This window comes from Fuscovulum blasticum DSM 2131 (assembly GCF_003034965.1).
Taxonomy (GTDB): Bacteria; Pseudomonadota; Alphaproteobacteria; order Rhodobacterales; family Rhodobacteraceae; genus Pseudogemmobacter; species Pseudogemmobacter blasticus.
The window spans coordinates 112229-167179 of the sequence record NZ_PZKE01000008.1 but is presented as its reverse complement, the minus strand read 5'-3'; the positions used below and the strand labels follow the sequence as shown (position 1 = coordinate 167179).

Sequence of the window (54951 nt, the reverse complement as noted above, 5' to 3'; positions counted from 1 at the left end):
GGCAAAGCTGGTCTTCGCCGACATCGACCCGGAGTGCCGCGCGATGGAACGGCCCGGCCTGACGATCGAGATCGGCGACCAGTCGGACGGCGCGTTTCTGGACGGGCTGGCGGCGCGGCACGGTCCGTTCGACCTGATCATCGACGATGGCGGCCACAAGATGAACCAGCAGACCACCAGCCTGCGCCACCTTTGGCCGCACCTGAACGATGGCGGCCTTTACGTTGTCGAGGATACCCATACCAGCTATTGGCCGGGTTTTGGCGGCGGTCTGCGAAAGCCGGACTCGATGGTCGAGGTTGCCAAGCAGTTGGTGGACCAGATGCATAGCTGGTACAGCGACGAGCCGCATTTCAAGTTCTACAGCGCCGCCCAGCAGATTGGCAGCATCCGGTTCCATGATTCAATGATCATTCTGGAGAAGCGGCTGCACGACAAGCCGCGCTCACTGACGGCCCGGAATGGGGCGGTCAGCTACAGCACGGTGCAGGTGGACAGCCGGAACCGCAAATCCGTGTTCTGAACGGACCGGACGCGCAGGAAAAAGGCCCGACCGTCCGGTCGGGCCTTTGCCATTTCTTCACGCTCAATCGGGACGGTCGTCCTTGAAGGTGCGGTGGCCCGACAGCATGGTCGAGACGGTGGATTGCCGGCTCATGATGTCTTCGCGCAGGGCGGCGTAGACATGGATCAGAACGAAGATCACGATCGACCACATGCCGAAGCGGTGCAGCATGTGCAGGATCTGGCTGTTGCCGATCCAGCCCAGCAGCCAGCCCATGGCGGTATCGGGCAGGCTGCCCTGCCCCGCGCCTTCGGCATAAAGCGCCCAGCCGGTGATCATCATGAACGAGATGCCCAACGTCATGAAGAAGAACATGGCGGCATGGGCCATGGGGTTGTGGCCGACATATTTCTTCGGCTCTTTCACCATGAACATGTACCAGCGCAGTTCATAGATCAGCTCATACCACCAGCGGCGGTTGGTGACCGGCAGGGTGAACATCTGCCGGGCATGGGTATTGCCGACGAAGGCCCAGTAGATGCGGCCGAAGAACCCCACCGTCAGGATCATGCCGGCGGCGAAATGGGCAAAGCGGATGTAGCCCATGACGAACTGATGCGTCGCCTCGGCGATCTGCATGCTGGGCAGCGGCTTGCCGATCAGGTAGCCGGTCACCACCAGCACGGTGATGACCAGCGCATTGACCCAGTGCCAGACCCGGACCGGGGCTTCGTAGACATAGACCGAGGATTGCTTCTTCAGCGTTTCCAGGTCTTCCGCCGTGGCGTCGCCCGTCAGGACCGAGGCCTCGAACGCCTTGAGATGCGGGGGATGCAGGTCGGTCATCGGCCCGGCCCGCCCGTGCAGCGCCCGCCGGTTGCGGCCGGGGGCGAAAGAGACAGTCTCGGCATCGCATCCTCCTCGCTTAGCGGACCTTGACCGTGGTCAGTTCCTGACCGTCCGGCGACATGACGTGGGTGGAACAAGCCAGGCAGGGATCGAAGCTGTGCAGCGTGCGCAGGATTTCGACCGGCTCTTCGGGCCGCTCCATCTTGGTGTTCATCAGGCTGGCCTCGAAGGCGCCGATGTTGCCGGCAGTATCGCGCGGGCTGCCGTTCCAGGTGGTCGGCACGACGCATTGGTAATTGTCGATGCGGCCATCCTTGATCTTGATCCAGTGGCCCAGGGCGCCGCGCGGCGCTTCGGTCATGCCCACGCCCTTGGCTTCCTTGGGCCAGGTCGAGGGGTCCCACTTCGCCACATTCGCGGTGCTTTCGTCGCCGTTCTTGATATTGGCGACCAGCTTGTCGAAGAAATGCTTCTGCAAGCGGCCGCAATATTCGGATTCCAGCGCCCGGGCGGCGGTGCGGCCCAGCGTCGAGAACAAGGCCGAGACCGGCAGGCCCATGGTGCCCAGCAGACCATCGACCTGGTTCTTGATGTCCTCATGCCCCTTGGCATAGCCGACGACATAGCGCGCCAGCGGCCCCACCTCCATGGCGTGGCCCTTCCAGCGCGGCGCCTTGATCCAGCTATACTTGGCCGCCTCGTCCAACTGCTCGATATTGGTTTTGGTGCCCTTGAAGTTCGGCCCCAGCTCGAATTTCGGGCTGGTCTCACCGTCCCAGGGATGCAGGCCCTTGCCCGGTTCGCCGTATTCGTACCAGGAGTGATCGACGAATTCCTGCACCTGTTCGGGGTCGCGCACATCGACATCGTGCACTTCGTTCAGGTTGCCGTTGATGATCGCCCCGCGGGGAAGGTGCAGTTGTTCGGCGCTGAAATCGTTGGGATGTTCGGGAATGTCGCCATAGGCCAGCACCGACTTGCCCGACAGCCCGCCGCCGTAAAGCCAGTTCTTGTAGAAGCCGCCGATGGCCACAACGTCGGGCAGATAGACATCGCGGATGAAGGTCTGGCACAGGTCGATGATCGACGAGACCAGGTTCAGGCGTTCGATGTTGATCGCGCCGACCGCGCCGGTCGAATGGACGTTGATCGGGCACGGAACGCCGCCGACCAGCCAGTTCGGGTGCGGGTTCTTGCCACCGAAGATGGTGTGGATCTTCACCACTTCCTTCTGCAGATCCAGCGCCTCAAGATAATGCGTGGTCGCCATCAGGTCGGCTTCGGGCGGCAGAAGATAGGCCGGGTTGTCCCAGTAGCCGTTCTTGAAGATGCCCAACTGGCCGCTTTCGACAAAGGACTTCAGCCGGTTCTGCACATCGCGGAAATAGCCGGGCGAAGACAGCGGGTGGTTGGGCGACACCATCTGCTGAAGTTCTGACGTGGCTTTAGGGTCGGCCCGCAAGGCATTGACAGGGTTCACCCAATCCAGCGCATGCAGATGATAGAAATGCACGATGTGATCGTGGATCTGCAGGTTCAACTGCATGATGTTGCGGATCGAGTTGGCATTGTCGGGGATGGTGATCCCCAGCGCATCCTCGACCGCGCGCACGGATGTCAGCGCATGGGTGCCGGTGCAGACCCCGCAGATCCGTTCGGTAAAGGCCCAGGCATCGCGCGGGTCGCGGCCCTTGAGGATGACCTCAAGCCCGCGCCACATGGTTCCGGTGGACACCGCGTTGCGGATGATCCCCTGCTCATCGACGTTCACTTCGCAGCGCATGTGGCCTTCGATCCGGCAGACCGGATCGACCACCACGCGCTTGCCCGCAGTATCCAGGGTGAAGCCGTTTGGCGTCGTCACTCCCATGGCTTCAGCCCTCCACTTTCTCTTGCTTCTTCTGGGCGCGTTTCAGGGCCGACACGGCGGCATGGACCGCGATGGCCCCGCCGACGGCACCTGCGGCGCCCATGCCCAGCTTGTCGGCATTGGCCTCGATGCCAAAGACATTGAGGTTGGTCACCCGGTCATAGAACGACCCCTGATCCCAGAACCCGTCTTCCGAACAGCCGATGCAGCCATGGCCGGACTGGATGGGGAAGCTGGTGCCTTCGTTCCAGCGCACGGTGGAACAGGCATTATAGGTGGTCGGGCCCTTGCAGCCCATCTTGTACAGGCAATAGCCCTTGCGCGCGTTGTCGTCGTCCCAGTGTTCGACGAACTGACCCGCGTCGAAATGCGGCCGGCGATAGCATTTGTCGTGGATGCGCTGGCCGTAGAACATGGCCGGGCGGCCCTGACGGTCCAGCTCGGGCAGGCGGTCGAAGGTCAGCATGTAGGTGATGACGCCGGTCATCACTTCCGCGATCGGCGGGCAGCCCGGCACCTTGATGATGGGCTTGTCGGTGATGACCTTGTGCACGGGCGTGGCCCGCGTCGGGTTCGGATGCGCGGCCTGCACGCAGCCATAGCTGGCGCAGGCGCCCCAGGAAATGATCGCCTTGGCGTCCTTGGCGGCATGTTTCAACTGTTCGACAAAGGGCTTGCCGCCGACGATGCAGAACATCCCGTCCTCGTTCAGCGGCGGGTTGCCTTCGACGGCAAGGATGTAGTTGCCCTTGTATTTCTGGATGGTCTCTTCCAGCGCCGCCTCGGCCGCATGGCCCGCGCTGGCCATCAGCGTGTGGTTGTAGTCGAGCGAGATCATCGACAGCACCACGTCCTTGGCCAGCGGATGCGCGCCCCGGATGAAACTTTCGGAACAGCAGGTACATTCCAGACCGCTGACCCAGATCACCGGGGTGCGGGGCTTGGTTTCCATCGCATGGGCGATCTTCGGCACGAAGGCCGGCCCAAGGCCCAGGGCGCTGGCGGTCAGCGCGCAGTATTTCATGAAGCTGCGGCGGGTAATGCCCTGCTTGCGCATGACCTCGTAGAAGGTCTCGATCTGCGTCATGTGTCCTCCCATCGGCCGGAAACGCACCCCGGCCCTTGGGTGCCATTCTGTGCCAGCCACGGGGCATGGGTCGCAGCGAAAGACCGCAGCCGAAAAATGGAATTTATCCGTTTAGATTCAGAATGTTGATTTATAATTCCGCGACTGCGAACGGTATCCGGCTGACCAGTTTCCACTGTGGATGGTCAGACTGTTTCCAGCCCACCTTCAGGCTGATCAGATGATTCGCCGGCCCCTTGCGCCAGCGCGACCAGCGCCTGACCGAAGGCCAGCCCGCCGTCATTTGCGGGCGTTGTGCGATGGGTCAGCACCGGCACGCCGTCCAGCGCGGCCAGCAGCGCATGGTGCAGACGGGCGTTTTGCAGGCAACCGCCAGACAGCGCCACCGCCCACGCCCGGCCCTGCGCGACCAGGTCGCGGGCGGGCGCGGCAAAGGCCGCCGCCAGACCATCGTGGAACCGGGCCGAGATCGTGGCAGGCGGCACACCATCGGCCAGATCCTGCGCCAGCGCCCGGAACATCGGCGCGGGGTCCAGACCGGGGCCGAAGGGATAGCCCTGCCCCGGCGGGCCGGCCAGCGCCTCAAGCCGCATCGCGGCCTCGCCCTCATGGCTTTGGGCGGCGGCGGCAAGGCCAAGGCAGGCCGCCACCGCATCGAACAGACGCCCTGCGGAACTGGAGAGCGGCGCGTTCACGCCCCCCGCCGCCATGGCCCGCAGCGCCGCCACCGGCTGGCCGGCGAACAGCCGGTCGGCCAGCGGCGCCAGCCCGGCCTGATCCAGCCGCATCACCGCATTGCGCCAGGGCTGGCGGCTGGCGGCATCGCCCCCCGGCAGGGCCGCGGGGCGCAGATGGGCCGCCCGGTCAAAGCCGGTGTAATCCCCCAGCAGCAGCTCGCCCCCCCAGACAGTACCGTCCGGCCCCAGACCCAGCCCGTCCAGCACGATGCCCGCCACCGGCCCGCCCTCCAAGGGCCAGAGGTTTTCGCCCAGACAGGCTGCCAGATGGGCGTGGTGGTGCTGCACCCGCACCAGCGGCAGGCCGGTTGCCTGCGCCGCGCGGGTGGCCACGAAATCGGGATGCAGGTCGCAGGCGGCCAGCGTGGGGCGATGGTCGAACAGGGCCGCATAATCGACCAATGCCTTGTGAAACTCATCCACCGACAGCGCGTCGGTCAGGTCGCCCAGATGGTGCCCCAAGAGCGCCTGCCCGTTCTTCACAAGGCAGATCGCCCCCTTCATCTGCCCGCCGGTGGCCAGCACCTGCCGGTCGGGAAACCCCGGCGGCAGCGGCAGCACCCCCGGCACCCGCCCGCGTGCCCGGCGCAGGACCATGGGTGGCGCGGCGCGCTCCACACTGTCATCCAGCCGCCGCGCGATGTCGCGGTCGTGCATCAGGAAACCGTCGGCGAAGGCGGCCAGCTTGTCGCGCGCCTCGGCATTGCCCACCACCTGCGGCTCGCCCGACAGGTTGCCGCTGGTCATCACCAGCACGCCGCCGAAGGCATGCAGCAGCAGGTGGTGCAGCGGCGTATAGGGCAGCATCACGCCCAGGCAGGCCATGCCGGGCGCCACCGCGTCCGGCAGCACCGCGCGCGAGGCGACCAGCACCACCGGCGCGGCCGGGTCACGCAGCAGAGCAAGATCGGCCGGGGTCAGCGCGGCAATGCCGTGCAGCGCGGCCTCAGCCGCCATCAGCGCGAAGGGCTTGGCCGGGCGGTGCTTGCGGGCGCGCAGCAGGGCCAGGGCCTGCGGGTTGGCGGCATCGCAGGCCAGATGGAACCCGCCCAGCCCCTTGACCGCAACCACGCCGCCCCGCCGCAATTCGGCCACCGCCTGCGCGACGGGATCGCCGGGCTTCTTGTCCCCGGCAACCTCATACCACAGACGGGGGCCACAGGCCGGGCAGGCCACCGGCTGGGCGTGAAAGCGGCGGTCGGCGGGGTTTTCATAGTCGGCCCGGCAGTCCGGGCACATTGGAAAAGCAGCCATCGTGGTCTGTGCCCGGTCATAGGGCAGACAGCGCAGGATGCTGAACCTTGGCCCGCAATGGGTGCAGTTGGTGAAGGCATAGCCCTGCCGCCGCCCGGGCGACCGGATCTCGGCCGCGCAGTCCGGGCAGGTGGCGGCATCCGGCGTGACGCGCGTTTCCGCCCCCTGCCCCCGGCTTTCAAGAATGGCAAAGCCGGGCGGCGCGGGCCCGTCCAGCGGCCCCGCCTCGACCGCATCCACCCGCGCCAGAAGCGGGGCCCGGGCGCGCAAGGCGGCTGCGAACGCGTCGATGTCTTCGCCCCAGACCTCGATCCCCACGCCCCCGGGGTCATTCCAGACCCGGCCGGTCAGCCCCATTTCGCGCGCAAGCTGCCAGACGAAGGGCCGGAACCCCACCCCCTGCACCTGCCCCCGCACCCGGATGAACTGCCCCGCACTCATTTTCTGTCCATAAATATCCCGGGGGTCCGGGGGCTGGCCCCCGGCCGCCGCATCCGCCTAATGCACCGTGCAGACCATGCAGGGATCGAAGCTGCGCACCACATGCTGCACGGCCAGCGGCACCGCCTCGCCGCCCACGGCCAAGCCTTCCAGCGCGGCCTCCAGCGGGCCGGGCTGGCCTGCGGCATCGCGCGGGCTGAAGTTCCAGGTGGTCGGCGCGATGATCTGGTAGCCCGCCACACGGCCGTTCTCGATCCGCATCCAGTGGCCCAGCGCGCCCCGTGCCGCCTCGACCAGACCGGCGCCGCTGCCGTGCCGCGGCAGCTTGCCCTGCGTCATATAGCTGGCACCCGGCTCGATCCCCTCGACCAGCCGCTCCATCACCGCCTGCGTCCGGGCCAGTTCCAGAAGCCGCCCGGCCACCCGTGCCAGCACCCCGCCGCCCGCCAGGGCACGGGCCAGCGGGTGGCCGTCCACCACCTGCCGCGCCAGCGCCCCCACCTCAACACTTTGGCCCGCCAGACGCGGGGCCTTGCACCAGCTATAGGCCGGGGCGGCCATCGCCTCGTCCGGCACGGTGCGCCCGTCCAGCGGATGGGCAGTCTCGCCCTGCATCCAGGCATGGCTCAGGTCTTCGCGGATCTGACCGGGGTCCAGCGGTGACAGGGTGCCGCCCGCCCAGACGCCACGGGCAAAGACCGGGCCGTTTTCCAGCGGATAGGCCCCGAAGGACAGATAGCGCCCGCTGCCCTGCCCCAGATTGGCAAGATCCAGATCGGCGGCAATCTCCAGAAACAGCGCCACGTCGCCCCGGCCCCAGGCCATCAGCCCGTCAAGGCAGTCCAGCGCCGCGAATTCTTCCAGCGGGCCGCCGAACAGCGGGCCTTCCAGATAGCGGCGAAAGGCGCGCAGCGTGGCCTGCAGCCGGGTCTTTTCCCGAAGCCCCGGCGCGCGGGTCACGCCGCCGGGCTGAATGGCCAGCGTATGCGGCCATTTCCCGGCCAGAAGGCCCATGATGTGCAACAGCTCGGCCCGCGCCTGCACAGCCGTGCGCTGTGCGCTGCCCTCAAGCGCGGTGAAACGGTCAACCGCGCGGCTGTGCCAGGGCCGGCCGGCATAGGCGGGGCGGGCGAAATCGGGCATGAAGAACAGGTGAAAATGCGTCAGATGGTCAGCCACGTTTTCGGCGGCATGGATCAGCGCCGCCATGGCCGCCCCCTGTGGCGTGGGGGTCAGCCCCATGGCCTGCCCCAGCGCCTGCGCCGCCGCCGCCGACTGGCTGATGGAGCAGATGCCGCAGATGCGCGGCGTGATCACCAGCGCATCGCGCGGATCGCGGCCTTCCAGCATCCGTTCGAACCCGCGATAGAGCGGCGCGTTGACCTGCGCGCGGGCAACGCGGCCCTCCTCGACCTCAAGCGTCACCTCAAGATCGCCTTCAACCCGGTTGAACGGGCCTACCACCAGCCGCGTCATCGCGGCTTCCGCAGGGTTGGCGGCACGACCACGCGGTCGGACTTGGCATTGGCGCCGATGCGTTCCGGCGTGGCGGCCTTGGACAGCGAGGCCAGCGCCATGAACCACGCCTTCGGCATGTCGGTGGGCAGGCCGACCGGGATGCCGGCGATCTTGGGCGTGTCCACGAAGGCATGCGCGGGGTCTTCGAACTGCGGCGCGGTGCAGTTGATGCAGGGGTATCCGCCCCGGGTGCAACTGCCCTCGCCGTTCCAGGGGCGGATGTTGCAATCGCCCACGGCCTGCGTGCCGATGCAGCCAAGGTTTTCCATCATGCAGCCGATTTCCGACAGTTCGCGCGCGGAAGCCTTGTATTCGTAGAATTCGTTTTTCGGGCAGCCGTGATGGACCAGATGGTCGGCATAGAACCGGGGCCGGGCATAGCCGTCCAGCGCCGGCACCTCGCCCGCCGCCAGCAGAAGCAGCGTTTCGGTCACCCAGCCGGGATGGGTGGGGCAACCGGCAACGTTGATCACCGGCCCGCCCGACAGGCTGCGCCAGCCCGCCCCCAGCAGCCCGCCGGGATGGGCGCCATCGTATTGCAGGCCCACGGCATCGGTCGGGTTGCCGCCCGCCGCGGTGACGCCGCCATAGGCGGCACAGGTGCCCACGGCCACCACATGCCGCGCCTTGGCGGCCAGCCGTTCCGTCCAGTGCATCAGGCTGTGCCCGGTGCCCGACAGCATCTGGAACCGCCCGGTCCCACCCGGACCGCGCGCGATGGCGCCCTCGACACACAGGATGTCCAGCGCCACGCGCCCTTCGGCCACATCGTCCAGGATCGCCCGCGCCTCGGCGCCGGTTTCCACCGACAGCGCCGGATGCCACAGCAGCCGGATGCCGGCATCGGCCAGCAGGTCCGGCAGGCCGGGGCTTTCGGCGCAGAGCAGCGACATGGTGCAGCCGCCGCAGCCTGACGCCTGCAACCACAGAAGCGTGGTCATGGAACGCCCCCGGCCAGCGGCAGTTCCAGCCGGAAACAGGCGCCGGGGCCAGCTTCGGCCAGCGTCAGGCTGCCGCCGTGTTCCTGCGCGATCTTGTGGCTGATCGACAGGCCAAGGCCGGTGCCGCGCCCGACCGGCTTGGTGGTGAAGAACGGATCGAAGATCGCGCCGCGCACCTCGGGCGGGACACCGGGGCCGTTGTCGGCCACCGTCAGCACGGCACGGCCGGCCCCGGTTCCGATCGACAGCCGGATTTCCGCGCCCTCGTGCCCCTCCAGCGCATCGACCGAGTTCTGGACAAGGTTCATCACCACCTGCTGCACATGGCCCACCCGGCCCCGCACCTGCACCGACGGCAGCGGGTCCATCACCAGGGCCACGGGCTGTTTCATGCCGCGCAAGACCCAGCTTGCGGCGATCCGCACGGTTTCGGCCAGATCGAAGACCACCGTTTCGCCCGACCCGTCAGACGACAGCCGGCGCAGGTCTTCCACGATGTCGCGCACCCGTTCGGCGCCGTCGCGGGCGCCCTGGATCGCCTCGCGCAGGTTGGCCAGTTCACGGTCCAGCCGCAGGGACTGCCGCAGCGCGATCAGTTCTTCACGGCCTGCGCCTTCCTGCACGCGGCCGAAATAGGTTTCGAACTTGGCCGCGTAGCGTTCCAGCGCATGAGCATTGGCATAGACGAAGCTGATCGGATTGTTCAGCTCATGCGCCACCCCCGCCAGCAGCCGGCCCAGCGAGGCCAGCTTTTCGTTGCGCACAAGCTGGGCCTGCGTGGTTTTCAGCGCGTCATGGCTTTCGCTGAGGTCGGCATAGGCCCGGCGCAAGGCGCCCAGCGGGCGGCCGGTCAGCACGAAGCCATCAACCCGGCCGCGATCATCCAGCCGCGGCGCGATGGACAGGTCCAGCGGTTCGGTGCCCGAGGCCGTCCGTAGGTTGATCTCAAGCCCCGCGCTGCGGCGGCGGTCGCGCACCATCTGCATCAGCCCCGCCAGCGGCGCGGCATCGGCGGGGTCGAACATCTCGGACAGCGGGCGGCCCAGCGCGGCGGCTTCGGAACAGCCCGTCAGCGCGGTCACCGACCGGCTGACCTGCGCGATGCGCCCGGCCCGATCGACCACGATCAGCACATCCGACACCGACGACAGGATCGCCGTCAGGAAGGTGCGCATCTCCTCAAGCTCGGCGTTCTGGCGTTCAAGCTGTTCCTGATAGACCACCAGATCGGCATAGGTCCGGTCCACCGCCGACAGCACCTCGATCCAGGCGTCGTCGGTGAAATGCGGGGGCCGTTCGGGCCCGGGGCTGCCAAGGTCGGGTGTCATGGGCAAATGCTAGAAGCGGCCCGCCCGCAGGGGAAGGGGAATTCGGGGGCGGTGATTTCGGGCCATACGGCCGCCACATTGGATATTCATCTTCCGTATCGACGCCAATTATGGAAAGTATCTTTCCAATTTCTTGCATGACTGCGACGCTTTGGCGCAGATTTTCCGCTGCACTCTCAACCGCTTGCAAGAAAACTCATCGGTTCTGAATTTCGCTTTCCCACCATCCTGCAAACCATGTTCTCACTTGTCACCCAAGTTGAAAGCCTTGCGACCAGCCACTGAGGGAGGAGCCGGTGTCGAAGCGTGTGTTGATTCTGGGCATCGGCAATGTGCTGTGGGCCGACGAAGGCTTTGGCGTGCGCTGCGTCGAAGCCATGGCCGAAAGCCACGCCCTGCCCGAGAATGTGCGACTGCTGGATGGGGGCACACAGGGGCTGTACCTGCTGCCCTTTCTGGAAGACGCCGATGCCCTGCTGGTGTTCGACGCCATCGACTATGGCCTGCCCCCCGGCACGCTGAAGCTGGTGCGCGATGGCGAGGTGCCCGCCTTCATGGGCGCCAAGAAGATGAGCCTGCACCAGACCGGCTTTCAGGACGTGATCGCCACGGCCCAGCTTCTGGGCCGCTGCCCGCTGCAGATGGTGCTGATCGGCTGCCAGCCGGTCGAGCTTGAGGATTACGGCGGCGGGCTGCGCCCCGAAGTGGCCGCCCGCATCCCGCAGGCCTTGCAGATCGCGCGCGACATTCTGGCCGACTGGGGCGTGACGGTCGGCGAAGGGCGTTCGGACGCCTCGCTTCTGGCCGACCCGTCCATCCGCTGGGCCGCCTATGAACAGGGCCGCCCCTCGGAAGACGAGGCCTGCCGCACCGGCGATGCCCGCTTCTTCCCCGGGTCTGCCTGATGTGCGTGGGTGTTCCCATGCGGGTGCTGTCGGTCGATGGCATCGCCGCCCGCGCGCAGGATGGGGACCGGGTGGAACTGGTCGACCTGTCGCTGTTGCCCGACGCGCGCCCCGGCGATTGGGTTCTCAGCTTTCTGGGCGCCGCCCGCGCCCTGCTGCCCGAGGGAGAGGCGCTGAAGATCCGCGCCGCGCTGGACGGGTTGAAGGCGCTGATGACGGGCGGCGATCTGGGCGATGCCTTCGCCGATCTTGAGGCGCGCGCCCCGCAGCTTCCCCCCCATTTGCAGGCCGCATTTGATGCCGGCCGCACGGAAGGATGATCCATGCACGACCACGCCCCCGACCATGACCTGCCCGCGGCTTCAGCCCCCAATCCGCTGATTGCGCGGCTGGAACAGGAATTCGGTTATCCGCGCCTGTGCTCGGCGCAGGATATGGCGGAATTCCTGGCCCGGCCCGGCGCGCATTGCCTGTTCGTTCCCGGCGATCCCCGGCGAAATCTGGAAACCGCCGATGCGGCGGTGATCCTGCCGGAACTGCGGCTGACGTTCCAGAATACCTTTGACTGCGCGGTGGTGGATGACGCCATCGAAGCGGCCTTGCGCGAAGAAACCCGCGCGCTGAAAACGCCCGGTTTCCTGTTCTACCGCGACGGCGCCTTTCTGGGCGCCATCGAAAAGGTGCGCGACTGGTCGGATTATCTGGCCCGCGTCACTCATATCCTGTCGCTTTCCCCAGCCTGAGGTCCACCATGGCATCGCCCTTCATGCTTCCCCCCACGGGCTTTGGCCCCGGCTCGCAGCCCGATCCGGCGGGTGAGTTGCAATACATGCCGCTGCCCTCGGGGATGCGGACCTATGCGCCGCATATCCCCGAGGCCGACGATCCGGTGGCCACCGCCGAGGCGCTGGCGATGCTGGCCGAGATGGCCGCCGCCTGTGACGCCACCGCAAAAGGCGCAGGCCCGGCCGAGTTCGACCTGTCCACCCTTTCGCCCAAGGCGCGCAAGGTGATGGCCGATGCGCTTGGGCAGGGCGAGGTGTCGATCCGGCTGCGCGGCCTGCCCGCCGTGATGGTGCAGGAAAGCGTGTTCGCCGGGGTCTGGATGCTGCTGGCCGCCGGGATCGACCGGGTCGAGATCGGGCCGGTGCCGGGGTTGACGCTGGCCCGCGCCCATGTGCCCCACCGCCCGGCCCTGGGCACACAGGCCCGCCGTATTGCCGGGCTGGCCAATGCCCCCGCCGTGCTGACCGAACTGATCGACCGTTCGCGCAGCCGCCAGCCCGGCGACAGCGCGCATGTGATCAACCTGACCCTGCTGCCCCACACGCCCGAAGACCTGCTCTGGCTGGACGAGGCGCTTGGTGAAGGCGCAGTCACCGTGCTGTCGCGCGGCTATGGCAACTGCCGGGTGACAGCCACCGCGCTGGCCGGGGTCTGGCGGGTGCAGTTCTACAATTCGATGGACACGCTGATCCTGGACACGTTCGAAGTGACCGACATGCCCGAAGTGGCGCTGGCGGCGGCGGAAGACCTGTCTGACAGTGCCATCCGCATCCGCGACGTGATCGAGGCGATCCGATGACCGGCGCGCCCCGCACACAGGGCTTTGAAGGCAGCTATCTGGGCGCCGCAGACCGGATCAGCGCGCAGGCGATCATGGAATGCAAGATCTGCTGGACGCCCTATGACCCAGCCGAGGGTGACGACACCCGGCAGGTGCTGCCGGGCACCGCCTTCGTCGATCTGCCGGACGACTGGACCTGCCCCGGCTGCACCGCGCCCAAGGCGCAGTTTCTGGTGCGCGAAGACCCCGGCGCCCCGGCGGCGGCCGTGCTGGATGAAATGGCCGCGCGCAGCCGCGCGCTGGTGGCCGACTTTACCGAGATCTTCAACAGCAAGATGCGCGACGTGCCCATGGTGAACCATGCGCTGCATGTGCAGGCGGTAGAGTTCCAGCCCTGGGAGGGCGGGTTCCTGGGCGTGCTGGTCGCGCCCTGGTTCATGAACCTGGTCTTCCTGCCGCCCGCCAGCCGCCCCGTGCTGGGGGCCGGCGAAAAGGAAGTGATCGCCTTCCCGTCGGGTGAATACGAATTCTTGCACAACAGCCGCGAGATGACCGGGCCTTATCTGGCCTGTTCGCTGTTCTCGCCCATGGGCGATTTCACCAGCCAGCTTCAGGCGGTGGATGTGGCACGCGCGGTGATGGCAGAGCTTTTCAAGCCGGAAAACCGGGCCGAAACCGACCGCGCCGCCGAAATCCGGGCCCGACGCGAGGCGGAACTGGCCCCGCCGCCGCCCGAACCGGAGGAGGAGAGCGAACCCTCGCGACGGCGGCTGATTACCGGGGGGCTTGGCGGATGACGCTTTCGGCGGTCACCATCACGCTGGCCGCTGACGGTCCGCGCCTTGCCGCAGCCCCGCCGCTGCCGGTCGAGGCGCTGATCCTTGGCAAGCCCGTGACCGAGGCCGCCGACTTGCTGCCGCGCCTGTTCAACCTGTGCGCCGGGGCGCAGGGTCTGGCGGCGCGGCTGTCGCTGGGGCTGCCGCCCGGCGACGGTGATCCCGCCGCCGAAATTGTCCGTGACCATCTGGCCCGCGCCTGTGTCACCCTGCGCGCGGCGGCCGGGCTGGCCCCGCTGCGGCTGCCCGCAGATCCCGCCACGCTGTTTGGCCCCGCCGGCCGGTTGCCGCGGGATCGCGCCGACTTTTCGGACTGGATCGCCAGCCCCGCCCCTGCCGCCGCCCTTGCCGCGCGCCTTGTGGCCCTGTTCCCCGCAGGTGCTGCCACCTGCCCCGCCCTGCCCCCGCCCCCAGCCGATGATCCGCTGGCCGAAGGCGCATTCGAGAATTCCGCTGCCGGGCGGCAGGCCGACCACCCGCTGTTGCGCAGCATCGAGGCTGACCAAGGGCGCGGCCCGCTCTGGCGTTATCTGGGTCTGCTGGCCGATCTTGAGGCCGCGATGGAGGGCCGCCTGCCGCCCGCCACCTGCCACAACGGCATTGCCGTGGTTCCCGCCGCGCGGGGGGCCTATGCGCTGCGTCTGACGCAGACGGCCGGAATCGTGACCGGCCTTGCCCGCCGCACCCCGACCGATCACCTGCTGGCCCCCGGCGGCGCGCTGCTGCAATCGCTGGCCCGCCTGCCCGGCGCGGACGGCCGCCTTGCGCCCCTTGTCGTGGCGCTGCACGATCCTTGCCTTCCGGTGACCCTGCGCGAGGCCGAGCCATGCACGAGATGAGCCTTGTCGAAGGCATCCGCAGCATCGTGCTGGATCAGGCGCGCACGCATGGCTTTTCGCGCGTTACCGTGCTGCGGCTGGAAATCGGCCGGTTTGCCGGGGTGGAAAAGCCCGCGCTGGACTTCGCCTTCGACGTGGTGATGCGCGGCAGCCCCGCCGAAGGCGCACGGCTTGAAATCATCGACCTGCCCGGACAGGCCATGTGTTACGACTGCATGACCGCGGTCGAGATTGCCAGCCGTCTGGACCCCTGCCCCCGCTGCGGCGGCGGCAGGCTGATCCCCAACGGCGGCGATGAAATGCGGATCAAGGATATGGAGGTGGTTTGACATGTGCACGGTTTGCGGATGTTCGGACAAGGTCATCGTGGACGGCCGCGAGATGAGCCATGACGAGGCGCACCGTCTGGGGCTGGCGCATCACCACGCCCATTCCCACGGCGACGGCCTGCCCCATGGCCATGATCACACGCATGATCATTCGCACGGCCACAGCCACCCGCACCGGCATGGCGACACGCTGCATGACCATCCGCACGACCACCACCACAGCCATCCGCATGATCATGCCCATGGCGCGGGTCACAGCCATGGCGATGCCGATCACGCCCATGACCATGGGGGCGGCGACCACCATCACCCGCATGAGGGCACGCATCATTACGGCCTTGGCGCCGCCGGCGTTTCGGTGCCCGGCCTGACGCAAGCCCGGCTGATCGAGGTGGAAACCTCGATCCTGGCCAAGAACGATGCCATCGCGCAGGGCAACCGCCGGGTGCTGACCGCGCTTGGCACGCTGGCGCTGAACCTGGTTTCCAGCCCCGGATCGGGCAAGACCACGCTGCTGTGCAAGACGATCGAAGCCCTTGGCGACACCCCGCTTGCGGTGATCGAGGGCGACCAGCAAACCAGCGCGGACGCCGACCGCATCCGCGCCACCGGCGCGCGGGCGATCCAGATCAACACCGGCAAGGGCTGCCATCTGGATGCGCAGATGGTGGGCCATGCGATTGACGAGCTGCGCCCCCGACCGAATTCCCTGCTGTTCATCGAGAATGTCGGCAACCTTGTCTGCCCCGCCGCCTTTGATCTGGGCGAGGATGCCAAGGTGGCGATCCTGTCCGTGACCGAGGGCGAGGACAAGCCGCTGAAATACCCCGACATGTTCACCGCCGCGCGGCTGGCGATCCTGAACAAGGTGGACCTTGCCCCGCATTGCGACGTGGATCTGGACCTGTATGAAGAAAACCTGCGCCGCGTGAACCCCGACATCACCATCCTGCGCCTGTCGGCCCGCAGCGGCGAAGGCATGGCCACCTGGATCGACTGGCTGCGCGCCCGGCTGGCGGAGAAGGCGGCATGACAGCGACCCGGCCCACCGTTCTTCTGGTCGATGACGAGCCACATTCGCTGTCCGCCATGCGGATGGCGCTTGAAGACGAATTCGACTGCGTGACCGCGCCCGATGCCGAAGCCGCCCTGATCCGCATGGAAGAGGAATGGGTGCAGGTGGTGGTCTGCGACCAGCGGATGCCGGGCCGCACCGGGGTGGAATTCCTGGCCGACCTGCGCGAACGCTGGCCCGATGCCGTGCGCATCATCATCACCGGCTATACCGACCCCGCCGCCATGGCGCAGGCGATCAATGATGCCGGCATCCACCAGTTCCTGACCAAGCCCTGGCACCCCGACCAGTTGCTGATGGCGGTGCGCAACGGCGCGCGGCTGTTCGGCCTTGCGCGCGAGAATGAGCGGATGGCGCTGGAAATGCGCTTCCTGGCCTCGACCGCGCAGACCAAGCTGGAAAAACGCCGCCTTGCGCTGCGCGACGGGATGGGGTTCGAGACGATCCTCCGCTCGCCCCTCAGCCCGATGAGCGCGCTGGTCGAAACCGCCCGCCATTACGCCAGTTTCGACGTGCCCGTCCTGCTGACGGGCGAAGCCGGCACCGGCCGGGCGCGGCTGGCGCGGGCCATGCACTTCGGCAGCCTGCGGTCGGACAAGCCGTTTCACGCGGTCAATCTGGCCGGCCTGCCCGAAGACCTGGCCCTGATCGAGATCTTCGGCGCCAAGCGCGGCGTTCTGCCGGGCGGCGTGAACCGGATCGGTCTGGCGCAGAAGGCCGACCGGGGCACCCTGTTCATCGAAGGCATCGAACATGCCAGCCCCGCGCTGCAACTGGCACTGTGGCGGCTGCTGGACGAGGGCAGCTTTACCCCCCAGGGCGGGCAGGAAGTGCTGACCACCAACCTGCGCCTGATTGCCGCCACCGGGGGCGATCTGGCCGCGCGGGTAGCTGACGGCGCCTTCCGCCCCGACCTTTACTATGCGCTGTCGGTGGCAGAACTTTCCATCCCGCCGCTGCGCGCCCGGCGGGGCGATGTGGCGATCCTGGCGCAGGAATTTCTGGCCGACCTTGCCGCGCGCCACGGAAAGCCCGCGCAAGGCTTTACCCCGGCGGCGCTGGAGTTTTTGGAAAACTACGACTGGCCCGGCAACCTGCGCGAATTGCGCAACGAGGTGACGCGGATGCTGATCTTCGCGCAGGCCCCGGTTCTGGGGGCCGAACTGATCAGCCGCGCCATCCTGCAGGCCCCGCCGTCAGACGCAGGCGCGGACCGCAGCGCCGAAGGCGTGCTGACCGCCGCCGGCACGCTGAAGGACCGGGTCGAGCTGATCGAGATGCGCATCCTGCGCGAAACGCTGACCCGCCACCGCTGGAACAAGTCGCGCGCGGCGGTGGAACTGGGCCTGTCGCGCGTTGGCCTGCGCGCCAAGCTGGACCGTTATGGCATCCTCGATCCCTCGGGCCGGGTGCATGAGGAAGAGGAGGACTGAGCCATGTGTCTGGGGATACCGGGGCAGATCACCGCCATCACCGACGCCGCCCGCCTGATGGCCATGGCCGAGGTGTCGGGCGTGCGCCGCGAGGTGAATGTCGCCTGCGTGGCGGGGAATGATCTGGGCGCGCTGGTCGGACAATGGGCGCTGATCCATGTCGGCTTTGCGATGAGCCTGATCGACGCCGACGAAGCCGCGAAAACTCTGGAGGCCCTGCGCGATCTGGGCGAGGCGCAAGAGGCACTGGACCAGATGGCCGCGTCTGATGAGGCGCTGGCATGAAATTCGCCTCGGAATTCCGCGACCCCGCCGCCGCACGCGCGCTGCTGTCGGCCATTGCCCGAAAGGCCGACCAGATCGGCGCCACCCGGGCGAACCCCGTTCACATCATGGAAATCTGCGGCGGGCATACCCATTCGATCTTTCGCTACGGTCTGGACAAGCTGATTCATGAGGGGGTCGAGTTCATCCACGGCCCCGGCTGCCCGGTCTGCGTGCTGCCGATGGCGCGGGTTGATGAATGTGTGGAGATTGCCGAACGCCCCGGCGTGATCTTCACCACCTTCGGCGATGCGATGCGGGTGCCGGGCCACCGCAAAAGCCTGATGCAGGCGAAATCGGCCGGGGCCGACATCCGCATGGTCTATTCGCCGCTGGATGCGCTGCAACTGGCCCGGCGCAACCCGGGCCGCGAGGTGGTGTTCTTCGGGCTGGGGTTCGAGACGACCACGCCGTCGACGGCGCTTTCCATCCAGCAGGCCGCGCGCGAGGGGCTGACCAACTTCAGCGTGTTCTGCAACCACATCACCGTGCCCGAACCGATCAAGGCGCTGCTGGATGACCCCGACATGACGCTGGATGGCTTCATCGGCCCCGGCCATGTGTCGATGGTGATCGGCATCCACCCCTATGACTTCATCGCCCGCGATTATGGCAAACCCATCGTCGTGGCGGGGTTCGAGCCGACCGATCTGCTGCAATCGGTGCTGATGGTGCTGACCCAGATTGCCGAGGGGCGCGCGGCGGTGGAAAACCAGTATGCCCGCGTCGTGCCCGAACACGGCAACCCGGTCAGTCTGGCCGCCATCGCCGATGTCTATGAACGCCGCCCCAGCTTTGAATGGCGGGGTCTGGGCGAGATTGATGCCAGCGGGCTGCGCATCCGCCCGGCCTATGCTGCCTTCGATGCCGAGGAGAAATTCGGCATCGGCTATGCGGCGGGGGCACGCAACGTGTCGGAAATCGAAGGCTGCGCCTGTGGATCGGTGATGACCGGCAAGCTGAAGCCCACGCAATGCCCGCAGTTCGGCAAGGGCTGCACGCCCGAAATGCCGCTGGGGGCGCTGATGGTGTCATCGGAAGGCGCCTGCGCGGCCTATTGGCAATATGCCGGCGCGCGGGGGGCGGCTGCCTGACATGGCCCTGCGCGATACCCATGTGACCCTGGCCCATGGCGGCGGCGGGCGCGCGATGCGCGACCTGATCGACGAGGTGTTCACCGCCGTCTTCCAGCCCCCCGGAACCGAGGATCAGGCCCGCCTGATGACCGCCGCCCTGCAGGAACCCGGCGCCCGGCTGGCATTTACCACCGACAGTTTCGTCGTCACGCCGCTGGAATTTCCGGGCGGCGACATCGGCACGCTGGCGGTTTGCGGCACGGTCAATGATCTGGCCGTGGGCGGCGCGCGGCCCTTGTGGCTGTCGGCGGCCTTCATCATCGAGGAAGGCTGCGAGATCGCGCTTCTGCGCCGCATCGTCGCCAGCATGGCGGCCGAAGCGGCGAAGGCTGGCGTCCGCATCGTCACCGGCGATACCAAGGTGGTGGAACGCGGCAAGGCCGACCGCGTGTTCATCACCACCGCCGGGGTTGGCGTGATCCCTGCCGGGGTCGAGCTCGGCGTGGCGCAGATCCGCCCCGGCGATGCGGTCATCGTCAACGGCGTTCTGGGCGACCATGGCGCCGCCATCCTGGCCGCGCGGGGCGATCTGGCGCTGTCGGTGGACCTTGCCTCGGATTGCGCGGGTCTTGGCCATCTGATGCAGGCCGCGCTGGCCGCCGCCCCCGGCCTGCACGCCGCGCGCGACTGCACCCGTGGCGGGCTGGCCAGCGCGCTGAACGAAATGGCGGCCGAGGCCGGGGTCGCGGTCGAGATCGACGAAACCCGCCTGCCGCTGCGCCCCGAAGTGGTGGGCGTCTGCGAAATCCTGGGCCTTGATCCGCTGTATCTGGCGAACGAAGGCCGGCTGGTGCTGTTCTGCCCCGAGGATCAGGCGCCGGGCCTGCTGGCCGCGCTGCGATCGCTGCCCGAAGGCGCGGGCGCGGTGCAGATCGGCCGCGCCCTGCCCGGCCCCGCCGGCCGCGTGACCCTGCGCACCGCGTTCGGCGGCGCACGCATCGTGGACATGCTGGTGGGCGAGCAGTTGCCGCGCATCTGCTGACGCCGGCCCGGACCGCCGCCTGAGTCCGTACACCGTGGCATACGACTCAAACCGGGCTTCCGGCGGGGACGTGCGGGCCGGCGGCGGCCAGTCTCAACCCGGAATATGCCGCAGATCCGGCCTGTTTCACCCCTGGAATTCCGACCGACCGACCGTCGCGACAAGTGGACGCAGCGCCGTGTCGCGCCGGCTGATCGTGTTTTCGCAAAATCCAGCAAGACAATGTTTTTATTTTATTTTATCTGGCGCACTCCCATAGGATTCCTGTCAGATGGCACGGCTTCCGGCGGTTGGATGGCTGTAACGGGCCAAATTAAATCAAGCATCTCGTGTAAATAATTTCTGACAGTTGATGATGTCAATAAAACGTGACAGTCTTTCCTTGCAACCTAGGGACCCCCCAAAGGTGGCGATGAGGGTTCGGTCATCACCCTCGCGAAACATTCGATGGCCAAACAAATGGAGACGTAAATGGCAGACGATCCTGATAAGGTCTGGCCGAGCGGGCTGACCCTGAAAGAAGCTGAGGAAGTTCACGAGCAAGTGATCCTCGGCACCCGTATTTTCGGCGGCGTTGCCGTCATCGCCCACGTGCTCGCGGCTGTCGCGACCCCGTGGCTCGGTTGATGGAGGGCTAAATGATTTTCCCGAAAGTTTGGCTCGTCGTGAAACCCGGCGTCGGCATTCCGCTGATGCTGTCCGCCGTCGCCGTGTCGGCTCTCGCCATCCACGTTGGCGTGCTGACCCAGACCAACATCTTCTCGGACTACTGGAATGGTCGTCCGATCACCGCTGCTGGCGCTGCGGTGGCTGAGCTGACCCCGACCGCTTCGGCGAACGATGTGGCTCTGCTGAAGTAAGACCCCTGCGCCGCCCTTCGGGGCGGCGCATCCCCACCCCAGGGTCGGGAGCCCCGGACCTCCGAGGGGCGTCCCGATATTTGCGTTTCTGGCGGCGCCGGGCCGGCAAGACCCGCAATCCGCCACATGGATGGACCCGGCACATGGCTGACCTGAAGAGCATCGTCGTGAACAAGCTGGCGGGGCTCGGGCCGCGCTGGATGCCCTTCGCGGATGTCGCCACGCCGGACGTTCCCCTTTCGCGCCTGATGCGGCTGGCCCTGTTGCAGGTCACGGTCGGTATGGCGCTGGTGCTGATGGCCGGCACGCTGAACCGGGTGATGATCGTCGAGCTGGACGTTCCTGCCAGCCTTGTGTCGATCATGCTGGCGCTGCCGTTGCTGTTCGCCCCCTTCCGCGCGGTGATCGGGTTCAAGTCCGATACGTTCCGCTCGGCCCTCGGCTGGCGCCGCATCCCCTTCATCTGGAAGGGCACGATGCTGCAGTTCGGCGGCTTTGCCATCATGCCCTTCGCGCTGCTGGTGCTGTCTCAGCAAGGCTATGCCGCCGAAGCGCCGCGCTGGCTGGGCCTGTCCTCGGCCGCGCTGGCCTTCCTGCTGGTGGGGGCCGGGCTGCACATCGTGCAGACGGTCGGCCTGGCGCTGGCAACCGATCTGGTGACCGAGGAAGACCATCCCAAGGTCGTGGGGCTGATGTATGTCATGCTGCTGTTGGGCATGATCATCAGCGCCTGGCTGTATGGGATGCTGCTGGTCCAGTATTCGCCGGGCCGGCTGATCCAGGTGATCCAGGGCTCGGCCGTGGTGACCATCGCGCTGAACGGCTATGCCATGTGGAAGCAGGAGGCCCGCAATCCCCGGCGCGCCCGTGACGTGGCCGAGGAGATCGGCTTTTCCGCCTCGCTCAAGGCGCTGTCGAACATTCGCGGCATGAAGCCGCTGCTGCTGCTGATCGCCTTCGGCACCGCCGGTTTCGGTATGGCCGACGTGCTGATGGAACCGTTCGGCGGCCAGGTTCTGGGCATGACGGTTTCGGAAACCACCAAGCTGACCGTGGTGCTGGCGCTTGGCACGCTGGTGGGCTTCGTCGGTGCCTCGCGCTGGCTTGCCCGCGGCCGCGCACCGCTGGGGGTGGCCCTGTTCGGGGCGCTGGTCGGCGTGCCCGCCTTTGGCGTGGTGATCCTGTCAGCCTCGACCCTGAGCATTGTTTCCTTCGTGGGCGCCACCTTTGCGGCGGGCTTCGGCGCCGGCCTGTTTGGCCATGGCACGCTGACGATGACCATCCGCATTGCCCCGCCGCGCCAGACCGGGCTTGCGCTTGGTGTCTGGGGCGCGGTGCAAACCACCTCGGCCGGGCTTGCCATTGCCGCGGGCGGCGCGTTGCGCGACGCGATGCTGGCCAGCGGTGATCGCGGGCTTGACGCGACAGCCCCCTATATCACGGTCTTTGCCGTTGAAATGGCGCTGCTGGTCGCGGCGCTGGTGGTGATCGTTCCGCTGTGGATGAACGGGCACAAGGGCAACCTGCGGTCCCGCGCCCCGATACTGGATCAGGCGCGGTCCTGACAGGGGGCCTCAGGCCGGACGGAACACCAGCGCCAACCCGTTCATGCAGTAGCGCAACCCCGTGGGCGGCGGGCCATCGGGGAAGACATGGCCGAAATGCCCGCCACAGCGGCGGCAGTGCACCTCGGTCCTTGTGCCCAGGAACAGCGACGTATCTTCGCGCGTGGCAATCGCATCCGGCAGCGGTTGCCAGAAACTGGGCCAGCCGGTGCCGCTGTCGAACTTGGTTTCGGACGAGAACACCGCCAGATCGCAGCCCGCGCAATGATAGGTGCCCGCGCCATATTCCTTGTCCAGCGGGCTGGACCCGGCGCGTTCGGTGTCTTCCTCGCGCAGGACGGCATATTGTCGGGGCGTCAGGCGGGCGCGCCATTCGGCTTCGGACAGGGTGATTTCAAACCCGCCTTCGGCGCGGGCGGGCCGGGCCAGCCCCAGCGCGGCGGCAGTGGCAAGAAACAGGCGGCGGTGCATCGGCAATCTCCCCTTCGCGCGCAGTCTACCCACCGATACGACCGCGGCACAGCAGCGGATTTGCCCGATCACGCAGATTCGTTGCCGGCCGCCGGCCGGGCTTCCCCTTGCGGCCCTGCGCGATATGTTCCATGAACCGTAGGAACGAAATTTCTGGACGCCCGCCATGCTGGATCAAGTGACGAAACCGACCGAGGAAGTCTCGGTCCGCGATCTCTTCGGAATCGATACCGAAATGCGCGTGAAGGCCTTTGAGTCACGATCCGACCGCGTGCCCGAGATCGACCCGACCTACAAGTTCGACCCCGACACCACGCTGGCGATTCTGGCCGGCTTTGCCTACAACCGCCGCGTGATGATCCAAGGCTATCACGGCACCGGCAAATCGACCCATATCGAACAGGTGGCGGCGCGGCTGAACTGGCCCTGCGTGCGGGTGAACCTTGACAGCCACATCAGCCGGATCGACCTGATCGGCAAGGATGCGATCAAGCTGGAAGACGGCAAGCAGGTGACGAAGTTCCATGAGGGCATCCTGCCCTGGGCGCTGCGCAACCCCGTTGCCATCGTGTTCGACGAATATGACGCCGGCCGCGCCGACGTGATGTTCGTGATCCAGCGCGTGCTGGAACATGACGGCAAGCTGACGCTGCTGGACCAGAACGAGATCATCACCCCCCACCCGTCCTTCCGACTGTTCGCCACGGCGAACACCGTGGGTCTGGGCGACACGACCGGGCTTTACCACGGCGTGCAGCAGATCAACCAGGCGCAGATGGACCGCTGGTCGCTGGTTGCGACGCTGAACTACCTGTCCCATGACGCGGAAACCGCGATCGTTCTGGCCAAGAACGCCCATTACAACACCGACAAGGGCCGCAAGATCATTTCGCAGATGGTCACCGTGGCCGACCTGACCCGCACCGCCTTCATGAACGGCGATCTTTCGACCGTGATGTCGCCGCGCACCGTGCTGAACTGGGCCCAGAACGCCGAGATCTTCCGCAATGTCGGCTATGCCTTCCGGCTGAGCTTCCTCAACAAATGCGATGAGCTGGAACGCCAGACCGTGGCCGAGTTCTACCAGCGCTGCTTCAACGAGGAACTCCCGGAAAGCGCCGCCAGCCAGGCGATGAAGTGAAACTTGTTGCTGCCGCAATTGTTCTTTTGATTGGGTGGCAAGCCTACCAACTCGGCTACAGAAGCGGCCAGCGCTCTTCAGCGGATTACGCTGCCGCGATTGCCGAAAAGGCCAGAAGTTGGGAAAATGAGCGGATCAAGAGCCTCGAAGCAATGCTTGCTGCATTTCCTTCGAAAGAACAGTGTGTTCCAATCATGCTTGATCAGCAGATAGACGAATACGCATTCTGCAAAGAGTTGCTTTCAGAAAGTCAGAACCGGGACACGGAATGGCAAGACGATCGCGAACAAGACTGGGGCCGGTAGAATGACCAAACCCACCGACAACCCAGCCGATCCGTTCAAGAAGGCGCTTGCCGAGGCGACGCGCACCATGGCGGACGACCCGGATATGACGGTCTCCTATTCCGTCGATCCGCCGGGCATGAACAAGGAAGGCATCCGCCTGCCGCAGGTTTCGCGCCGCCTGACGCGGGACGAGGTGTTGCTGGCGCGGGGCACGGCCGATGCCTTCGCGCTGCGCCGCAAGTTCCATGACGAAGGCGTGTCGGGCCGCTATGCCCCCACCGGGCAACTGGCGCGCGACATCTATGACGCGATGGAAACCGCCCGCTGCGAGGCGATGGGGGCGCGGGAAATGCCCGGCACCGCCACCAATATCGACGCAAAGATCGGGCATGAGGCCGACCGCAAGGGCTATGCCCAGATCACCAGCCAGCAGGATGTGCCGCTTTCGGTGGCGGCGGGCTATCTGGTGCGCAATCTGGCCACCGGGCGCGACCTGCCCGCCGGCGCGCAGAACGTGATGAACCTGTGGCGCGGTTTCATCGAGGATCAGGCCGGCGGCACGCTGGAAACGCTGGACCATGTGCTGTCCGATCAGGCCGCCTTTGCCCGGCTGACCCGCAAGGTGATTTCCGACCTGGGCTATGGCGACCAGCTTGGCGACGATCCCGACCGCCCGGAAGAAGACGATCTGGGCGACGAGGCCGAGGAAGACGAGGACAGCCCCGAGTCCAACGGCGAGGAACAGCAGGACGGCGACGACAGCGAAGCCGCGCCCGAACGCAGCCAGGACGAACAGCAGGATGAATCGCAGGCGCAGGTCTCGACAGAAGACAGCGCCGACATGGAACAGGGCGACGAAACCGAGATGCCCGACGGCGAAACGCCGCTGGAGCCGCCGCCGCCCGCGCCCTATTCCGATGCCGACCCGAACTACACCGTTTACACGACCGACTTCGACGAAGAGATCAAGGCCGAGGATCTGGCCGAACCTGCCGAACTGGAACGGCTGCGCGCCTATCTGGACCAGCAGCTTGACCCGCTGAAAGGCGCGGTGGGGCGGCTGGCGAACAAGCTGCAACGCCGCTTGCAGGCACAGCAGAACCGATCCTGGCTGTTCGATCTGGAGGAGGGCATCCTGGACGCCGGCCGTCTGGCCCGCGTGGTGGCCAACCCGACGACGCCGCTGTCGTTCAAATGGGAAAAGGACACCGAGTTCCGCGACACCGTGGTGACGCTGCTGCTGGACAATTCGGGGTCCATGCGCGGCCGCCCGATTTCCATTGCCGCGATCTGCGCCGATGTGCTGGCGCGCACGCTGGAACGCTGCTCGGTCAAGGTCGAGATCCTGGGGTTCACCACCCGCGCCTGGAAGGGCGGCCAGAGCCGCGAACGCTGGCTGGCGCAAGGCCGGCCGCAGGGTCCGGGCCGCCTGAACGACCTGCGCCACATCATCTACAAATCGGCCGATGCCCCCTGGCGGCGGGCGCGGGCCAATCTGGGCCTGATGATGAAGGAAGGGCTGCTGAAGGAAAACATCGACGGCGAGGCGCTGGAATGGGCGCATCGCCGGATGCTGGCCCGCCCCGAGGCGCGCAAGATCATGATGGTGATTTCGGACGGCGCCCCGGTGGACGATTCCACCCTGTCGGTCAATCCGGCCAGCTTCCTGGAAAAGCACCTGCGCGACGTGATTGCCATGGTCGAACGCCGCAAGGCGGTGGAACTGATCGCCATCGGCATCGGCCATGACGTGACGCGCTATTACCAGCGCGCCGTGACCATCACCGATGTCGAGCAACTGGCCGGCGCGATGACCGAACAGCTTGCGGGCCTGTTCGACAAGGACCCGCGCGCAAGGGCCCGGATGCTGGGCATCCGCAAGGCGGGCTGAGGGGGCTTTCGCCCCCATACGCCAGCGGCCGCCGCGCCGGAGATTTGCAGAAGGGAAAGCCTGACCGTGTTCCAGACCTTCGACAGCCCAGCCTCGCCCGAACAGGGCCCGCCCCGCCTGGCAGCCCTGCGGGCCGCGCTGGCCGCCGAAGGGCTGGCCGGGTTCATCGTGCCACGGGCCGATGCGCATCAGGGCGAATATGTCGCCGGGCGGGATGACCGGCTGCAATGGCTGACCGGCTTCACCGGATCGGCCGGCTTCTGCGTGGTGCTGCCCACGGTGGCCGGCGTCTTCATCGACGGGCGCTACCGCACGCAGGTCAAGGCGCAGGTGGACCTTGCCGCCTATACGCCGGTGCCCTGGCCCGAGGTGAAGCCCGGCCCCTGGATCGCCGACCATCTGGCAGCGGGCGATGTGGGCTTCGATCCCTGGCTGCACACGGCGGACGAGATCGACAAACTTCGCACAACACTTGAAGATTGCGATGTATCCATCAGGTCAACAAGGAATTTTGTCGATTCCATTTGGCCGGATCAGCCCACCGCTCCGCTGGGCCGCGCCTTCGTGCACCCCGATGCCCTGGCGGGCGAAAGCAGCGCCGACAAGCGGGCCCGTCTGGCCGAAGGCTTGCGCAGCGTGGGCCAGCGTGCCGCCGTTCTGACCCTGCCCGACAGCCTGTGCTGGCTTCTGAACATCCGCGGCGCCGACGTGCCGCGCAACCCCATCCTGCACGGCTTTGCCATCCTGCATGACGATGCGCGCGTCACCCTGTTCACGGACGCCGCCAAGATCGACGAGACGGTGCGCGCCCACCTTGGACAGCAGGTCACCCTGCGCCCGCCCTCGGCCTTCGTGCCGGCGCTACATACGCTGCAAGGCCCGGTGCGGGTGGACCGCGCCACCGCCCCGCTGGCGGTGTCAGACGAATTGCACGAGGCGGGGGTCGAGGTCGCCTGGGGTGATGACCCCTGCCGCCTGCCCAAGGCAAGGAAGAACGCCGCCGAGATTGGCGGGATGCGCGAGGCGCATCTGCGCGACGGGGCCGCGATGGTCGAATTCCTGTGCTGGCTGGATGCCCAGCCCCCCGGCAGCCAGACCGAGATTTCGGTGGTGCGCGCGCTGGAAGGCTTCCGCCGCGCCACCAATGCGCTGCATGACATCAGCTTTGACACCATCAGCGGCGCCGGCCCGAACGGCGCCATAATGCATTACCGCGTGACCGAGGAGACCAACCGCCAGGTTGCCCCCGATGAGCTGCTGCTGGTCGATTCGGGCGCGCAATACCCGGACGGCACCACCGACATCACCCGCACCATTGCCATGGGCCGCCCCGACCCCGAGGCGGTGGACTGCTACACCCGCGTGTTGCAGGGGCTTATCGCCATTTCGCGCGTCCGCTGGCCGGTCGGCCTGTCGGGCCGCGACCTGGACCCGCTAGCGCGGTTTCCGCTGTGGGTTGCCGGGCGCGATTTCGACCATGGCACCGGCCATGGCGTCGGTGCGTTCCTGTCGGTGCATGAAGGCCCGCAGCGGCTGAGCCGCCTTTCCGAAGTGCCGCTGGAACCCGGCATGATCCTGTCGAACGAGCCGGGCTATTACCGCGAGGGCGCCTTCGGCATACGGCTGGAAAACCTGATTGTGGTGCAAGAGGCCGCAAAGGGCGCCGATGCGCATCGCCGCCAGCTTGCCTTCGAGACGCTGACCTTCGTGCCCTTCGACCGCCGCCTGATCGACACCGCCCGCCTGTCGCCGGATGAGCGTCAGTGGCTGAATGCCTATCACGCCGCAGTTCTGGAAAGGATCGGCCCCCGCCTGTCGGAGGCCGCCCTGCGCTGGCTGCAAGCCGCCTGCGCGCCGCTTCAGGCGGCCGCAGCGGTCTGACGAATCCGCTCGACCATGGCGCGCAGCCCGTTCGACCGCTGCGACGACAGGTGATCGTTCAGCCCCAGCCGGCCCAGTTCGGCCGCGGCATCGACGCGGGCAACCTCGGCCACCGGCAGGCCGGCATAAAGCGCATGGAGAATGGCGATCAGCCCGCGCACGATCATCGCATCGCTGTCGCCCTGAAAGTCGAACCGCCCACCCTCGATCTGCGGGCGCAGCCAGACCTGGCTGGCGCAGCCATCCACCTTGTAGGCCGGCACGCGGAAACTGTCGTCCAGCGGCGGCATCGCCTTGCCCAAGTCGATGACATGGCGATAGCGGTCCTCCCAGTCGTCCAGGAATTCCAGCGTCTCGGCGATGTCTTCAAAGGCGGGCGTGGCCATGGCGGTCTCCTTCGTCTTCTTCAGGTAGTCCCCCGCGCCGCCAAGGTCCAGACCCGGAAACGGGCGCTTTTCAAAGCGCGCCCGGTGCGCTAGCCAGTGGACAGAAGATGGAGACGCCCATGAACCGCCGCACCTTCGCGCTGTCGCTGTCGCTGGCCCTTGCCGTGGGCGGTTGCGCCCGCGTGCGCAGCAGCAAGCTCAACCCGTTCAACTGGTTCGGCCGGTCCGAACCGCGCGAGCAGGTCGCCCTGCCCGCCGCCCCGCAGGATGCGCGCAACCTTGTCGGTGAAGTGGTGTCGATGGCGGTCGAACCGCTGCCCACCGGCGCCATCGTTCGCGCCACCGGGCGCACCCCGACCCAGGGCTGGTGGAACGCCGAACTGGTGGCGCAGCCGGTCACCGAGAACGGCCTTCTGGTGCTGGAGTTCCGCATCCTGCCCCCGGTCACCCGGACCGATGTGAACCTGCCCCAGTCGCGCGAAGTGACGGCGGCGCTGTCGCTGTCGCAACGCAAGCTGGAAAACGTGCGCGAGATCGTCGTGCAAGGCCAGTCGAACGCCCGCAGCTCCCGCCGCTGAGGTTTGCAGCGCCCACGGGCGGGGGCGCTGCCCCCGCACCCCAGGGATATTTAGGGACAGATGAAAGGGCATGGGCCGCCCTGTCTTTCATTTGTCGAGAAATATCCCCGCCGGAGGCAACCGCCCGAGCCGGTTGCGCGCTTGCGCGCAGAGGCGAGAGGAAAGGCGTGCGACCGTGCCTTGCGCGCGCGCGGCAAAGGCAAGGTCGGGCCGGGGTCAGAGCCGGACGACGCGCACTTCGGTGCCTTTGGCTGACAGGGCAATCTCGCCACGGCACAGGCGCAGCGCATCGTCGCCAAAGGCTTCGCGGCGCCAGCCTTGCAAGGCGGCCCCGTCGCGCCCGCCCGCGGCGATCGCATCCAGATCGGCGGACGAGGCGATCAGCCGCGGCGCCACGCCCAGTTGTTCGGCCTTGGCCTTGAGCAGCACCCGCAGCAGATCGGCCAGCGCGCCGTTCACCTGGGGCGCATCGCCCTGCGATTCGACCTTGGGCATGTCCTCGGGCCGCATCTCCAGCCCGCGCTTGACCGCCGCCAGGATGCCTTCGGCGATCTCGGGCTTGCGCCCTTCGCGCATCAGCAACCGCGACCGGCCCAGTTCTTCGGCGTTTTGCGGCCGGGTCGAGGCCAGTTCCAGCAGCGCATCATCCTTCATCACCCGTGACCGGGGCACGTTCTGGGTTTGCGCATAATGTTCGCGGAACCGCGCCAGTTCCTTGACCACCGCCAGGAAACGGCCCGAGCTGGTGCGGGTCTTGATCCGCTGCCAGGCGTCATCGGGGTGGACGGTATAGGTGGCCGGGTCGGTCAGGATCGCCAGCTCTTCCTCGACCCAGGGACTGCGGCCGTTCTTGCGCAACTGGTCGGACAGCCATTCGTAGATCACCCGCAGATGGGTGACATCGGCGATGGCATAATCCTTCTGCGCCTCGCTCAGCGGGCGGCGCGACCAGTCGGTGAAGCGGCTGGTCTTGTCCAGACCGGCCTTGGCAATCTTCTTGACCAGCGTCTCATAGCCGACCTGTTCGCCAAAGCCGCAGACCATGGCCGCGATCTGGGTATCGAACAGCGGTTTCGGGAACACGCCCCCTTCGACGAAGAAGATCTCCAGATCCTGCCGGGCGGCGTGGAACACCTTGACCGTCGCCTCGTGGCGGAACAGGTCATACAGCGGTTCAAGGCTCATCTCGGCGCCCTCGATCGGGTCGACCAGAACCGCCTCACCCTCTTTGCCGGGCAGCGCCATCTGCAGAAGGCACAGCTTCGACCAGTAGGTTCGCTCTCGCAGGAACTCGGTATCGAGGGTGACGTAGGGGCCCGCCTTGGCGGCCTCGCAGAAGGCGGCAAGGTCTTCGGTCGTTGTGATCGTGCGCATGGGCGTCTTTCGTCCGGGTTCGCGGGGGTATCCCGCCATCCCCGCTATAGGCGCGGCGGGGCGGGATGGGAACCCTCTCGCCGGTGTGCGGGGCCGCATTTCGCGGCCCCGGCGACGGATTTCACACAAGTTCCGCCAGATCGGCGGCGGCAAAGCCCTTGGCCCCTGCCCCGGCCTGCACATGGCGCACCCAGTCCGGGTCGCTGATCAGGGCGCGACCGACGGCGATCAGGTCGAACTCCTCGCGCTCCATCCGGGCAACCAGCTTGTCCAGCGGGCTTGCCGGTGCACCTTCGCCACGGAAGGCCGAGAAGAACTCGCCATCCAGCCCGACCGAGCCGACGCTGATCGTCGGCTTGCCGGTGATCTTCTTCGCCCAGCCGGCGAAGTTGAGCCCGTCCTCACCGTCGATCTCGGGGAATTCGGCCACCCAGAACTTGCGCTGCGAGCAATGGAAGACATCCACGCCGGCCTCGGACAGCGGACCAAGCCAGTCTTCCATCTCGGCCGGCGTCCGGGCCAGACGGGCGGTGTAATCCTGCTGCTTCCACTGCGACAGGCGCAGGATCAGCGGGAAGTCCGGCCCGATGGCCGCACGGGTGGCCTTGACCACCTCGACGGCAAAGCGGGCGCGTTCCCGGATCGTCGCGCCCCCCCAGCGGTCCTGCCGGACGTTGGTGCCATCCCAGAAGAACTGGTCGATCAGATAGCCATGCGCGCCGTGCAATTCGGCCACGTCAAACCCCAGCCGCCTGGCATCGGCCGCAGCACGGGCATAGGCGGCGATGGTGTCGGCGATGTCTTCCTCGCTCATCGCGCGGCCGCGCGCATCGCCGGGGCCGACCAGTCCCGAGGGGCTTTCGACCGGCAGATCCGGTTCCCAGCCGGCGCGGGTTGATCCGGTGTGCCAGATCTGCGGCCCCATCCGGCCGCCGGCGCCATGCACCGCGTCGATCACCGATTTCCAGCCCGCAAGCGCCGCCTCGCCATGAAACAGAGGAATGTTCGGCAGGTTGCGCGAGGTGGGACGGTCAATCACCGTGCCTTCCGACAGGATCAGCCCCACCCCGCCCGCCGCCCGGCGGCGGTAATAGTCGGCGTTGCGGGCAACCGGGGTGCCGCCGTCGGTCATGTTGCGTGTCATGGGCGCCATGACGATGCGGTTCTTGAGCTCCAGGCCCTTGAGTTGGAACGGGCGGAAAAGCACATCGGTGCTACGGGTCATCACAATTCTCCTTTTCGCGGATGCGGCATAGGTATATTCTAGAAACCTGGTGTCAATCAGGCACCTGAACGACACCAGGTCACCCGGAGGTAACCGCATGAACATGCTGCAGACCGCGCAGCCCGCCACCTCGGTCTGGAACAGTTCCTGCATGGCGCATTTCCATGCCGAATGTCCTACGCGCGAACTGTTCGACCAGATCGTCGACAAATGGTCGGTCATGGTGCTGGCGGTGCTCGAACACGCGCCGCAGCGGTTCAACGCGATCAAGCGGTCGCTTGAAGGCGTGTCACAGAAATCGCTGACCCAGACGCTGCGCCGGCTGGAACGCAACGGCCTGGTGCATCGCCGCGTACTGGCAACGTCGCCCGTGGCGGTGGAATATGCGCTCAGCGATCTGGGCTGCACGCTGCTGCCGGCCTTTCGGACACTGTATTACTGGGTCAAATCCTCGATCCCTGCGGTCGAGGCGGCGCGGGCGGCCTTTGACCGTGCGGCCGCGGAATGACGGGCTGGACGCCGGCCCGCGCCTTGTGGTTCGCGGGCGGGCTGGCGGCGCTACTGCTGGCGCTGGTCGGCGTGGTGCTGCCGCTTCTGCCAACCACACCCTTTGTCATTCTGGCCGCTGCCTGTTTCGCGCAATCCTCGCCCCGGCTGCATGACTGGCTGCTGGGGCATCGCGTCTTTGGCCCGGCGATCCAGAACTGGCGCGATCACCGGGCGATCCCGCGCAAGGGCAAGATTGCCGCCGTGATCGCCATGGCTGCCGCCTTCGGCCTTAGCGTTGCGTTGCGGCTGGCGCCATGGGTTCTGGTGGCGCAAGGCACGGCGCTGTCGGTGATGGCGGGCTGGATCGTGACCCGCCCTTCGGGACCGCGCGCCTAACCCAGCAGAACCGGCGTGCGGTCGCCTGCCGCAAAGCGGCGCAGCACCGCCGGATAAAGCCGGTGCTCCTGCACCAGAACGCGCGCAGCCAGGCTGTCGGCGGTATCGCCCGGCAGGACCGGCACCCGCGCCTGGCCCAGAACCGGCCCGGCATCCAGATCGGCCGTCACCTCGTGCACGGTGCAGCCGGCCTGCGCATCGCCCGCGTCCAGCGCGCGCTGATGGGTATGCAGGCCCGGATAGGCCGGCAGCAACGACGGGTGGATGTTCAGCATCCGCCCGGCGAACCGCGCCACAAAGGCCGGTGTGAGCACCCGCATGAAACCGGCAAGGCAGACCACATCGGGGCTGGCCTCAAGCAAGGGCTGCAAAAGGGCGGTTTCAAACGCCGCGCGGTCGCGGCCGAAAGGGCGATGATCTACCGCCGCCACAGGCACATCCAAGGCGCGCGCCCTGTCCAGCCCCGAGGCGGCAGGATCGTTCGACAGCACCAGCACCGGCCGCGCCGGATGATCGCCGGTCATGCTTTCGACCAGCTTCACCATGTTCGACCCGCCGCCCGAAATCAGGATGGCAACGCGCCGTGGTGCGGCTGTCACAGCAGGCGGCCCTTGTAGACGACGCCTTCACCTTCCACGACGCGGCCAATCTCGGTGACCGTCTCGCCCGCCTCGCGCAGCACCTGCGCCAGCGCCTCGGCCCGATCCGGGGCCGCCACGACGATCAGCCCGATGCCGCAGTTGAAGGTCTTGAGCAATTCGGCCTCGGCCATGTTCGCGGTGCTGGCAAGCCAGCGGAACACCGGCGGCAGTTGCCAGGACGACAGGTCAATCTCGCAGGCCAGCCCTTCGGGCAGCACGCGCGGCGGGTTCTCGGTCAGGCCGCCGCCGGTGATATGGGCCAGCCCATGCACCCCGCCCGCCCGCACCGCCGCCAGAGCCTGCCGGACATAAAGCCGCGTCGGCGCCAGCAGCGCCTCGCCCAGTGTGCCGGACGAGAACGGCGAGGGCGCGTCCCAGCCCAAGCCCGACAGTTCCACCACCTTGCGCACGAAGCTGTAGCCGTTGGAGTGAACCCCGCTGGACGCCAGACCCAGCAGCACATCCCCCGCCGCCACGCCGCGCGGCAGGTCTTCGCCCCGCTCCATCGCGCCCACGGCAAAGCCGGCAAGGTCGAAATCGCCCTTGTGATACATTCCCGGCATTTCCGCCGTCTCGCCGCCGATCAGCGCGCAGCCCGAATCGGCACAGCCCTTGGCGATGCCCTCGATGATGCGGGCGGCCTGATCCACCTCCAGCTTGCCGGTGGCGAAATAGTCCAGGAAGAACAGCGGTTCGGCGCCCTGACAGACCAGATCGTTCACGCACATGGCCACCAGGTCGATGCCGATCGTGTCCACATTGCCGGTGTCGATGGCGATCCGCAGCTTGGTGCCGACGCCATCGGTCGCCGCGACAAGAACCGGGTCGGTATAGCCCGCGGCCTTAAGGTCGAACAGCGCGCCAAAGCCGCCAAGCCCGCCCATCACGCCCGGCCGGCCGGTCGATTTGGCGGCCGGCTTGATGCGGTCGACCAGACGGTTCCCGGCGTCGATGTCCACGCCCGCATCGGCATAGGTCAGCCCGTTATGCCCCGTCTTTTCCTTGGTCATCATGCCCGCTCCTGCCATCGACCCGCCGTCGCGGACGCCTTACGCGTTTTGCCCGCAAGGCGCAACAAAGCGGCGCAGTCCCCGGGCGTTTCCGCCCCTTCGACTTGACCCTTCGGCCGCATCTGCTACCCAAGTCGGCAGCGTGGGCCTGTAGCTCAATGGTCAGAGCTGGGCGCTCATAACGCCTTGGTTGGGGGTTCGAGTCCCTCCGGGCCCACCAGAACCTTGCGGGGGTGCCATGCAACCGGATCGGGTGGGCGACGTTTCCTTCTGGTATGCCGATATCGGCCTTCCCGCCCGCCGCCCCGCCCTGCCCGGCGATGCCGAGGCGGATGTCTGCATCATCGGCGCCGGGTATACCGGCCTCTGGTCGGCCTGGTATCTGAAACAGGCCGATCCTTCGCTGCGCATCATCGTGCTTGAGAAAGAATTTGCCGGTTTCGGCGCCTCGGGGCGCAACGGCGGCTGGCTGACGGGCGGCTTTGCCTGGAACCACGCCCGCTATGCCGAAACCGGCGGCACCGATGGTGTTCGGGCCATGGTCGCCGCCATGAACGGCACCGTGGATGAGGTGATCCGCGTGGCCGAGGCCGAGGGGATCGACGCCGACATCCGCCGCACCGATGAGCTGATGGTCGCGGTCAACCCCGCGCAGGCGGTGCGCCTGTCCGAGGAAGTGGCCCACCGCCGCCGCTGGGGCGAGGAAGACCGCGTGTTCGAGATCGGCGCAGGGGAAACCCGGGCCCGCCTGAACATTCCGGGCGCGGTCAGCGCCATGGTGGTGACCAATGTCGCCCGCGTGCAGCCGGCAAAACTGGTGCGCGGGCTGGCCAAGGCGGTGGAACGCGCCGGCGTCCGCCTGTTCGAAGGCACCACCGTCACCGCCCTGCATCCGGGCCGGGTGGAAACCGATCATGGCATTGTCCGCGCCCGCGCCATCCTGCGCTGCACCGAGGGCTTCACCGCCGGCCTGCCCGGGTTGCGGCGGGACTGGCTGCCGCTGAATTCGGCCCAGATCGCGACCGAGCCACTGCCGCCCGAGGTCTGGGCGGAAATCGGCTGGGACGGGCATGAGATCGTTGGCGATTTCGCCAATGCCTATTGCTACTGCCAGCGCACCCGCGAAGGCCGCATCACCGTTGGCGGCCGGGGCGTGCCCTATCGCTTCGGCTCTTCGCTGGACAGCAACGGCGCCCCCGACGCCGAAACGATCCGGCGGCTGGTGGCGATCCTGCATCGGCACTTCCCCGTAACGCGGCAGTTCCGCATTGCCCATGCCTGGTGCGGTGTGCTGGGGGTGCCGCGCGACTGGTGCGCCACCACCGGCTTTGACCGCGCCACCGGCATCGGCTGGGCGGGCGGCTATGTCGGCGTCGGCGTCTCGACCTCGAACCTGGCGGGGCGCACGCTGGCCGATCTGGTGCTGGACCGGCAAACCGACCTGACCCGCCTGCCCTGGGTCAACCGCAAGACCAGGCTATGGGAGCCCGAGCCGCTGCGCTGGCTGGGGGTCCATGGCATGTATGCGCTGCTGAATGCCGCCGACCGGGCCGAGGCGCGACCGGGTGTCACCGCGCCCTCGTGGCTGGCTGGACTGGGCAACCGCCTGACGGGGCACTGAGGCAGTCTAAAGCCGCCCCTCGCCCGCCGCGCCCATCGGATCGCGCAGCGCCTGCAAGCGCAGCGCCGCATGGCGGGCAAAGGCCTGCGTCATGGCCTTGCGCCGCGCGCCGGCCAGCGGCGTTTCCGGCGCCATCCGCAGGATTTCGGCGTCATAGGCATCCGCCAGCATCAGCCCGGTGCCTTCGGGCAGCAGGTCGGCCGGGAAATCGGCATCGACCGCCCAGAAGAAACGGTCGCAATAGTCCAGATAGCCCTGCCACTTGCGGTCGGTGCGGAAATCGTCGCGGCAGGATTTGCACTCGACCACCCAAAGCTCGCCCTTCGGCCCCAGGGCCATGATGTCCACGCGCAGGCCGGTGGCCAGAACCATCTCCTCGACACAGGCAAAGCCCAGGGCACGCAGGCCACGCGCCACGCCGCGTTGCAGCCTTTGCCCCGGCAGGGCGGGAAGAATATCGGTCTCGCTGTCCATGGCAAAAAGATGAACTAAAGGTGAACATCTGTCCAGCCCCGCCGGGCTGGCGTTGACGCCGCTTGCGCCATGCCCCCCCGCGCCCTACATCTTGCGGAGGCGGGTGCTGCTCTTCGCGTGTTGGGGTCCATTTTCCAGTGGCCGATAAGCAAGCGAACGGGGGCTGGCTCTGCCGGGGTCCTGGCCTCGGTATCTGGCGCCCACCTGAGACCTCTGGCTCTCGGGAAAACCACGACCACCCACGGTTGCTGCGGGCCCGCCACCCTAGCCGACATGGACATGAAAAAAGGGGCGGATTGCTCCGCCCCGAGGTGCTCATTGCATCCGTGAAGGCTGTTCTCAGAAGCCGAAGACGACCGAGATACCCAGCTTGTTATCGGTCTTGATCGCCCGGCTGTCGTTGTATTCCGACAGGTAGCTCATCCGGGTCGAGATCGCGTCGGTGATCTTGAAGTTCACACCGAAGTCATTGTTGGCCCGCAGCGCCGAATCCGAGTTCAGGATGTCGGTGTCATTGGTCAGGAACACGTTGTCGTTGATCTTGTAGAAGAAGCGCGACGACACAATGCCGGCCCCTTCGGTTTCCGAACGCCCATCGCCGTATTCCAGGTAGCTCACACCGATACCGGCCTGAACGCGCCAGGCCATGTCGGGGGTGTTCACGATGCGGTAGCCCGGACCGAAGCCAAGGAAGCCGTCATGCTTGACCTTGTCGGCCAGCGTGACGCCATCGGCCAGTTCGGTCGCGGTCAGCTCGTCCGCCATGCCGTCCGACTGGATACGACCCAGCACGAAGCCATAGACGTGATCGGTGAAGTAGTAGTTCACGTCATAGATCGCGAACACGTCCTTCTTGGTCGCGCTGCCATCCGTTTCCGAATAGTCCAGCGCCGCGCCAATGGTCTGCACCAGCGGACCGGCCCCGTGACGGATGCGCAGGCCCAGCAACAGGTCTTGCGACTCGTTGTTGCCGGTCTTGCCCGAGTAGCCCAGCGAGGCGCTGCCGCTCAGACCCTGACGGGATTCCGGGCTGCCGAAACGGGCGGCGTCTTCCGCGCGGGCCATGTCATCGGCCACATCGCGTTCAATGTCATCAATGCGGTCATCCAGGTTCGAGATCCCGACCAGATCGCTTTGCGCGAAGGCGGGAACGGCCAGCGAGACGGCCAGGATCGAAGCGGTTGCCAGAAGCGAAACGTTTTTCATCGCAACTCCTATTCACAGCTGCTGCCAGTCGGATCATCCGTCTGGCTTGCATGGAGCTGATCTAATCGCTTGCGGCGGGAACGGAACATTTGGCAAACTTGAGACATCGTCCAGAATTACTCGTGGCACATGGCCTTGATTTTCCGTCAAATTTCACCCGAAGCCGTGCCGAAGCAAAAGGAAAGGGCCGGAAACGCCTGATTTCCGGCCCTTTCTCGCGATTGCAGAAAACAGCCTCAGATCATGTCCAGCAGCTCGGCTGTGTCCTCTTCGGCCTGCGCCACGACCTCGGCCAGTGTCCCTTGTGCAACATCCAGCAAGTCCCCGCCGATGTCTTCGCGCCAGATCGACCATGCGGAATGGGCAAAGACCGGCGCGTCGGACACAAGATGCAGGCGTCCCTGATCGACATACCGCTTGGCATAGCGTGCCGGCAGGTAGGCTGCGAAGGGGCGTGAGCGGATGAACTGTGCCGTGACGGACCCCAGCGCCAGCACCAGCCGGCAATCGTGCAACTGCGGCAATGCCTCTTCATGCGCCCGCATGAATTCGGTCCCCCAGTCGGCCAGGGCATAGCGCCCGGCCAGTTCGCCGATGCTCGCGCCTTCCCAGGGGGCAACCATCACCAGTTGTTCCTCCATCAGCGGTTCGGTACGCAGACCGGCCCGCACCACCGGCGCATAAGACAAGGCCACCTGCACTGTCCCGCTCAGCACCATCTGGGCCAGCGCGTCGGGTTGGCCCATTTCGGCACGCAGCGACAGGTCGGGCCGTGCCAGGCGCAGCCGGTCAAACCAGCGAAAGCCGAAACGCGGCCACAAGGTTGCCTGCGCCCCGACCGCGAACGAGGCGCTTGCCTCTTCGGCGGCACTGACGCGCTGGCGGGCCTGTTCCCAGTTGCGCAGGATGGTCAGCGCAAAGCTGCGGAATTCGCGCCCCGCCGCGGTCAGCGTGACGCCATCCTTCGAGCGGAGGAACAGCGGGCGCCCCATCTGCTCTTCCAGACGCTGGATGCGCAGACTGACGGCGGATTGCGTGACAAAAAGCCGTTCCGATGCGGCGGCGAAAGACCCGGAAGCAGCCACTTCGACAAAGCTGCGGATCAGTTGAAGTTCCATTCGGACACCATTCAATCAGGACAGTCCGCCGAAATACGACAGGCGGTGTCAAACGGCCATGCCGGATCAGGGGCCATGGACCGGCAGCCGCCGACCCGCCGCGTATCAGGTCACGAACGGCAATAAATCGCTACAGAGATGTCGAGAACTGTGATCAGGCCGAGAAACGGCCCGGGGTTCAGCGCCGCTTGGCGGCGCCCTTCGCCGGGGCCGGGACCACAACACGCACCGGAATCGGCGCCACATGCTGACGCAGGCCGCCCTTCGGGCCGTCGTCGCTTTCGGCCATCATCATCACCCGCAGGGCAAACTGCACGCCGGCAAAGATGATCCCGTTGAACACGATCAGCATGACCAAGGCGACAAGGCCCATGTCCGACCCAAGGATCAGCCGGCCCACCCCCATGACATCCTGCCAGACCAGAACGCCGGCAAAGGCGGCGGCAAGACCAAAGCCGATCGCGACGGACTGGATGTAAAGACGGATCAGCTTGGGCATCGGGACGACTCCGCACAGGTTACACAGAAGCTAGGCGCGGCTTTCGCCGCTGTGAAGCCCTCACAGCGCGGCCACGGCGAAAAACACACGAAAAACACCGAAATCCGGGGACAGCGCAGAAAAACCATGCAAGACTGAACCCGTATTATGCAATTGCCCCGATATTGCCTCCTTTATTTTATGACTCTCTGGCGCATGTTGACCACCGACGGCCCCACAATCCTTTTCCGCGAAGCGCCACCCACGCCGGAGTTGCGGCTTTTCGCACTGGTTCTGGCGCTTGGCATCGGCCTGATCCTTCCGGCCATATTCGTTGTGAACGTCACGCGGGAAACACCCGTTTCCCATCTGTTGCTGGTGGGCGGGATCGTGGTCGCCACCGTCAGTCTGGGCGGGTTCTTCCTGCGGCTGGCCCTTGTGGGCGTGGCGGAGCTGCGGCTTGATCCACAGACCGGCCTTGCCACCCGCGTCCTGCGCGGCCCGCTGGGGCACCGCTGCGACCACTTTCCCTTGTCCGCGCTTGCCCCGCCCGAGGTGTTCGTCCGCCCGTCCGAGGATGGCGATGTTCCGATCCTGCGGCTGCGCTTGCCGAACGGTCGTCCGCTGGACGCCGCCTGCTATCATTCACTGGCCGAGGCCGAAGCGTGGCGCGACCGTATCCGGCGGCTTCTGCCGGCCTAGGCAGGCGTCAGACCGGCAACCCGCCGCGCCAGACTGGCGACATCCGCACTCAGGGCCAGGGCTTCCATGTCGTCCAGCGCAACCCAACGCGCCGCAAGCGCATCGTCCGCCGCCACCGGCTCGCCCGACTGCCAGTCGCAGATCACGGCCACCAGCGCGAACTGCCGCCGCAAGCGGCCGTCCGGATCGTGATCAAAGGCATCCAGCGCATCGAACACCCGAAGCGCGCGGGCCACGACGCCGGTTTCTTCCAGCAACTCGCGCTCGGCCGCGGCCAGCAGCGTTTCGCCCAGATCCACCTTGCCGCCCGGAAAACCCCACAGACCTGCATCCGGCGGGTTTGCGCGTTGCACCAGCAGGGCCTTGCCATCGCGGATCACCACCGCCAGCACGGCAAGGATGGGACGCGGATCGGCGGGCGGCAGGGCAGTCGGCATCGGCAGTCTCCGGCGCGGAAGGGGCCGTGCCCGATACCATTGCCGCCCGCCTGCGCCAAGCCTGACAGCCCGTCTGCCGGCGCCCTTGCGGGCGACCGGCCCCATGCTACCTTTCCATGATGGCCGCCGACCTGCTGACCCTGACGCCCCAGGGGCTTTACTGCCCGGACGGGGATTTCCACATCGACCCTTGGCGCCCGGTTTCCCGCGCCCTGGTGACACATGGCCATTCCGACCACGCCCGCCCCGGCATGGCGGCCTATCTGACCACCCCGCAGGCCCTGCCTGTCATCCGCCATCGGCTTGGCGCGATCACCGCCCAGACCCTGCCCTATGACCAGCCCCTGTCGATCAACGGGGTTACCGTGTCTTTCCACCCGGCCGGACATGTTCCCGGCTCGGCCCAGATCCGGGTGGAACACCGGGGCGAGGTCTGGGTTGTCTCGGGCGACTACAAGACCGAACCCGACGGTCTGGCCGAACCCTTCGCGCCGGTGACCTGCCACACTTTCATCACCGAATGCACCTTCGGCCTGCCCGTGTTCCGCTGGCGCCCGCAGATGGAAACCGTGGCCGAGATCGCCCGCTGGTGGGCCGCCAATGCAGCCGCCGGCAAGACCTCGCTTCTGGCGGCCTACAGTTTTGGCAAGGCGCAGCGACTGCTGGCCGCGCTGCCGCCGCTGGGGCCGATCCTGACCCATGGCGCAGTCGAGGAGGTGAACCAGATCCTGCGCGCCCAGGGCTATGCCCTGCCACAGACGACCCGCGTCACCCCGGACATCACCGGCAAGACCCATCCCGGCGCGCTGGTGCTGGCGCCGCCCTCGGCGCTGGCCACCCCATGGGCACGCCGGTTCGAACCGGCCGAGGAAGCCATGGCCTCGGGCTGGATGGCGGTGCGCGGCATCCGCCGCCGCCGCGGCCTGGGCACCGGCTTTGCCCTGTCGGACCATGCCGACTGGGACGGGCTGCTGGCCGCCGTCCGCGCCACCGGGGCCGGTCGCGTTCGTGCCACCCATGGCTATACCGAACCCTTCGCCCGTGCCTTGCGCGACCTTGGCCTGCAGGCCGACACGCTGCAGACCGAATTCTTGGGCGACGATGCCACGGGGGACGGGGCATGAAGGCCTTTGCCGCCCTGTTCGCCGCTCTGGACGGCACATCGTCAACGGCGGCCAAGACGGCGGCGCTGGCCGAGTATTTCCGCACGGCCCCCGAAGCGGATCGGGTCTGGACCATCGCGCTGTTGTCCGGGCGGCGGCCGCGGCGGGCGGCAAGCTCCACCGAATTGCGCCTCTGGGCGGCCGAGGCGGCGGGTGTGGCGGACTGGCTGTTCGAGGAAAGCTATGCCGTGGTCGGCGATCTGGCCGAGACCATCGCCCTGATCCTGCCGCCACCCGCAACCGCCGCCCCACCTCCGGCGTTGTCGCTGGCCATGTCGGGGCTGATCGCGCTGACCGGCCAGCCCGCCGAGGCGCGGCGCGCGGCGATCCTGTCGGCCTGGGCCACGCTGCCGTCGACCGAGCGGTTCCTTTACACCAAACTTCTGACCGGGGGGTTCCGCATGGGGGTCAGCCAGGGGCTGATGACCCGCGCGCTGGCGCAGGCGACCGGGCGCCCCGAAGCCGAGATCGCCCATGCCTTGATGGGCGATTGGGAACCCGCCCGCACCAGCTTTGCCGCGCTGGTTGAACGTGCGGCAGAGGGGCCGGACAGCCGGCCCTATCCCTTTGCGCTGGCTTCGGCGCTGGAAGGCGGCCCGGACGGGTTGGGTGCCCCTTCGGACTGGTGCGCAGAATGGAAATGGGATGGCATTCGTGGCCAGTTGGTTGCCCGCCCCGGCGCCTTTGCCCTGTGGAGCCGGGGCGAGGAACTGATCACCGACCGCTTTCCCGAGTTTGCCCCACTGGCGGACTTCCTGCCCGCAGGCACGGTGATCGACGGCGAGGTGCTGGCCTGGGACACGACGACCGGCCAGCCGCAACCCTTTGCCGCCCTGCAACGGCGGATCGGCCGCAAGACGGTGCCGAAGGTGCTGCTGCACGAGGCACCGGCGCGGCTGCTTGCCTATGACCTGCTGGAAGCGGGGGGCCAAGACCTGCGCGCCCTGCCCCTTGCCACCCGCCGCGCCCGGCTTGAGGCGCTGCTGGCGGGCCTGCCCGCAGACCTGCCCTTGGCCACATCGCCGCTGCTGGCCTTTTCCGACTGGGCCGCGCTGACCGCCGCCCGCGTCACCGCCCGCGACCACCGGGCAGAAGGGCTGATGCTGAAACGCGCGGGCAGCGCCTATGTCGGCGGGCGCAAGCGGGGCGACTGGTGGAAGTGGAAGCTCGACCCGTTCAGTGTGGACGCAGTGATGGTCTATGCGCAGGCCGGTCACGGGCGGCGGGCGAACCTTTACACCGATTTCACCTTTGCCGTCCGCGATGGCGATGCGCTGGTGCCCTTTGCCAAGGCCTATTCCGGGCTGAGCGATGCCGAGTTCGCCGAAATCACCGCCTGGGTGCAGCGGCACACGCTGGAACGCTTCGGCCCGGTGCGGCGGGTGCCGCCGGAGCTGGTGTTCGAGATCGCCTTCGAGGGGATTCAGGAAAGCCCGCGCCACAAGAGCGGCATTGCCTTGCGGTTTCCGCGCATGGTCCGCTGGCGGCGCGACAAGCCGGCGGTCGAGATCGACACCATCGAGACGCTGCGCGCCTTGCTGGCGGCGGCGGGGGGCCGTCTGCCCCCCGCACCCCCCGAGGATATTTGAAGACAGATGAAAGGGCAGAAGGGTTGCAGGCAGGCGGGTCGCGCGCCTAGATGACGGACAACGCCGATCAAAGGAATTCCGCGATGACCCTTCCCCTGTCCCGCCCTGTCTTCGATGCCAATGCCTCTGGCGGGGGCTTCGGGAAGTTGCCCGAATGGGATCTGACCGATCTTTACAAGGCGCCCGACGCACCGGAATTCGCCGCCGACATGGAGTGGCTGGGGAAGGCCTGCGCCGCGTTCGCGGCAACCTATGAAGGCAAGCTGGCCGGGCTGGATGCGGCGGGGCTGCTGAAGGCGGTGCAGGATTATGAGCAGATCGACGTGACCGCCGGGCGGATCATGTCCTATGCCGGGCTGCGCTACTATCAGAACACCATGGACAGCGAGCGGGCCAAGTTCATGGCCGATGCCGAGGGCCGGGTGACCGATGCCACGACCGCGCTGGTGTTTTGGAGCCTTGAGTTCAACCGCCTGGACGATGACCATCTGGCGCGGCTGCTGGCGGCGAATGGCGATCTTGCGCGCTACAGGCCGGTGTTCGACCGGCTGCGGGCGATGCGGCCGCACCAGTTGTCGGACGAGCTGGAGCGGTTCCTGCATGACGAAAGCGTGGTCGGGGCCAGCGCCTGGAACAAGCTGTTCGACGAGACCATGGCAGGGCTGATGTTCGCGGTTGAAGGCGAGCCGGAAGAGCTGAACCTGGAAGCCACGCTGAACCTGCTGACCGACCCGGAACGGCCCCGGCGAGAGGCGGCGGCGCGGGCACTGGCGGCGGTCTTTGACCGCAACATCAAGCTGTTCGCGCGCGTCCACAACACGCTGGCGAAGGAAAAGGAAATCCACGACCGCTGGCGCAAGATGCCCAGCCCGCAATACGGCCGCCACCTGTCGAACCATGTCGAGCCCGAGGTGGTGGAGGCACTGCGCAATGCCGTGGTGGCCGCCTATCCGAAACTGTCGCACCGCTACTACCGGCTGAAGGCGAAATGGATGGGGCTGGACAGGTTGCAGGTCTGGGACCGCAACGCACCGCTGCCGATCGAGACGCCGAAGACGGTGGACTGGGCCAGCGCCGAAAAGACGGTGACCGAGGCCTATGCGGCCTTTGATCCGCGGATGGCGGATCTGGCGGCGCCGTTCTTCAAGAAGGGCTGGATTGATGCGGGGGTCAAGCCGGGCAAAGCGCCGGGGGCCTTTGCGCACCCCACCGTGACGACCGTCCATCCCTATGTGATGCTGAACTATCTGGGCAAGCCGCGCGATGTGATGACGCTGGCGCATGAACTGGGCCACGGCGTGCATCAGGTGCTGGCGGCGGGTCAGGGCGAATTGCTGTCGGCCACGCCGCTGACCCTGGCCGAGACGGCCAGCGTCTTCGGCGAGATGCTGACCTTCCGCAAGCTGCTGAACGAAGCGAAGACCCCGGCCGAGAAGAAGACCCTGCTGGCCGGCAAGGTCGAGGACATGATCAATACGGTCGTGCGCCAGATCGCCTTCTACGATTTCGAATGCAAGCTGCACGCGGCACGGGCCGAGGGCGAGCTGACCCCCGACGACATCAACGCCCTGTGGATGAGCGTTCAGGCGCAGTCCCTTGGCGATGCCTTCGACTTCATGGACGGGTATGAAACCTTCTGGGCCTACATCCCGCATTTCGTGCATTCGCCCTTCTACGTCTATGCCTATGCCTTCGGCGACGGGCTGGTGAACGCGCTGTATGCGGCCTACGAATCCGGGCTGCCGGGGTTCCAGGACAAGTATTTCGAGATGCTCAAGGCGGGCGGGTCGAAGCACCACAAGGAATTGCTGGCCCCCTTCGGGCTGGACCTGTCGGACCCGTCGTTCTGGGACAAGGGGCTGAACATGATCGCGGGCTTCATCGACGAGCTGGAAGCGCTGGAGTGATCCGTCTGGTCGCCCTGTCCGCCGCCGAAAGGCGGCGGGTGGCGCATCTGCGGCCCGCACCGGGGCAAGAAACCTTTGTCCGCGACGGGGCTTATGCCGCAGCGGAGACCGACCCCCTGCTGGACCTCTATGCCATCGAGGAGGACGGCGCGGTGGTCGGCATGTTCAAGCTGGACCGCGGTTATGCCGACGCACCGCGCCATGACTTTGCCCGCGCGGGCGATCTGGGGCTGCGCGGGGTTCTGGTCGATCCCGCCCATGAGGGGCGCGGCATCGGCCGCGCGCTGCTGACCGCCCTGCCCGATCTGGTGCGCGCGTCCTATCCCGGCTTCCGCCGGTTGGTGCTGACGGTCAATCTGCGCAATACCCGGGCACGGGCGGGCTATCTCAAGGCCGGGTGGCGCGATGACGGCGGGATCTATCATGGTGGCGACAGGGGGCAGCAGCATATCCTGTTCCTGCCCCTGGATGTCTGACGTTACGTCGCGATTTGCCTCGCCTGCCGGGCGCCGTTAGCCTGACGGCCGGATCAGGGAGGATCGCATGGGCTGGAAACGCAAGTTTGCCATCGGCGCGGGTGTGGTTGTCGTCGCCGGGGCGGCGGGGTTCTTCGGCATTGCGCCCGGCATGGCTGAACGTGGGCAGAACGCCACCCTGCCCGGCGCACCGGCCCCGTCCGAGGCGGCGCTGGCGCTGCACAAGCGGCTGGTGATCGGCGACTGGCATTCCGACGCGCTGCTGTGGGACCGTGACCTGCGGCAAAGGTCGGACCGGGGCCATGTCGATCTGCCCCGCCTGCGCGACGGGAACGTGGCGCTGCAGGTGTTCACCACCGTCACCAAAAGCCCCAAGGGCCAGAATTACGAACACAATTCAGCCGAAGCCGGGGACAACATCACCCTGCTCTTCATCGCGCAGGCCCGCCCGTTGCGAAGCTGGTTCGATCTGTCCGAACGCGCGCTGGTGCAGGCCGAGGCGCTGACGGCCACTGCCGAGGCCGCGCCCGAGGAGTTGCGGGTGATCCTGACCAAGGGCGATCTGGCCCGGCTGCTGGCCGACCGGGCCGCGGGGGCCACGGTGGTGGGGGGCCTGCTGGGGGCGGAAGGCGCTCATGCGCTGGCGGGCCGCATCGAGAATCTGGACAGGATGCGGGCGGCCGGATTCCGCCTGATCGGGCTGACGCATTTCTTCGACAACGAACTGGGCGGGTCGCTGCATGGCGAGGCAGGGGCGGAAGGCGCCGGGCTGACGCCCTTTGGCCACGAGGTGGTGGATTACCTGATCGCGCATCAGATGGTGATCGACCTGGCCCATGCCTCGCCCGCGATGGCGCGCGAGGTGTTGGCGCTTCCCGACGCGCGGCCGATCGTCAGCCACACCGGCATCCGGTCGCATTGCGAAAGCCCCCGGAACTTTGCCGATGACATCCTGCAGGGGGTGGCGGCCAGCGGCGGGCTGGTCGGCATCGGCTATTGGGAAGAGGTGACCTGCGGCAAGACGGTCGATGCCATCGCCGACAGCATCGCCGCCGCCGCGGCCCTGCTGGGCGAGGATCATGTCTCGCTCGGGTCCGATTTCGACGGGGCCGTGACCACGCCGCTGGACTCGGGCCAGTTGGCCAGCCTGACCGATGCGCTGCTGCGCAAGGGCATGACCGAGGCGACCATCGCCAAGATCATGGGCGGCAACATGATGCGCTATCTGGCCGAAACGCTGCCCGACTAGGCTCAGATCAGGTTTGCCCGGCGCGCGGCCAGATCGGCCATGCGGGCCAGCATCAGCACTTCGGCCTCATCGGCGGAATTTGCCACGGCATCGGCCCCGGTCGCCGCCAGCAGGTCGGGAACCGTCCGGGTTATATCGCCCCCGATCATCACCCAGACGCTGGGCAACTGCGCGCGCAACGCCACCACTGTCCGCGCCAGGGGCAGGGCAAGATCGGTCATCGTGCCGGCTAGCGCCACGGTGGCGGGGGCCATCGCCTCAAGCCGTTCCACAAGCGAGGCGCGGTCATAGCCAACCAGAAGCTCGATGTTCCATCCCCGGCGGCGCAGGTCGTCGGCGGTCATCGTCATGCCGATGGTGTGACATTCGTCCGGACACAGCGCGAACACCGCGCTTTGGCCGGGCACCTGATCGGTGACGCGGACAAAGGCTTCGCGCAGGTCGCGCATGATGCCCCAGACGCGGGTTGACGCGCGCACCACATCGGTCAGGACGATTTCGTCATTCGCCCAGGCGCTGCCGATCACCTTGACCGCCCCCGCCACCAGCCCGTGATACAGGTCATCAGGCGACAGGCCACGCAGACGGCTGTCGCGCACAAGCCCGGCTGCCACCCCCTCATCGGGCAACAGCAGGGCCTGCGCCAGATCCTCGATCTCGGCCGGCGAAACCCGGGCCCTGGCCGAACGGCTTTCGCGGGCTTGTTCGGCAACGCGATGGATCACTTCGGCGGCAATGGCCGCCGTCGTTCTTTCGTCACCACCGAAAAAGGGCGTTTGCCGCGCGGTTCCATCGCCCCCGCTGCTTGTCGTGCAAGACGTTACTTCGGCCACGGCTGACCTCTTACCCTGCAAAGGCATGTCACAATGCGGAACGGAAGCGACGGACAGAGGCCCCCGGTTCCGCGGTCCTTGCGTGGTTCTACGATTTCAGACGGCAAAGTCCACTGCGACATCGAATACCCGATCCATCATGGCCTGCGTTCCCCGGCTGAACTCAAGCGGGCAGTCATAGGGCGCACCTTCGCGAACCGTACGACCGAAGGCCTCAACCTGAAGTTTATACTGGTTCAGGCCGGGAAAGCGATCCGTGATGACACGGTTGCCCTGAACATGCAGCTCGACCCTGGCCAGATCGTTGATGTTGGCGTTGAACGGTCCGCCTTCAACACGGACCATGCCCTTGGTGCCCTGCACGGTGACAACCTGGCGGTTGTAGGCCCGCATCGAGGTTGTCGACGCATAGGTGAACCCTGCCCCAAGGGCCGCATTGGCGGGCTTCATGGTGCCGAAGACATGGGCGAAGCTGTCGATGCCATTGTCGCGGATCAGCCGGGATTCGATCCGGTCGGGTTCCGCCCCCGCCGCGAAGCGGACCGATCCGAAGGTATAGACCCCGATGTCGCGCAGCGACCCGCCCGCTGCTTCGGGGCGGTTGCGGATATTGTCCATGTCGGTCAGGCGGAAGCTGAACTGCGCATCGGCATGGACGATCTCGCCGATCTCGCCCGCCTGAATCCAGTCACGCGCGCGCTGCCATTGCGGGTGATGGACAATCATGTAGGCCTCGGCCACCAGAAGACCCGCCCGGTCGCGCGCCGCGATCAACTGGTCAATTTCCCCCGCCCGCAGCGCGATGGGTTTTTCGGTCAGCACATGCTTGCCGGCGGCGATGGCCTTCAGCGTCCATTCGACATGAAGATGGTTGGGCAGCGGGATGTAGACGGCGTCGATCGCCGGGTCCGCCAGCAGCGCGTCATAGCTGTCATGCCGCCGCAAGCCCGGGCAGAAGGCCTGAAACCCCTCGGCCTTGGCCGGGTCCGATGTGGCCAGGGCCACCAGCTCGGCACCTTCCGCAGCATGGATGGCCGGCGCCATATGCTGGCGGGCAAACCGTGCCGCGCCCAGAATGCCCCAACGGATGGTCTTCATCGCCTGTCTCCCCCTCAGGTAGAGGAGGAACCTAGGACGTGTCGCCGCGACGGGCAAGCCTGCGTCGTCAGGTCACCTTGCGGCCGGTCAGGCCAATGGCCAGCGACAGGATCGCCCCCAGATAGACCAGCGACAGCGCCAGGAGCGTGACCCATGGGTAGGTGATCAGGGCCGCGATCACCGCAACGGCCCCGACCAGCGCGAACGGCGCCAGCGAGGCGGCGATGGTCACCCGCTTGAGGCTGGGGGTGCGGACGCGGCTGATCATCAGCGCGCCGATGCCCACCATCCAGGCCGCAACGGCAAGGGCGGGCAGGTGAAACGCGGTGACATGCGACAGGTAGATCGGCAGCAGCACCAGCATGGCGCCCGCGGGTGACGGCACGCCGATGAAGACAGTGCGTTCGGCCGGTTCGGCCTTGCGACTGCCGACGTTGAACCGCGCCAGCCGCAGCATACAGCAGACCGCATAGACCAGCACGGCGATCCAGCCCATGTTGACCTCGGTCCGCAGACCCCAAAGATACAGGACCAGCCCCGGCACCACGCCGAAATTCACGAAATCGCACAGCGAATCCAGTTCCGCCCCGATGGCGCTTTCGCTTTTCAGCATCCGCGCAAGCCGCCCGTCCAGCCCGTCCAGCGCCGCCGCAAGGGCGATCAGGAACACGGCAAGGCTGATATAGCCGGTTACGGCAAACCGGATTGCCGTCAGGCCCGAACACAGGGCCAGAATCGAGATCAGGTTCGGCAGCAGCTTGAGGATCAGAAGCTGCTGGTCGTCACGCTCTTCGGGGGTGATGTCGTCCATCGGCTATTCCATCCGGGCGGCCCGGGCGGGCGGCTGCGCGCCCAGCGAGGCGATCACGGTTTCGCCGGCCACCATGGTCTGGCCAAGCGCAACCTGCAACTCGATCCCGTCGGGCAGATAGACATCCAGCCGGCTGCCGAACCGGATCAGGCCGAAGCGTTCGCCGGTGCGCAGGGTCTGGCCAGGTTTCGTCCAGCAGACAATGCGGCGGGCCACCAGGCCGGCGATCTGCACCACGGCGATCTTGCGGCCATCGGCCATCTCGATGGCAAGCGCGTTGCGTTCGTTATCCGCCGATGCCTTGTCAAGCGAAGCGTTCAGGAACAGCCCGGGCCGGTAGGCCACCGCCGTCACCTTGCCGGCAATGGGGGCGCGGTTCACATGGCAGTTGAACACCGACATGAAGACGCTGACCCGCATCAGCGGGGCCGGACCAAGGCCCAGCTCTTCGGGCGGCACGGCGGGGCCGATCAGGCTGACCACCCCGTCGGCGGGGCTGACCAGCAGACCCGCGTTCTGCGGCACCGCGCGCTTGGGGTCGCGGAAGAAATAGTAGCACCAGACCGTCAGCCCAAGGCCGATCCAGCCCAGCGGGTCCCAGATCCAGAACAGCACCAGCGTTGCCGCCGCAAAGGCGGCCACGAACTTGTAGCCTTCCGGGTGCATCGGTTTGAGAAAGGTGTCGGTCATCTTCATGGCGCGTTCCCCCTGCCCCGGCCTCTATCGGCTGCGGGGCGGACGGGCAATTCAAAAAGGCGGGATGCGGCTGCGCGCCACGCGGCGTCATCCCGTCAAAGGCCAGATTGCAGGCAAACCGATCAAGCTGGGCAGGTGGCGCGGTGTGGCGGTGCGGATCGCCCCACCGCCACACCTGAACCCGAAGGCGCGGTCGTCAGGCCGGCACGACCATGCCCTTGCCACGGGCCAGTTCGCGCATCTTCGCCTGCAGCTTTTCAAAGGCGCGCACCTCGATCTGGCGGATACGCTCACGGCTGACGCCGTAGCTTTCCGACAACTCTTCCAGCGTCACCGGCTCATCCGCCAGGCGGCGCTGCATCAGCACGTCCTTTTCGCGGTCGTTCAGCACCGACATGGCCTGCGCCAGCAGCTCGCGGCGGATGTCGAGTTCATCCTTTTCTGCATAGGCGCCGGCCTGATCGCTGTCTTCGTCCTCAAGCCAGTCCTGCCATTGCGTGGCGCCTTCGCCATCGCTGCCGACCGTGGCGTTCAGCGAGGCATCGCCGCCCGACAGGCGGCGGTTCATCTCGATCACCTCGGTCTCGGTAACGCTGAGATCCTTGGCGATCTGGGCCACGTTTTCCGGGCGCAGGTCGCCTTCTTCCAGCGCGCCCAGCTTGGCCTTGGCCTTGCGCAGGTTGAAGAACAGCTTTTTCTGCGCGCTGGTGGTGCCCATCTTCACAAGGGACCACGACCGAAGGATGTATTCCTGGATCGCGGCGCGGATCCACCACATCGCATAGGTCGCAAGGCGGAAGCCGCGTTCGGGATCGAAGCGCTTGACCGCCTGCATCAGGCCGACGTTGGCCTCGGAAATCACCTCGGCCTGCGGCAGGCCATAGCCGCGGTAGCCCATGGCGATCTTGGCTGCCAGACGCAGGTGGCTGGTCACCAGCCGGTGCGCGGCCTGCGGGTCCTGGCGTTCCGCCCAGGCCTTGGCCAGCATGTATTCTTCTTCCGGCTCCAGCAACGGAAACTTGCGGATTTCCTGCATGTAGCGGTTCAGCCCCTGCTCGGGACTGGGTGCCGGTAGGTTTGCATAGGTGCTCATTCTGCCCCCCTTTCTTGGTCCCGGTGCCATCAGCCCCCGGGATCGGATCGCGTAACCTAAGGCCCGGAGTCCCCCGTTTCAATACGGCATGGCCCGGAACCCTTGGTCAAAGATGCGCCCTTGGCCGCCAGGGGCCAAGGGCTGTGACACATCTCTCACGCGATTGTCAGAATACCTGATCGTTTCTATCGGATCAGATTGCCACCCGTTCGCCCAGTTCGACCACCCGGTCGCGCGGCAGGTGATAGAAATCGGTCGGATCTGCGGCAAAGCGCGACAGGACGACATAGAAGCGGTCCATCAGCAGTTCGAACCCCTTGCCGGTGGCCACGGCACGGCGGCGGCCCAGGAAGAAGGTCGAGGTCATCACATCGAACTTCAGCCCGGCCTTGCGGGCATGGCCCATGGCGCGGCTGACATTCGGCGTTTCCATGAAGCCAAAGCGCAGCGTCACCCGCAGGAACGGGCCGCCCAGATGTTCGACGCTGGCCCGCTCTTCCGCCGTGGCATAGGGCACGCGCAGGGTTTCCACCGTCAGGAACACGGTCTGGTCATGCAGAACCCGGTTGTGCTTGAGATTGTGCAGCAGGGCCGAGGGCACGATGTCCGGGTCGCCCGTCAGGAAGAAGGCCGTGCCGGGAATCACGTTGACCGACGATCCGCGCATGGCGCGGACGAAGCTGGACACCGGCACCGCCAGCTTGTGAATCCGCGCCTTGACCAGTTGCACCCCGCGCCACCAGGCCCACATCACCAGCCCGACCGCCAGCGCCGCAAGCAGGGGCACATAGCCGCCGTCCAGGATCTTGGTCAGGTTCGAGGCCAGGAAGACCCATTCGATCACCGCCACCGGCGCGGCCAGCAGGATCGCCACCGGCGCGGAAAGCCGGCCCGAGCGGATCAGATACAGCACCCCCAGCACGGTGGTCAGCACCATGGTGCCGGTCACGGCAATGCCATAGGCCGAGGCCAGCGCGCCCGAGGACTGGAACGCCAGCACCAGCCACAGCACGCCGCCCAGAAGCAGCCAGTTGACCGCCCCGATGTAGATCTGGCCGCTTTGACCTTCGGCCGTGTGAACGATGCGCAGCCGGGGCAGGAACCCAAGCTGTGCCGCGCCCCGCGCCATCGAGAACGCGCCAGAGATCACCGCCTGGCTGGCAATGACGGTGGCCGCCGTGGCCAGCCCCACCAGGAAGGGCAGCAGCGAGGAGGACGCCATGGCGAAGAACGAGTTTTCGGCGCTTTCGGGATGGGCCAGCACCAGGGCACCCTGCCCCAGATAGTTCAGCACCAGCGCCGGCAGCACCAGCGCGAACCAGGCCGCCATGATGGGCTTGCGCCCGAAATGGCCCAGGTCGGCATAAAGCGCCTCGCCCCCGGTGACTGCCAGAAAGATCGCCCCCAGCACCACGAAGGCCACGCCGGTGTGGTTGACCAGGAACTGCGCGCCCCAGATCGGGCTGAAGGCCGAAACGACCCAGGGCGTTTCGGTCATGTGCCACAGCCCAAGGCCCGCCAGCACCAGAAACCAGACGGCCGTCACCGGCCCGAACAGCCGCGCCACGCTGGCGGTGCCCCGGCGCTGGCCGAAGAACAGCGCGACCAGAATCCCCATGGTGATGGGCAGGATATAGCTTTCCAGCGCCGGCAGGACGAGATCCATCCCCTCGACCGCAGAGAGGACCGAGATTGCCGGCGTGATCGCGGCATCGCCCGCAAACAGCGCAGCCCCCGCAATGGCCAGCATCAGGATCGGAATAGACCGCCTGCCGGTGGCCAGCCGCACCAGCGTGTAAAGCGCCAGAATCCCGCCTTCGCCGCGGTTGTCAGCCCGCAAGAGGACAAACACATATTTCACGGTAACGATCAGGATCAGCGTCCAGATCAGCAGCGACAGGATGCCCAGCACCTCGGGCGGGCCGGGCTGGGCCACGCCGGTGGCTTTCAGCGCCTCGCGGAAGGCGTAGATCGGGGACGTGCCGATATCGCCATATACCACGCCGATGGCGCCGATGGTCAGGGCGGCGAAGCCTTGTCGCCCGGCTTCGTCCTCATGAATGTCGGACTGCGTGTCGCCCTCTGACCGAAGGTAATCGGCGATGTCGAGGGCTTCTTCGTCAAACAGCGGCAAGGACGGCTGGTCCGCAAGACGGACGGGATCGTGGATCATGGATGACCACCAAGAGCAGAGATTGAGGGGGGATTGAGCGGTTTTCCGGCCCGAAGGCGGCGGTCGTTCAGGCGCCTGTCACCCGTTCGACAAAGGCTTCTCGGTCCGGTTATGCCCCTGGGGCAGCAGGGGCGAGCGGTAACTCCGACTCCATGACCGGCGAGGCCGGCGCGACCTCATATTAGGATTTTCACGCTCAGGTTACAAGATGTGGCATAAGCGTGATCGCAAGGACGTTGCGGCAGACCGTCAGGCGCCGCTGCGAAGCGCCGCGATCAGGGCGGCCATGTCCGGTGGCAGGGGGGCGGCGAAATCCAGCCGCGCGCCGGTCGCGGGGTGATCGAACCCCAACGTCGCCGCATGAAGCGCCTGCCGCGGAAAGGCCATGCCGGCCGCAGCCCCTTCGGGCCCCAGCGCCTTGGCCGACAGCGTGCGTTTGCCGCCATAGACCGGATCGCCCAGCAGCCCATGGCCGGCATGGGCCAGATGCACCCGGATCTGGTGGGTGCGGCCGGTTTCCAGCCAGCAGTCAACCAGCGCCGCCTGATCGGCAAAGTCCTCAACCACGCGGAAGCGCGTCACGGCATGGCGCCCCTCGGGCGGCCAGACCACGGCCTGCCGCTGCCGGTCGGTGCGGTGGCGGGCCAGGTTGGTGGCGATGCGCAGGATGCCGCCGGCTTCGGCGCTGACACCGCGGGTGCCGCGCAGGCGCGGGTCGGCGGCCTGGGGCACGCCATGCACCACGGCCATGTAATGCCGCGTCACTGTGTGCGCGGCGAACTGCGCCGCCAGCCCCTGATGCGCCCGGTCGGTCTTGGCCACCACCAGAAGGCCGCTGGTATCCTTGTCGATCCGGTGCACGATGCCGGGCCGCCGGGCCCCGCCGATGCCGGACAGCGTGTCGCCGCAATGGTGCAGCAGCGCGTTGACCAGCGTTCCGTTGGGCGACCCCGGCGCAGGGTGAACCACCATGCCGGCGGGCTTGTCGATCACGATCAGGTCGGAGTCTTCATGCACCACCACCAGCGCAATCGCCTCGGGCCGCGCCTCGATCTCTTCGGCGGGCGCGCGGCGGATGGTCCAGACTTCGCCCGGCTTCGCCTTGGCCTTCAGGTCACGCACCACCTCGGCCCCGCGGCTGACGGCACCGGATTCGATCAGTCTGGCCAGATGCGACCGGGACAGCACCGCCTCCTCTGGCACCGCAAGCGCAAGCGCCTTATCAAGGCGGGCGGGGGCATCGGGGCCAAGGGTCACGGTCAGCACCCCGTTTTCGTCCGGCGCCCCGGCGTCTTCGTCGTCTTCGAAAGGCACATCCGCCATGGCCGCTCCTGAAGAGGGTCCGCTTCCGCCCTCGCTCCGCCTGCTGAAATGGCTGGTGATCCTGCTCACCCTGTCCATGATCGGCGCTGTCATAACCGTGGTCTGGCTGCTTGTCACCCGGATGCCGCAGGTGATGTCAGGCCCGCCGAAACTGCCCGAGACCGTGGTGCTGCCGCAAGGCGAGACGGCGGCGGCGGTGACCTTCGGGAAAAGCTGGTATGCCGTGGTCACCCAGACGGGGCGAATCCTGATCTATTCCGAAACCGGCAAGCTGCGGCAGGACGTGACCCCGACGGCCGAGTAAGACGCGGGCTAACGCCCGGCCCGTTCGGCCTCGCGCCAGCGTTTCCAGT

Annotated in this window: 57 protein-coding genes and 1 tRNA gene (2 of these 58 only partly in view); 32 read left to right on the top strand and 26 right to left on the bottom strand. The window is 66.9% G+C overall.

Going from position 1 to position 54951, the window contains the following annotated elements; translation table 11 throughout:
* Positions 1-523 carry the 3' portion of a class I SAM-dependent methyltransferase gene (locus tag C5F44_RS10370; protein WP_235822597.1) on the top strand. It extends 203 nt beyond the left edge of the window, so only the last 523 of its 726 coding nucleotides appear in the window; the start codon falls outside the window, past its left edge; the stop codon is at positions 521-523.
* A gap of 63 nt (positions 524-586) precedes the next feature.
* On the opposite strand, the gene cybH is transcribed toward C5F44_RS10370, so the two are convergent.
* The 7 genes from cybH to C5F44_RS10335 all read right to left on the bottom strand — a co-directional run bounded on the left by cybH (position 587) and on the right by C5F44_RS10335 (position 10530).
* Complete coding sequence (gene cybH, locus C5F44_RS10365) at positions 587-1351, bottom strand: Ni/Fe-hydrogenase, b-type cytochrome subunit (RefSeq protein WP_107673455.1); 765 nt, start codon at positions 1349-1351, stop codon at positions 587-589.
* A 79-nt stretch (positions 1352-1430) separates the two neighbouring features.
* Positions 1431-3224 (bottom strand): nickel-dependent hydrogenase large subunit, encoded by a 1794-nt coding sequence (locus tag C5F44_RS10360; protein ID WP_107673454.1) that lies wholly within the window; start codon positions 3222-3224, stop codon positions 1431-1433.
* A gap of 4 nt (positions 3225-3228) precedes the next feature.
* Complete coding sequence (locus C5F44_RS10355) at positions 3229-4311, bottom strand: hydrogenase small subunit (protein WP_107673453.1); 1083 nt, start codon at positions 4309-4311, stop codon at positions 3229-3231.
* A 185-nt stretch (positions 4312-4496) separates the two neighbouring features.
* Complete coding sequence (gene hypF, locus C5F44_RS10350) at positions 4497-6743, bottom strand: carbamoyltransferase HypF (RefSeq protein WP_107673452.1); 2247 nt, start codon at positions 6741-6743, stop codon at positions 4497-4499.
* A 57-nt stretch (positions 6744-6800) separates the two neighbouring features.
* Positions 6801-8219, bottom strand: a complete 1419-nt coding sequence (locus C5F44_RS10345; protein WP_107673451.1) for a nickel-dependent hydrogenase large subunit — start codon at positions 8217-8219, stop codon at positions 6801-6803.
* Complete coding sequence (locus C5F44_RS10340) at positions 8216-9202, bottom strand: NADH-quinone oxidoreductase subunit B family protein (protein WP_107673450.1); 987 nt, start codon at positions 9200-9202, stop codon at positions 8216-8218. Before C5F44_RS10340 ends, C5F44_RS10345 begins: the two co-directional genes overlap by 4 nt.
* Entirely contained in the window at positions 9199-10530 is a 1332-nt protein-coding gene (locus C5F44_RS10335) for a sensor histidine kinase (RefSeq protein ID WP_107673449.1), read from the bottom strand. The genes C5F44_RS10340 and C5F44_RS10335 overlap by 4 nt, the downstream gene beginning before the upstream one ends.
* A gap of 296 nt (positions 10531-10826) precedes the next feature.
* On the opposite strand from C5F44_RS10335, the gene C5F44_RS10330 reads away from it, so the two are divergent.
* From C5F44_RS10330 to C5F44_RS10260, 15 genes are all read left to right on the top strand, one after another.
* Entirely contained in the window at positions 10827-11435 is a 609-nt protein-coding gene (locus C5F44_RS10330) for a HyaD/HybD family hydrogenase maturation endopeptidase (protein WP_181318247.1), read from the top strand.
* The gene (locus C5F44_RS10325) at positions 11435-11755 is read left to right on the top strand and encodes a HypC/HybG/HupF family hydrogenase formation chaperone (protein WP_107673448.1); all 321 of its coding nucleotides are present in this window, start codon (positions 11435-11437) and stop codon (positions 11753-11755) included. The genes C5F44_RS10330 and C5F44_RS10325 overlap by 1 nt, the downstream gene beginning before the upstream one ends.
* Positions 11756-11758: 3 nt before the next feature.
* Complete coding sequence (locus C5F44_RS10320; protein WP_107673447.1) at positions 11759-12178, top strand: thioredoxin domain-containing protein; 420 nt, start codon at positions 11759-11761, stop codon at positions 12176-12178.
* An 8-nt stretch (positions 12179-12186) separates the two neighbouring features.
* A complete protein-coding gene (locus tag C5F44_RS10315) occupies positions 12187-13020 on the top strand; it encodes a hydrogenase expression/formation protein (protein ID WP_107673446.1) in 834 nt (277 codons plus the stop codon).
* Positions 13017-13799: a [NiFe]-hydrogenase assembly chaperone HybE gene (gene hybE, locus C5F44_RS10310; RefSeq protein WP_107673445.1), complete on the top strand. Its 783-nt coding sequence runs from the start codon at positions 13017-13019 to the stop codon at positions 13797-13799. The genes C5F44_RS10315 and hybE overlap by 4 nt, the downstream gene beginning before the upstream one ends.
* A complete protein-coding gene (locus tag C5F44_RS10305) occupies positions 13796-14677 on the top strand; it encodes a hypothetical protein (RefSeq protein WP_107673444.1) in 882 nt (293 codons plus the stop codon). The genes hybE and C5F44_RS10305 overlap by 4 nt, the downstream gene beginning before the upstream one ends.
* Positions 14665-15006: a hydrogenase maturation nickel metallochaperone HypA gene (gene hypA, locus C5F44_RS10300; RefSeq protein ID WP_107673443.1), complete on the top strand. Its 342-nt coding sequence runs from the start codon at positions 14665-14667 to the stop codon at positions 15004-15006. The genes C5F44_RS10305 and hypA overlap by 13 nt, the downstream gene beginning before the upstream one ends.
* A gap of 1 nt (position 15007) precedes the next feature.
* Positions 15008-16039, top strand: coding sequence for a hydrogenase nickel incorporation protein HypB (gene hypB, locus C5F44_RS10295; protein ID WP_412917543.1), 1032 nt, complete (start codon positions 15008-15010; stop codon positions 16037-16039).
* On the top strand, positions 16036-17514 hold the full coding sequence (locus C5F44_RS10290; protein WP_107673442.1) for a sigma-54-dependent transcriptional regulator: 1479 nt from the start codon (positions 16036-16038) through the stop codon (positions 17512-17514). Before hypB ends, C5F44_RS10290 begins: the two co-directional genes overlap by 4 nt.
* 3 nt (positions 17515-17517) lie before the next feature.
* Positions 17518-17799 (top strand): HypC/HybG/HupF family hydrogenase formation chaperone, encoded by a 282-nt coding sequence (locus C5F44_RS10285; RefSeq protein ID WP_107673441.1) that lies wholly within the window; start codon positions 17518-17520, stop codon positions 17797-17799.
* Positions 17796-18932 carry a hydrogenase formation protein HypD gene (gene hypD / locus C5F44_RS10280; RefSeq protein WP_107673440.1) on the top strand — a complete coding sequence of 379 codons (1137 nt, stop codon included), beginning with the start codon at positions 17796-17798 and terminating at the stop codon, positions 18930-18932. Before C5F44_RS10285 ends, hypD begins: the two co-directional genes overlap by 4 nt.
* 1 nt (position 18933) lies before the next feature.
* Positions 18934-19956, top strand: coding sequence for a hydrogenase expression/formation protein HypE (gene hypE, locus C5F44_RS10275; protein WP_107673476.1), 1023 nt, complete (start codon positions 18934-18936; stop codon positions 19954-19956).
* Between the two features lie 471 nt (positions 19957-20427).
* Positions 20428-20583 carry a light-harvesting antenna LH1, beta subunit gene (gene pufB / locus C5F44_RS10270; protein ID WP_107673439.1) on the top strand — a complete coding sequence of 52 codons (156 nt, stop codon included), beginning with the start codon at positions 20428-20430 and terminating at the stop codon, positions 20581-20583.
* Between the two features lie 11 nt (positions 20584-20594).
* Complete coding sequence (locus C5F44_RS10265; protein WP_107673438.1) at positions 20595-20816, top strand: light-harvesting protein; 222 nt, start codon at positions 20595-20597, stop codon at positions 20814-20816.
* A 143-nt stretch (positions 20817-20959) separates the two neighbouring features.
* The gene (locus tag C5F44_RS10260; RefSeq protein ID WP_107673437.1) at positions 20960-22381 is read left to right on the top strand and encodes a PucC family protein; all 1422 of its coding nucleotides are present in this window, start codon (positions 20960-20962) and stop codon (positions 22379-22381) included.
* Between the two features lie 9 nt (positions 22382-22390).
* Here C5F44_RS10260 and msrB read toward each other — a convergent pair whose 3' ends face one another.
* Positions 22391-22852 carry a peptide-methionine (R)-S-oxide reductase MsrB gene (gene msrB / locus C5F44_RS10255; protein ID WP_107673436.1) on the bottom strand — a complete coding sequence of 154 codons (462 nt, stop codon included), beginning with the start codon at positions 22850-22852 and terminating at the stop codon, positions 22391-22393.
* 166 nt (positions 22853-23018) lie between these two features.
* Here msrB and cobS point away from each other — a divergent pair, with 166 nt between their 5' ends.
* The 4 genes from cobS (at position 23019) to C5F44_RS10240 (ending at position 28052) form a co-directional block, all read left to right on the top strand.
* Complete coding sequence (gene cobS, locus C5F44_RS10250) at positions 23019-23993, top strand: cobaltochelatase subunit CobS (RefSeq protein ID WP_107673435.1); 975 nt, start codon at positions 23019-23021, stop codon at positions 23991-23993.
* Positions 23990-24298, top strand: coding sequence for a hypothetical protein (locus C5F44_RS17830; protein ID WP_146161930.1), 309 nt, complete (start codon positions 23990-23992; stop codon positions 24296-24298). Before cobS ends, C5F44_RS17830 begins: the two co-directional genes overlap by 4 nt.
* Position 24299: 1 nt before the next feature.
* Positions 24300-26171 (top strand): cobaltochelatase subunit CobT, encoded by a 1872-nt coding sequence (gene cobT / locus C5F44_RS10245; RefSeq protein ID WP_107673434.1) that lies wholly within the window; start codon positions 24300-24302, stop codon positions 26169-26171.
* Positions 26172-26237: 66 nt separating this feature from the next.
* Positions 26238-28052 (top strand): aminopeptidase P family protein, encoded by a 1815-nt coding sequence (locus tag C5F44_RS10240; RefSeq protein WP_107673433.1) that lies wholly within the window; start codon positions 26238-26240, stop codon positions 28050-28052.
* Here C5F44_RS10240 and C5F44_RS10235 read toward each other — a convergent pair.
* Positions 28031-28438, bottom strand: a complete 408-nt coding sequence (locus C5F44_RS10235) for a SufE family protein (RefSeq protein ID WP_107673432.1) — start codon at positions 28436-28438, stop codon at positions 28031-28033. The two genes, C5F44_RS10240 and C5F44_RS10235, sit on opposite strands and share 22 nt — an antisense overlap.
* 119 nt (positions 28439-28557) lie before the next feature.
* Between C5F44_RS10235 and C5F44_RS10230 the strand changes: the two genes are divergently transcribed.
* Entirely contained in the window at positions 28558-29016 is a 459-nt protein-coding gene (locus tag C5F44_RS10230; protein ID WP_228156810.1) for a hypothetical protein, read from the top strand.
* A 216-nt stretch (positions 29017-29232) separates the two neighbouring features.
* Here the strand turns inward: C5F44_RS10230 and rnd are convergent, their stop codons facing one another.
* The gene (gene rnd / locus C5F44_RS10225) at positions 29233-30390 is read right to left on the bottom strand and encodes a ribonuclease D (protein ID WP_107673431.1); all 1158 of its coding nucleotides are present in this window, start codon (positions 30388-30390) and stop codon (positions 29233-29235) included.
* Positions 30391-30511: 121 nt separating this feature from the next.
* Positions 30512-31615 (bottom strand): NADH:flavin oxidoreductase, encoded by a 1104-nt coding sequence (locus C5F44_RS10220; protein WP_107673430.1) that lies wholly within the window; start codon positions 31613-31615, stop codon positions 30512-30514.
* A 97-nt stretch (positions 31616-31712) separates the two neighbouring features.
* Here C5F44_RS10220 and C5F44_RS10215 point away from each other — a divergent pair, with 97 nt between their 5' ends.
* The gene (locus C5F44_RS10215) at positions 31713-32123 is read left to right on the top strand and encodes a winged helix-turn-helix transcriptional regulator (RefSeq protein ID WP_228156811.1); all 411 of its coding nucleotides are present in this window, start codon (positions 31713-31715) and stop codon (positions 32121-32123) included.
* Entirely contained in the window at positions 32120-32500 is a 381-nt protein-coding gene (locus C5F44_RS10210; protein ID WP_107673429.1) for a YbaN family protein, read from the top strand. The genes C5F44_RS10215 and C5F44_RS10210 overlap by 4 nt, the downstream gene beginning before the upstream one ends.
* Here the strand turns inward: C5F44_RS10210 and purN are convergent.
* Positions 32497-33099, bottom strand: a complete 603-nt coding sequence (purN, locus tag C5F44_RS10205) for a phosphoribosylglycinamide formyltransferase (RefSeq protein WP_107673428.1) — start codon at positions 33097-33099, stop codon at positions 32497-32499. The genes C5F44_RS10210 and purN overlap by 4 nt on opposite strands.
* Positions 33096-34151: a phosphoribosylformylglycinamidine cyclo-ligase gene (gene purM, locus C5F44_RS10200; protein ID WP_412917542.1), complete on the bottom strand. Its 1056-nt coding sequence runs from the start codon at positions 34149-34151 to the stop codon at positions 33096-33098. The genes purN and purM overlap by 4 nt, the downstream gene beginning before the upstream one ends.
* Positions 34152-34295: 144 nt before the next feature.
* Between purM and C5F44_RS10195 the strand changes: the two genes are divergently transcribed.
* Positions 34296-34371, top strand: a tRNA-Ile gene (locus tag C5F44_RS10195).
* A gap of 18 nt (positions 34372-34389) precedes the next feature.
* Complete coding sequence (locus C5F44_RS10190; protein WP_107673426.1) at positions 34390-35772, top strand: NAD(P)/FAD-dependent oxidoreductase; 1383 nt, start codon at positions 34390-34392, stop codon at positions 35770-35772.
* Positions 35773-35778: 6 nt separating this feature from the next.
* Here C5F44_RS10190 and C5F44_RS10185 read toward each other — a convergent pair whose 3' ends face one another.
* The 4 genes from C5F44_RS10185 to C5F44_RS10170 all read right to left on the bottom strand — a co-directional run bounded on the left by C5F44_RS10185 (position 35779) and on the right by C5F44_RS10170 (position 39069).
* Positions 35779-36246, bottom strand: coding sequence for an MmcB family DNA repair protein (locus tag C5F44_RS10185; protein ID WP_107673425.1), 468 nt, complete (start codon positions 36244-36246; stop codon positions 35779-35781).
* Between the two features lie 339 nt (positions 36247-36585).
* Positions 36586-37452: a DUF481 domain-containing protein gene (locus C5F44_RS10180; protein ID WP_107673424.1), complete on the bottom strand. Its 867-nt coding sequence runs from the start codon at positions 37450-37452 to the stop codon at positions 36586-36588.
* A 236-nt stretch (positions 37453-37688) separates the two neighbouring features.
* Entirely contained in the window at positions 37689-38570 is an 882-nt protein-coding gene (locus tag C5F44_RS10175) for a LysR family transcriptional regulator (RefSeq protein ID WP_107673423.1), read from the bottom strand.
* 178 nt (positions 38571-38748) lie between these two features.
* On the bottom strand, positions 38749-39069 hold the full coding sequence (locus C5F44_RS10170) for a hypothetical protein (protein WP_107673422.1): 321 nt from the start codon (positions 39067-39069) through the stop codon (positions 38749-38751).
* Between the two features lie 195 nt (positions 39070-39264).
* Between C5F44_RS10170 and C5F44_RS10165 the strand changes: the two genes are divergently transcribed.
* Positions 39265-39750, top strand: a complete 486-nt coding sequence (locus C5F44_RS10165) for a hypothetical protein (RefSeq protein ID WP_107673421.1) — start codon at positions 39265-39267, stop codon at positions 39748-39750.
* On the opposite strand, the gene C5F44_RS10160 is transcribed toward C5F44_RS10165, so the two are convergent.
* A complete protein-coding gene (locus C5F44_RS10160) occupies positions 39747-40187 on the bottom strand; it encodes an NUDIX hydrolase (RefSeq protein ID WP_107673420.1) in 441 nt (146 codons plus the stop codon). The two genes, C5F44_RS10165 and C5F44_RS10160, sit on opposite strands and share 4 nt — an antisense overlap.
* A gap of 119 nt (positions 40188-40306) precedes the next feature.
* Here C5F44_RS10160 and C5F44_RS10155 point away from each other — a divergent pair, with 119 nt between their 5' ends.
* The 5 genes from C5F44_RS10155 to C5F44_RS10135 all read left to right on the top strand — a co-directional run bounded on the left by C5F44_RS10155 (position 40307) and on the right by C5F44_RS10135 (position 46571).
* Positions 40307-41311 (top strand): ligase-associated DNA damage response exonuclease, encoded by a 1005-nt coding sequence (locus C5F44_RS10155; protein WP_107673473.1) that lies wholly within the window; start codon positions 40307-40309, stop codon positions 41309-41311.
* A complete protein-coding gene (locus C5F44_RS10150; protein ID WP_107673419.1) occupies positions 41308-42939 on the top strand; it encodes an ATP-dependent DNA ligase in 1632 nt (543 codons plus the stop codon). The genes C5F44_RS10155 and C5F44_RS10150 overlap by 4 nt, the downstream gene beginning before the upstream one ends.
* Positions 42940-43022: 83 nt before the next feature.
* Entirely contained in the window at positions 43023-44846 is a 1824-nt protein-coding gene (locus tag C5F44_RS10145) for a M3 family oligoendopeptidase (RefSeq protein WP_107673472.1), read from the top strand.
* Positions 44843-45322 carry a GNAT family N-acetyltransferase gene (locus C5F44_RS10140; RefSeq protein WP_181318246.1) on the top strand — a complete coding sequence of 160 codons (480 nt, stop codon included), beginning with the start codon at positions 44843-44845 and terminating at the stop codon, positions 45320-45322. The genes C5F44_RS10145 and C5F44_RS10140 overlap by 4 nt, the downstream gene beginning before the upstream one ends.
* A 67-nt stretch (positions 45323-45389) precedes the next feature.
* Positions 45390-46571, top strand: a complete 1182-nt coding sequence (locus C5F44_RS10135; protein ID WP_107673417.1) for a dipeptidase — start codon at positions 45390-45392, stop codon at positions 46569-46571.
* A gap of 2 nt (positions 46572-46573) precedes the next feature.
* Here the strand turns inward: C5F44_RS10135 and C5F44_RS10130 are convergent, their stop codons facing one another.
* The 7 genes from C5F44_RS10130 to C5F44_RS10100 form a co-directional block, all read right to left on the bottom strand.
* Positions 46574-47404: a cobalamin B12-binding domain-containing protein gene (locus C5F44_RS10130; RefSeq protein ID WP_181318245.1), complete on the bottom strand. Its 831-nt coding sequence runs from the start codon at positions 47402-47404 to the stop codon at positions 46574-46576.
* 96 nt (positions 47405-47500) lie between these two features.
* Positions 47501-48502, bottom strand: coding sequence for a Gfo/Idh/MocA family protein (locus C5F44_RS10125; protein WP_107673415.1), 1002 nt, complete (start codon positions 48500-48502; stop codon positions 47501-47503).
* Between the two features lie 67 nt (positions 48503-48569).
* Complete coding sequence (gene pssA / locus C5F44_RS10120) at positions 48570-49313, bottom strand: CDP-diacylglycerol--serine O-phosphatidyltransferase (protein ID WP_107673414.1); 744 nt, start codon at positions 49311-49313, stop codon at positions 48570-48572.
* A gap of 3 nt (positions 49314-49316) precedes the next feature.
* Positions 49317-50009, bottom strand: a complete 693-nt coding sequence (locus C5F44_RS10115) for a phosphatidylserine decarboxylase (protein ID WP_107673413.1) — start codon at positions 50007-50009, stop codon at positions 49317-49319.
* 196 nt (positions 50010-50205) lie between these two features.
* Complete coding sequence (rpoH, locus tag C5F44_RS10110; RefSeq protein ID WP_107673412.1) at positions 50206-51102, bottom strand: RNA polymerase sigma factor RpoH; 897 nt, start codon at positions 51100-51102, stop codon at positions 50206-50208.
* A gap of 193 nt (positions 51103-51295) precedes the next feature.
* Positions 51296-53275 (bottom strand): potassium transporter Kup, encoded by a 1980-nt coding sequence (locus C5F44_RS10105; RefSeq protein ID WP_107673411.1) that lies wholly within the window; start codon positions 53273-53275, stop codon positions 51296-51298.
* A gap of 249 nt (positions 53276-53524) precedes the next feature.
* The gene (locus C5F44_RS10100) at positions 53525-54598 is read right to left on the bottom strand and encodes an RluA family pseudouridine synthase (RefSeq protein WP_107673410.1); all 1074 of its coding nucleotides are present in this window, start codon (positions 54596-54598) and stop codon (positions 53525-53527) included.
* On the opposite strand from C5F44_RS10100, the gene C5F44_RS10095 reads away from it, so the two are divergent.
* Positions 54597-54902, top strand: a complete 306-nt coding sequence (locus C5F44_RS10095; RefSeq protein ID WP_107673409.1) for a DUF6476 family protein — start codon at positions 54597-54599, stop codon at positions 54900-54902. The two genes, C5F44_RS10100 and C5F44_RS10095, sit on opposite strands and share 2 nt — an antisense overlap.
* Before the next feature lie 8 nt (positions 54903-54910).
* Here the strand turns inward: C5F44_RS10095 and C5F44_RS10090 are convergent, their stop codons facing one another.
* Positions 54911-54951, bottom strand: partial view of an adenosylcobinamide amidohydrolase gene (locus tag C5F44_RS10090; protein ID WP_107673408.1) — the 3' end only. 613 nt of this gene lie beyond the right edge of the window; the window shows 41 of its 654 coding nt (coding positions 614-654); its start codon lies off the right edge, out of view; its stop codon occupies positions 54911-54913.

Excerpts from the sequence above, each read along its gene's own strand:
- cybH (WP_107673455.1), bottom strand. The coding sequence starts at position 1,351 with ATGACCGACCTGCATCCCCCGCATCTCAAGGCGTTCGAGGCCTCGGTC.
- C5F44_RS10360 (WP_107673454.1), bottom strand. The coding sequence starts at position 3,224 with ATGGGAGTGACGACGCCAAACGGCTTCACCCTGGATACTGCGGGCAAG.
- C5F44_RS10355 (WP_107673453.1), bottom strand. The coding sequence starts at position 4,311 with ATGACGCAGATCGAGACCTTCTACGAGGTCATGCGCAAGCAGGGCATT.
- hypF (WP_107673452.1), bottom strand. The coding sequence starts at position 6,743 with ATGAGTGCGGGGCAGTTCATCCGGGTGCGGGGGCAGGTGCAGGGGGTG.
- C5F44_RS10345 (WP_107673451.1), bottom strand. The coding sequence starts at position 8,219 with ATGACGCGGCTGGTGGTAGGCCCGTTCAACCGGGTTGAAGGCGATCTT.
- C5F44_RS10340 (WP_107673450.1), bottom strand. The coding sequence starts at position 9,202 with ATGACCACGCTTCTGTGGTTGCAGGCGTCAGGCTGCGGCGGCTGCACC.
- C5F44_RS10335 (WP_107673449.1), bottom strand. The coding sequence starts at position 10,530 with ATGACACCCGACCTTGGCAGCCCCGGGCCCGAACGGCCCCCGCATTTC.
- C5F44_RS10325 (WP_107673448.1), top strand. The coding sequence starts at position 11,435 with ATGTGCGTGGGTGTTCCCATGCGGGTGCTGTCGGTCGATGGCATCGCC.
- C5F44_RS10320 (WP_107673447.1), top strand. The coding sequence starts at position 11,759 with ATGCACGACCACGCCCCCGACCATGACCTGCCCGCGGCTTCAGCCCCC.
- C5F44_RS10315 (WP_107673446.1), top strand. The coding sequence starts at position 12,187 with ATGGCATCGCCCTTCATGCTTCCCCCCACGGGCTTTGGCCCCGGCTCG.
- hybE (WP_107673445.1), top strand. The coding sequence starts at position 13,017 with ATGACCGGCGCGCCCCGCACACAGGGCTTTGAAGGCAGCTATCTGGGC.
- C5F44_RS10305 (WP_107673444.1), top strand. The coding sequence starts at position 13,796 with ATGACGCTTTCGGCGGTCACCATCACGCTGGCCGCTGACGGTCCGCGC.
- hypA (WP_107673443.1), top strand. The coding sequence starts at position 14,665 with ATGCACGAGATGAGCCTTGTCGAAGGCATCCGCAGCATCGTGCTGGAT.
- hypB (WP_412917543.1), top strand. The coding sequence starts at position 15,008 with ATGTGCACGGTTTGCGGATGTTCGGACAAGGTCATCGTGGACGGCCGC.
- C5F44_RS10290 (WP_107673442.1), top strand. The coding sequence starts at position 16,036 with ATGACAGCGACCCGGCCCACCGTTCTTCTGGTCGATGACGAGCCACAT.
- C5F44_RS10285 (WP_107673441.1), top strand. The coding sequence starts at position 17,518 with ATGTGTCTGGGGATACCGGGGCAGATCACCGCCATCACCGACGCCGCC.
- hypD (WP_107673440.1), top strand. The coding sequence starts at position 17,796 with ATGAAATTCGCCTCGGAATTCCGCGACCCCGCCGCCGCACGCGCGCTG.
- hypE (WP_107673476.1), top strand. The coding sequence starts at position 18,934 with ATGGCCCTGCGCGATACCCATGTGACCCTGGCCCATGGCGGCGGCGGG.
- pufB (WP_107673439.1), top strand. The coding sequence starts at position 20,428 with ATGGCAGACGATCCTGATAAGGTCTGGCCGAGCGGGCTGACCCTGAAA.
- C5F44_RS10265 (WP_107673438.1), top strand. The coding sequence starts at position 20,595 with ATGATTTTCCCGAAAGTTTGGCTCGTCGTGAAACCCGGCGTCGGCATT.
- C5F44_RS10260 (WP_107673437.1), top strand. The coding sequence starts at position 20,960 with ATGGCTGACCTGAAGAGCATCGTCGTGAACAAGCTGGCGGGGCTCGGG.
- msrB (WP_107673436.1), bottom strand. The coding sequence starts at position 22,852 with ATGCACCGCCGCCTGTTTCTTGCCACTGCCGCCGCGCTGGGGCTGGCC.
- cobS (WP_107673435.1), top strand. The coding sequence starts at position 23,019 with ATGCTGGATCAAGTGACGAAACCGACCGAGGAAGTCTCGGTCCGCGAT.
- cobT (WP_107673434.1), top strand. The coding sequence starts at position 24,300 with ATGACCAAACCCACCGACAACCCAGCCGATCCGTTCAAGAAGGCGCTT.
- C5F44_RS10235 (WP_107673432.1), bottom strand. The coding sequence starts at position 28,438 with ATGGCCACGCCCGCCTTTGAAGACATCGCCGAGACGCTGGAATTCCTG.
- C5F44_RS10230 (WP_228156810.1), top strand. The coding sequence starts at position 28,558 with ATGAACCGCCGCACCTTCGCGCTGTCGCTGTCGCTGGCCCTTGCCGTG.
- rnd (WP_107673431.1), bottom strand. The coding sequence starts at position 30,390 with ATGCGCACGATCACAACGACCGAAGACCTTGCCGCCTTCTGCGAGGCC.
- C5F44_RS10220 (WP_107673430.1), bottom strand. The coding sequence starts at position 31,615 with ATGACCCGTAGCACCGATGTGCTTTTCCGCCCGTTCCAACTCAAGGGC.
- C5F44_RS10215 (WP_228156811.1), top strand. The coding sequence starts at position 31,713 with ATGAACATGCTGCAGACCGCGCAGCCCGCCACCTCGGTCTGGAACAGT.
- C5F44_RS10210 (WP_107673429.1), top strand. The coding sequence starts at position 32,120 with ATGACGGGCTGGACGCCGGCCCGCGCCTTGTGGTTCGCGGGCGGGCTG.
- purM (WP_412917542.1), bottom strand. The coding sequence starts at position 34,151 with ATGACCAAGGAAAAGACGGGGCATAACGGGCTGACCTATGCCGATGCG.
- C5F44_RS10190 (WP_107673426.1), top strand. The coding sequence starts at position 34,390 with ATGCAACCGGATCGGGTGGGCGACGTTTCCTTCTGGTATGCCGATATC.
- C5F44_RS10185 (WP_107673425.1), bottom strand. The coding sequence starts at position 36,246 with ATGGACAGCGAGACCGATATTCTTCCCGCCCTGCCGGGGCAAAGGCTG.
- C5F44_RS10180 (WP_107673424.1), bottom strand. The coding sequence starts at position 37,452 with ATGAAAAACGTTTCGCTTCTGGCAACCGCTTCGATCCTGGCCGTCTCG.
- C5F44_RS10175 (WP_107673423.1), bottom strand. The coding sequence starts at position 38,570 with ATGGAACTTCAACTGATCCGCAGCTTTGTCGAAGTGGCTGCTTCCGGG.
- C5F44_RS10170 (WP_107673422.1), bottom strand. The coding sequence starts at position 39,069 with ATGCCCAAGCTGATCCGTCTTTACATCCAGTCCGTCGCGATCGGCTTT.
- C5F44_RS10165 (WP_107673421.1), top strand. The coding sequence starts at position 39,265 with ATGTTGACCACCGACGGCCCCACAATCCTTTTCCGCGAAGCGCCACCC.
- C5F44_RS10160 (WP_107673420.1), bottom strand. The coding sequence starts at position 40,187 with ATGCCGACTGCCCTGCCGCCCGCCGATCCGCGTCCCATCCTTGCCGTG.
- C5F44_RS10155 (WP_107673473.1), top strand. The coding sequence starts at position 40,307 with ATGGCCGCCGACCTGCTGACCCTGACGCCCCAGGGGCTTTACTGCCCG.
- C5F44_RS10150 (WP_107673419.1), top strand. The coding sequence starts at position 41,308 with ATGAAGGCCTTTGCCGCCCTGTTCGCCGCTCTGGACGGCACATCGTCA.
- C5F44_RS10145 (WP_107673472.1), top strand. The coding sequence starts at position 43,023 with ATGACCCTTCCCCTGTCCCGCCCTGTCTTCGATGCCAATGCCTCTGGC.
- C5F44_RS10135 (WP_107673417.1), top strand. The coding sequence starts at position 45,390 with ATGGGCTGGAAACGCAAGTTTGCCATCGGCGCGGGTGTGGTTGTCGTC.
- C5F44_RS10125 (WP_107673415.1), bottom strand. The coding sequence starts at position 48,502 with ATGAAGACCATCCGTTGGGGCATTCTGGGCGCGGCACGGTTTGCCCGC.
- pssA (WP_107673414.1), bottom strand. The coding sequence starts at position 49,313 with ATGGACGACATCACCCCCGAAGAGCGTGACGACCAGCAGCTTCTGATC.
- C5F44_RS10115 (WP_107673413.1), bottom strand. The coding sequence starts at position 50,009 with ATGAAGATGACCGACACCTTTCTCAAACCGATGCACCCGGAAGGCTAC.
- rpoH (WP_107673412.1), bottom strand. The coding sequence starts at position 51,102 with ATGAGCACCTATGCAAACCTACCGGCACCCAGTCCCGAGCAGGGGCTG.
- C5F44_RS10105 (WP_107673411.1), bottom strand. The coding sequence starts at position 53,275 with ATGATCCACGATCCCGTCCGTCTTGCGGACCAGCCGTCCTTGCCGCTG.
- C5F44_RS10095 (WP_107673409.1), top strand. The coding sequence starts at position 54,597 with ATGGCCGCTCCTGAAGAGGGTCCGCTTCCGCCCTCGCTCCGCCTGCTG.
- C5F44_RS10100 (WP_107673410.1), bottom strand. The coding sequence starts at position 54,598 with ATGGCGGATGTGCCTTTCGAAGACGACGAAGACGCCGGGGCGCCGGAC.